53 protein-coding genes and 1 pseudogene are annotated in these 57671 nt (G+C 41.0%); 27 read left to right on the forward strand and 27 right to left on the reverse strand.

Annotated features, from left to right (window positions below):
- Positions 1-129 precede the first annotated feature (129 nt).
- On the reverse strand, positions 130-666 hold the full coding sequence (locus tag H6G97_RS19070) for a universal stress protein (RefSeq protein WP_190942338.1): 537 nt from the start codon (positions 664-666) through the stop codon (positions 130-132).
- Between the two features lie 766 nt (positions 667-1432).
- Here H6G97_RS19070 and H6G97_RS19075 point away from each other — a divergent pair.
- Entirely contained in the window at positions 1433-3040 is a 1608-nt protein-coding gene (locus tag H6G97_RS19075) for a flavin monoamine oxidase family protein (protein ID WP_190942288.1), read from the forward strand.
- 372 nt (positions 3041-3412) lie between these two features.
- On the forward strand, positions 3413-5200 hold the full coding sequence (locus H6G97_RS19080) for a GmrSD restriction endonuclease domain-containing protein (RefSeq protein ID WP_190942289.1): 1788 nt from the start codon (positions 3413-3415) through the stop codon (positions 5198-5200).
- 45 nt (positions 5201-5245) lie between these two features.
- Here the strand turns inward: H6G97_RS19080 and acnB are convergent, their stop codons facing one another.
- From acnB to H6G97_RS52605, 5 genes are all read right to left on the reverse strand, one after another.
- Complete coding sequence (gene acnB, locus H6G97_RS19085) at positions 5246-7909, reverse strand: bifunctional aconitate hydratase 2/2-methylisocitrate dehydratase (RefSeq protein WP_190942290.1); 2664 nt, start codon at positions 7907-7909, stop codon at positions 5246-5248.
- Positions 7910-8211: 302 nt separating this feature from the next.
- Positions 8212-8439: a DUF4351 domain-containing protein gene (locus H6G97_RS19090; RefSeq protein ID WP_190942291.1), complete on the reverse strand. Its 228-nt coding sequence runs from the start codon at positions 8437-8439 to the stop codon at positions 8212-8214.
- 27 nt (positions 8440-8466) lie between these two features.
- Positions 8467-9363 (reverse strand): DUF4351 domain-containing protein, encoded by an 897-nt coding sequence (locus H6G97_RS19095; protein WP_190942292.1) that lies wholly within the window; start codon positions 9361-9363, stop codon positions 8467-8469.
- A 193-nt stretch (positions 9364-9556) separates the two neighbouring features.
- Positions 9557-9952, reverse strand: coding sequence for a hypothetical protein (locus H6G97_RS19100; RefSeq protein ID WP_190942293.1), 396 nt, complete (start codon positions 9950-9952; stop codon positions 9557-9559).
- 390 nt (positions 9953-10342) lie between these two features.
- On the reverse strand, positions 10343-10687 hold the full coding sequence (locus H6G97_RS52605) for a hypothetical protein (RefSeq protein WP_242054996.1): 345 nt from the start codon (positions 10685-10687) through the stop codon (positions 10343-10345).
- Positions 10688-10960: 273 nt separating this feature from the next.
- Between H6G97_RS52605 and H6G97_RS19110 the strand changes: the two genes are divergently transcribed.
- The 5 genes from H6G97_RS19110 to H6G97_RS19130 all read left to right on the forward strand — a co-directional run bounded on the left by H6G97_RS19110 (position 10961) and on the right by H6G97_RS19130 (position 14556).
- Positions 10961-11281 carry a 2Fe-2S iron-sulfur cluster-binding protein gene (locus H6G97_RS19110; RefSeq protein WP_190894962.1) on the forward strand — a complete coding sequence of 107 codons (321 nt, stop codon included), beginning with the start codon at positions 10961-10963 and terminating at the stop codon, positions 11279-11281.
- Positions 11282-11428: 147 nt separating this feature from the next.
- Positions 11429-11608 carry a hypothetical protein gene (locus H6G97_RS19115; RefSeq protein WP_190942294.1) on the forward strand — a complete coding sequence of 60 codons (180 nt, stop codon included), beginning with the start codon at positions 11429-11431 and terminating at the stop codon, positions 11606-11608.
- Positions 11609-11718: 110 nt separating this feature from the next.
- Positions 11719-12783 carry a DUF3326 domain-containing protein gene (locus H6G97_RS19120; protein WP_190942295.1) on the forward strand — a complete coding sequence of 355 codons (1065 nt, stop codon included), beginning with the start codon at positions 11719-11721 and terminating at the stop codon, positions 12781-12783.
- A 94-nt stretch (positions 12784-12877) separates the two neighbouring features.
- A complete protein-coding gene (locus H6G97_RS19125) occupies positions 12878-13474 on the forward strand; it encodes a CPBP family intramembrane glutamic endopeptidase (RefSeq protein ID WP_190942296.1) in 597 nt (198 codons plus the stop codon).
- A gap of 461 nt (positions 13475-13935) precedes the next feature.
- Entirely contained in the window at positions 13936-14556 is a 621-nt protein-coding gene (locus H6G97_RS19130; RefSeq protein ID WP_190942297.1) for a CP12 domain-containing protein, read from the forward strand.
- A gap of 207 nt (positions 14557-14763) precedes the next feature.
- On the opposite strand, the gene H6G97_RS19135 is transcribed toward H6G97_RS19130, so the two are convergent.
- The 6 genes from H6G97_RS19135 to H6G97_RS19160 all read right to left on the reverse strand — a co-directional run bounded on the left by H6G97_RS19135 (position 14764) and on the right by H6G97_RS19160 (position 19764).
- Positions 14764-15879, reverse strand: a complete 1116-nt coding sequence (locus H6G97_RS19135) for an LptF/LptG family permease (RefSeq protein ID WP_190942339.1) — start codon at positions 15877-15879, stop codon at positions 14764-14766.
- Positions 15880-16108: 229 nt separating this feature from the next.
- The gene (gene lptB, locus H6G97_RS19140) at positions 16109-16837 is read right to left on the reverse strand and encodes an LPS export ABC transporter ATP-binding protein (RefSeq protein WP_190942298.1); all 729 of its coding nucleotides are present in this window, start codon (positions 16835-16837) and stop codon (positions 16109-16111) included.
- Between the two features lie 30 nt (positions 16838-16867).
- Positions 16868-17365 (reverse strand): LptA/OstA family protein, encoded by a 498-nt coding sequence (locus tag H6G97_RS19145; protein WP_190942299.1) that lies wholly within the window; start codon positions 17363-17365, stop codon positions 16868-16870.
- 239 nt (positions 17366-17604) lie between these two features.
- The gene (locus H6G97_RS19150) at positions 17605-17997 is read right to left on the reverse strand and encodes a DUF309 domain-containing protein (RefSeq protein ID WP_190942300.1); all 393 of its coding nucleotides are present in this window, start codon (positions 17995-17997) and stop codon (positions 17605-17607) included.
- Entirely contained in the window at positions 17994-18359 is a 366-nt protein-coding gene (locus H6G97_RS19155) for a ferredoxin thioredoxin reductase catalytic beta subunit (RefSeq protein WP_190942340.1), read from the reverse strand. Before H6G97_RS19155 ends, H6G97_RS19150 begins: the two co-directional genes overlap by 4 nt.
- Before the next feature lie 244 nt (positions 18360-18603).
- Positions 18604-19764 (reverse strand): DUF58 domain-containing protein, encoded by a 1161-nt coding sequence (locus H6G97_RS19160; protein WP_190942301.1) that lies wholly within the window; start codon positions 19762-19764, stop codon positions 18604-18606.
- Between the two features lie 551 nt (positions 19765-20315).
- Here H6G97_RS19160 and H6G97_RS19165 point away from each other — a divergent pair.
- On the forward strand, positions 20316-23684 hold the full coding sequence (locus tag H6G97_RS19165) for a PAS domain S-box protein (RefSeq protein ID WP_190942302.1): 3369 nt from the start codon (positions 20316-20318) through the stop codon (positions 23682-23684).
- A gap of 227 nt (positions 23685-23911) precedes the next feature.
- A complete protein-coding gene (locus H6G97_RS19170; protein WP_190942303.1) occupies positions 23912-25003 on the forward strand; it encodes a hybrid sensor histidine kinase/response regulator in 1092 nt (363 codons plus the stop codon).
- A 405-nt stretch (positions 25004-25408) separates the two neighbouring features.
- Here the strand turns inward: H6G97_RS19170 and H6G97_RS19175 are convergent, their stop codons facing one another.
- The 3 genes from H6G97_RS19175 to H6G97_RS19185 form a co-directional block, all read right to left on the reverse strand.
- The gene (locus H6G97_RS19175; protein ID WP_190942304.1) at positions 25409-25747 is read right to left on the reverse strand and encodes a hypothetical protein; all 339 of its coding nucleotides are present in this window, start codon (positions 25745-25747) and stop codon (positions 25409-25411) included.
- Positions 25748-25947: 200 nt separating this feature from the next.
- Entirely contained in the window at positions 25948-28608 is a 2661-nt protein-coding gene (locus H6G97_RS19180; RefSeq protein ID WP_190942305.1) for an AAA-type ATPase lid domain-containing protein, read from the reverse strand.
- 1 nt (position 28609) lies between these two features.
- Positions 28610-28888 carry an aquaporin gene (locus H6G97_RS19185; protein WP_190942306.1) on the reverse strand — a complete coding sequence of 93 codons (279 nt, stop codon included), beginning with the start codon at positions 28886-28888 and terminating at the stop codon, positions 28610-28612.
- A gap of 526 nt (positions 28889-29414) precedes the next feature.
- On the opposite strand from H6G97_RS19185, the gene H6G97_RS19190 reads away from it, so the two are divergent.
- A complete protein-coding gene (locus H6G97_RS19190; RefSeq protein ID WP_190942307.1) occupies positions 29415-29582 on the forward strand; it encodes a hypothetical protein in 168 nt (55 codons plus the stop codon).
- On the opposite strand, the gene H6G97_RS19195 is transcribed toward H6G97_RS19190, so the two are convergent.
- From H6G97_RS19195 to H6G97_RS19205, 3 genes are all read right to left on the reverse strand, one after another.
- Positions 29569-30144: a hypothetical protein gene (locus H6G97_RS19195; RefSeq protein ID WP_190942308.1), complete on the reverse strand. Its 576-nt coding sequence runs from the start codon at positions 30142-30144 to the stop codon at positions 29569-29571. The genes H6G97_RS19190 and H6G97_RS19195 overlap by 14 nt on opposite strands.
- Before the next feature lie 129 nt (positions 30145-30273).
- A complete protein-coding gene (locus H6G97_RS19200; protein ID WP_190942309.1) occupies positions 30274-31554 on the reverse strand; it encodes an LbetaH domain-containing protein in 1281 nt (426 codons plus the stop codon).
- Between the two features lie 194 nt (positions 31555-31748).
- Complete coding sequence (locus H6G97_RS19205; protein ID WP_190942310.1) at positions 31749-31976, reverse strand: hypothetical protein; 228 nt, start codon at positions 31974-31976, stop codon at positions 31749-31751.
- Between the two features lie 759 nt (positions 31977-32735).
- Here H6G97_RS19205 and H6G97_RS19210 point away from each other — a divergent pair.
- Complete coding sequence (locus tag H6G97_RS19210) at positions 32736-33380, forward strand: transaldolase family protein (RefSeq protein WP_190942311.1); 645 nt, start codon at positions 32736-32738, stop codon at positions 33378-33380.
- Positions 33381-33513: 133 nt separating this feature from the next.
- On the opposite strand, the gene H6G97_RS19215 is transcribed toward H6G97_RS19210, so the two are convergent.
- The 3 genes from H6G97_RS19215 to H6G97_RS19225 form a co-directional block, all read right to left on the reverse strand.
- Positions 33514-34077 carry a Uma2 family endonuclease gene (locus H6G97_RS19215; protein WP_190942312.1) on the reverse strand — a complete coding sequence of 188 codons (564 nt, stop codon included), beginning with the start codon at positions 34075-34077 and terminating at the stop codon, positions 33514-33516.
- 604 nt (positions 34078-34681) lie between these two features.
- A complete protein-coding gene (locus H6G97_RS19220) occupies positions 34682-35536 on the reverse strand; it encodes a cyanophycinase (RefSeq protein WP_190942313.1) in 855 nt (284 codons plus the stop codon).
- Between the two features lie 379 nt (positions 35537-35915).
- The gene (locus tag H6G97_RS19225) at positions 35916-36119 is read right to left on the reverse strand and encodes a hypothetical protein (protein WP_190942314.1); all 204 of its coding nucleotides are present in this window, start codon (positions 36117-36119) and stop codon (positions 35916-35918) included.
- A gap of 315 nt (positions 36120-36434) precedes the next feature.
- On the opposite strand from H6G97_RS19225, the gene H6G97_RS19230 reads away from it, so the two are divergent.
- Together H6G97_RS19230 and H6G97_RS19235 are read left to right on the forward strand one after the other, a co-directional pair.
- Entirely contained in the window at positions 36435-38345 is a 1911-nt protein-coding gene (locus tag H6G97_RS19230) for an ATP-binding protein (protein ID WP_190942315.1), read from the forward strand.
- 174 nt (positions 38346-38519) lie between these two features.
- Positions 38520-39107: a thioredoxin family protein gene (locus H6G97_RS19235; RefSeq protein ID WP_190942316.1), complete on the forward strand. Its 588-nt coding sequence runs from the start codon at positions 38520-38522 to the stop codon at positions 39105-39107.
- Positions 39108-39591: 484 nt separating this feature from the next.
- Here the strand turns inward: H6G97_RS19235 and H6G97_RS55410 are convergent, their stop codons facing one another.
- Positions 39592-40779: a diguanylate cyclase domain-containing protein gene (locus H6G97_RS55410; RefSeq protein ID WP_190942317.1), complete on the reverse strand. Its 1188-nt coding sequence runs from the start codon at positions 40777-40779 to the stop codon at positions 39592-39594.
- 404 nt (positions 40780-41183) lie between these two features.
- On the opposite strand from H6G97_RS55410, the gene H6G97_RS19245 reads away from it, so the two are divergent.
- Positions 41184-41345: a hypothetical protein gene (locus H6G97_RS19245; RefSeq protein WP_190942318.1), complete on the forward strand. Its 162-nt coding sequence runs from the start codon at positions 41184-41186 to the stop codon at positions 41343-41345.
- Positions 41346-41454: 109 nt separating this feature from the next.
- On the opposite strand, the pseudogene H6G97_RS19250 reads toward H6G97_RS19245, so the two are convergent.
- Positions 41455-41661, reverse strand: a pseudogene (locus H6G97_RS19250) (substrate-binding domain-containing protein); the annotation flags it as partial.
- A 259-nt stretch (positions 41662-41920) separates the two neighbouring features.
- On the opposite strand from H6G97_RS19250, the gene H6G97_RS19255 reads away from it, so the two are divergent.
- A complete protein-coding gene (locus tag H6G97_RS19255) occupies positions 41921-42274 on the forward strand; it encodes a hypothetical protein (RefSeq protein WP_190942319.1) in 354 nt (117 codons plus the stop codon).
- 283 nt (positions 42275-42557) lie between these two features.
- Positions 42558-42749, forward strand: coding sequence for a hypothetical protein (locus tag H6G97_RS55415; protein ID WP_338421774.1), 192 nt, complete (start codon positions 42558-42560; stop codon positions 42747-42749).
- A 140-nt stretch (positions 42750-42889) separates the two neighbouring features.
- Here the strand turns inward: H6G97_RS55415 and H6G97_RS19265 are convergent, their stop codons facing one another.
- Positions 42890-43120, reverse strand: coding sequence for a DUF6737 family protein (locus H6G97_RS19265; protein WP_190942320.1), 231 nt, complete (start codon positions 43118-43120; stop codon positions 42890-42892).
- A gap of 189 nt (positions 43121-43309) precedes the next feature.
- Between H6G97_RS19265 and H6G97_RS52620 the strand changes: the two genes are divergently transcribed.
- Together H6G97_RS52620 and H6G97_RS52625 are read left to right on the forward strand one after the other, a co-directional pair.
- The gene (locus H6G97_RS52620) at positions 43310-43774 is read left to right on the forward strand and encodes a peptidoglycan-binding domain-containing protein (protein WP_242054994.1); all 465 of its coding nucleotides are present in this window, start codon (positions 43310-43312) and stop codon (positions 43772-43774) included.
- Between the two features lie 7 nt (positions 43775-43781).
- Positions 43782-44069, forward strand: a complete 288-nt coding sequence (locus tag H6G97_RS52625) for a D-Ala-D-Ala carboxypeptidase family metallohydrolase (RefSeq protein WP_338421776.1) — start codon at positions 43782-43784, stop codon at positions 44067-44069.
- Between the two features lie 146 nt (positions 44070-44215).
- On the opposite strand, the gene H6G97_RS19275 is transcribed toward H6G97_RS52625, so the two are convergent.
- The gene (locus H6G97_RS19275) at positions 44216-45835 is read right to left on the reverse strand and encodes a cyclic peptide export ABC transporter (protein WP_190942321.1); all 1620 of its coding nucleotides are present in this window, start codon (positions 45833-45835) and stop codon (positions 44216-44218) included.
- Between the two features lie 319 nt (positions 45836-46154).
- On the opposite strand from H6G97_RS19275, the gene H6G97_RS19280 reads away from it, so the two are divergent.
- The 4 genes from H6G97_RS19280 to H6G97_RS19295 all read left to right on the forward strand — a co-directional run bounded on the left by H6G97_RS19280 (position 46155) and on the right by H6G97_RS19295 (position 50525).
- Positions 46155-47810, forward strand: a complete 1656-nt coding sequence (locus tag H6G97_RS19280) for a B12-binding domain-containing radical SAM protein (RefSeq protein WP_190942322.1) — start codon at positions 46155-46157, stop codon at positions 47808-47810.
- A 233-nt stretch (positions 47811-48043) separates the two neighbouring features.
- Entirely contained in the window at positions 48044-48853 is an 810-nt protein-coding gene (locus H6G97_RS19285) for an SDR family NAD(P)-dependent oxidoreductase (protein WP_242054995.1), read from the forward strand.
- On the forward strand, positions 48828-49841 hold the full coding sequence (locus H6G97_RS19290) for an MBL fold metallo-hydrolase (RefSeq protein ID WP_338421775.1): 1014 nt from the start codon (positions 48828-48830) through the stop codon (positions 49839-49841). Before H6G97_RS19285 ends, H6G97_RS19290 begins: the two co-directional genes overlap by 26 nt.
- Before the next feature lie 78 nt (positions 49842-49919).
- Entirely contained in the window at positions 49920-50525 is a 606-nt protein-coding gene (locus H6G97_RS19295) for a CDP-alcohol phosphatidyltransferase family protein (protein ID WP_190942323.1), read from the forward strand.
- Between the two features lie 238 nt (positions 50526-50763).
- Here H6G97_RS19295 and H6G97_RS19300 read toward each other — a convergent pair whose 3' ends face one another.
- Complete coding sequence (locus H6G97_RS19300) at positions 50764-51108, reverse strand: hypothetical protein (protein ID WP_190942324.1); 345 nt, start codon at positions 51106-51108, stop codon at positions 50764-50766.
- 108 nt (positions 51109-51216) lie between these two features.
- Between H6G97_RS19300 and H6G97_RS19305 the strand changes: the two genes are divergently transcribed.
- The 5 genes from H6G97_RS19305 to H6G97_RS19325 all read left to right on the forward strand — a co-directional run bounded on the left by H6G97_RS19305 (position 51217) and on the right by H6G97_RS19325 (position 56922).
- Positions 51217-51972, forward strand: coding sequence for a phosphocholine cytidylyltransferase family protein (locus H6G97_RS19305; protein ID WP_190942325.1), 756 nt, complete (start codon positions 51217-51219; stop codon positions 51970-51972).
- 222 nt (positions 51973-52194) lie between these two features.
- Positions 52195-53850, forward strand: a complete 1656-nt coding sequence (aepX, locus tag H6G97_RS19310) for a phosphoenolpyruvate mutase (RefSeq protein ID WP_190942326.1) — start codon at positions 52195-52197, stop codon at positions 53848-53850.
- 384 nt (positions 53851-54234) lie between these two features.
- Positions 54235-54546 carry a hypothetical protein gene (locus tag H6G97_RS19315; RefSeq protein ID WP_190942327.1) on the forward strand — a complete coding sequence of 104 codons (312 nt, stop codon included), beginning with the start codon at positions 54235-54237 and terminating at the stop codon, positions 54544-54546.
- Positions 54547-54666: 120 nt separating this feature from the next.
- The gene (gene aepY / locus H6G97_RS19320; protein WP_190942328.1) at positions 54667-55827 is read left to right on the forward strand and encodes a phosphonopyruvate decarboxylase; all 1161 of its coding nucleotides are present in this window, start codon (positions 54667-54669) and stop codon (positions 55825-55827) included.
- Positions 55828-55839: 12 nt separating this feature from the next.
- The gene (locus H6G97_RS19325) at positions 55840-56922 is read left to right on the forward strand and encodes a 2-aminoethylphosphonate aminotransferase (RefSeq protein WP_190942329.1); all 1083 of its coding nucleotides are present in this window, start codon (positions 55840-55842) and stop codon (positions 56920-56922) included.
- A 279-nt stretch (positions 56923-57201) separates the two neighbouring features.
- On the opposite strand, the gene H6G97_RS19330 is transcribed toward H6G97_RS19325, so the two are convergent.
- A complete protein-coding gene (locus H6G97_RS19330) occupies positions 57202-57657 on the reverse strand; it encodes a GNAT family N-acetyltransferase (RefSeq protein ID WP_190942330.1) in 456 nt (151 codons plus the stop codon).
- Positions 57658-57671 lie beyond the last annotated feature (14 nt).

A 57671-nucleotide genomic window follows, 5' to 3' on the forward strand; every position in this document is an offset into this window, starting at 1 on the left:
TCACTGCTAGATAACTTGTTGAATCAAGGCGAGTTAGTCATTAAGTGGCATCGGAAAATCAAAAACAAAGGTAATTTCAGTTATATTGCAGCTTAAATGCCGATTAGCTTAGCTTGACAAAATAGGTAGTTAGTTAGCGCTGAAAGCGCTTGTAGTTTCTTTGGCAACTTTATCTATTTTAGGAGTAACTGAAAGATGTACAACATGCACTGAACAAGGAGCATGGTGAAGAACGTAGTTACTCACACTACCGAGAAATAGTTCCATCAGCCCAGAACGGCCCCTACGCCCCATGACAATTAGGTCAGCGCCATGACTATGGGCTAAATCACAAATGATGCGACCAGGATTACCAACATTTTGTGTAAATTCGGTCGTTACACCTGCTGTGTTAGCTTGGGCACAGAAAGATTGCAACATTTGAATTCCTTGATCTTTAAAGTTATCCCACTGCTTTTGGTATAACTCAAAGCTTTGACCACTGAATCCCGGATAGTAGTCCATATTAGACAGCATAGGTAGGTAAGGACTACCCTCTTCTTCGGGAGATAGGACATGCACTAGCATTAAGCCAGCCTGTGTTAACTTTGCCAAACCCAACGCTTCTTCAAAAACCTGTTGCCCTATTTGTGAGCGATCTAATGCAACTAGAATCTTTTTAAACATCATATAGACCTCCGATTTCATTGGTAATTGGTCTTTACGGTTTCGGGTTTCCAGATGCGGGATTGTCAAAAATGACTAATCCCTCAACTATGTTTAGCGACTTGTGAATTTTAAACTTATTAAAGGTTTTCGCCCCATATTTATTTTTATAGCAAAACAATTTGAGGAAGTTGTGAGGAAAGCAAGCATTGCTCTTTGATTATCAGGGATCATCCCGTTTTGGAAGAAACATCTTTAGACCCTCACCCTAAATTCCTCTCCCGACTTTGAGAGAAGAAGTTTAAAGCTGGTTTCGCGTTCGGGTAATACCAGCAGGGGCTAGGAGATGGGAACGAATACGTGCTATCACTCAATCCGCTGTACTACACAATCGTACTTGAAGCGGTGCGTAGGCGTAGCCCGTCGTACCACTTCGTGGAAGCAAGCTACGCGTAGCGTCTCGTAGAAAAGACATCGCAACACAATAATCACCTTAGACCTCTTAATTGCTCAGGCAAATTCGGATTGTGGGAGATGAAGCTCGTAATTGTAGAGAGCAGCAATAAAATTAAACCTCAAACTAAATCTTTTTTGAAGATTTCTATAAATAAGGGACAAATTTTTAAATAGCTTTGATTTACGTATACATACTTAGTCAATAGTAAAAAAATATCAAAACTTTATCTTATAAAGGTTAATTCTTTAAGGCAAATACATAGACAAAACCTATACTTGTAAAAAGACAAATAGGGAAATTCCCGAAAAAATTTAGCCAAAGTTGTAAGTAATGAGCCATTCACCAATATTTAAAAGATTAGCCCGCACGCTTGGGATTGTCAGCTATTGTCAAAAGCGTAATATTTCAACGAGCGAAGGCATTGAACGCATTTATCAACTTGAAGAACTAATGTCATTGCGTAAAACTAAGCGGCGACAATTTCTGACTGATTTAGGAAAATTGACAATATTGGGTGGAACAATTGGTGTAGGGTCTGGTTATTTTCATCGTACTTTGGCCGCACCTTCTTCAATGGATGCAAAGATAGCGATTGTAGGTGCTGGTTTAGCAGGACTCGCTTGTGGCTACGAACTCAAACGTAAAGGAATTAAAGCCACTATTTACGAAGCTAGTGACCGAGTTGGTGGACGCTGCTACTCACTTAATGGTGTCTTCCCTGGTCAGGTTGCCGAAAGAGGTGGCGAGTTTATAGACAATTTGCACAAGACCATGTTGGGATATGTAAACGAATTTAAGTTAGAAGTCGAAGATTTGTCAAAGCAACCAGGTGAAGTATTTTATTACTTTAATGGTCAACGTTATCGGGAATCAGCAGTAGTTGATGAATTCCGAGATTTTGTGACGGCAATGAGAGTTGATTTACGCACCCTTACACAACCTACTGCGGATAAATTTACTGCATCTGAGCGATTATTAGACTTCACTAATCTTCAAGATTATCTTGATAGTCGTGGAGCGGGAGCTTTGCTGAAAAATGTGATTAAATCTGCATATACTGGTGAATATGGTCGAGAAATTGACCAACAAAGTTGTTTGAATTTTCTCCTATTTATTCATGCAGATAGACGCTCTAAGTTTAAACCTTTTGGGGTGTTTAGTGATGAACGTTATCATGTTATTGGAGGCAATCAGCAGATTACTGAAGGATTAAAAAACCGATTAATAGAACAGATACATTATGGTAAAAAGCTGATTGCTGCCAGGAAAGATAGCGCAGGTAAAATCGAATTAGTTTTTAACAATGGTTTAAGTGAAAAGTTTGATGCTGTAGTATTTTCTCTTCCTTTCTCAACTCTGCGAGAAGTAGATTTAAAAGGACTTAAGCTACCTCAGTGGAAACTTGATAGTATTAATAATTTAGTTTATGGAACTAACTCAAAATTGATGGTAGGTTTTAATGGTCGTCCTTGGACTACCCTTGGTAGCAATGGTAGTGCCTATGCTGATCTTCCCAATCTCCAGGCTATTTGGGAAACTAACCCTAGCAAAGCTACATATAACCGGGCAGTCTTAACAGATTACACTGGCGGCAATTTAGGTGCAAGACTTAACCCAAAAAATCTTCAACAGGAAAGTGGTAAGTTTATTAATGAACTGAAGTTTGTCTTTCCTGGTGCAGATATTTCGGCTGTACGGATTAAAAATACTGAATATCTAGCTTATTTAGAAAACTGGTCATTAAATCAACTAACTAAAGGAAGCTATACCTGTAATCAACCTGGTTACTTTACAACAATTGCTGGTAATGAAGGCAAATCAGTAGATAACATCTACTTTGCAGGAGAACATACTAACTCTTTTTATGAATGGCAAGGTTTTATGGAAGGTGCTGCAATATCAGGTATTAATACTGCCAAGCAAATTTTGAAAAGTTAAAAAATAAATCGCTAAGGCTCTGATTCCAATTATCACGAAGCATCAGTGTAGTATCCGATTACAATATTGCGAGTTCCCTCTTTTTTCGGTGGATAGGGTTATTTGGGTGTTGGATTATTCATTTATAAAGTATGAAAATAGGTGTTTATTTTTAGATGATGATTGACCTCTCCCCCAGCCCCTCTCCGAAGCGGAGATGGGAGCCGGATTTCTCCCCCTTCCCTTGTAGGGAAGGGGGCTGGGGGGTTAGGTCTGTGTGCGAAGTGCGAAGGTGCGATTGCGTATTTTTACAATACAATTGTTCTAAATATAACTCAAAGTTTTAAAGTCCTAGGTATAATCTGTTATTAAAGTTACTTAAAATAATAATTTATGAGTACTGCACCTCGCCCAATGACCGTTAATGAGGCTTACCGACTCTATCGCTCAGGTAATTTGTTAGTAAATCGTAAGTATCAACGAAAGCTTGTTTGGACAGTATCAGAAAAAGAAAAATTAATTGGAAGCATTTTACTTAAATATCCAATACCTCTTATTTTGCTAGCAGAACGGCCCCAAATCCACGGCAGTGGTAAGTATGAAATTATAGATGGAATGCAAAGACTAAATGCAATTTTTAGTTTTATTGAAAATACATTTTCCTTTGAAAAAGAATATTTTGATATTAATGAGTTTTCCTATGCTAGGCAATTAGCAGAAAATGGTATTTTTTCAAAAATACAAGACAATAGTGCTAACATTCTCGCCAAAAACAAATGTGCTGATATTGTGGATTATCTATTAGCAGTCACAGTTTATACTGCAATGGAGGAAGAAGATATTACTGAGATTTTTGGTCGAATTAATTCAAGTGGTAAACATTTAAGTCGTCAAGAAAGAAGACAAGCAGGGGTAACTACTCTGTTTGCAGAAGTGGTAAGAACAATTGCCATGAAGCTACGTGGAGATGATTCTGAGAAAATATTACGTCTTCCTGAAATGCCAGAAATTAGTATTGATTCAAAACAATCTAATCAAGGTTATAAAATTCAAGCTGATGACACAATATGGTGTAAACAAGGCGCTCTTAATGTAATACAGTTACGAGAAAGTGAAGATGAACAGATGATTGCTGATATTGTTGCATCTATTTTGTTACATGAGCCACTGTCACGCAGTACTGAACGTTTTGATGATCTTTACGATCCAAATAGTTCCTTCGCTCAAAAACTTGAATATGCTTTGATTGCTTATCTACCTAAAAGACTTGAAGAAGAAATAATAAAAACTTTTTCTATACTTAGGGAAACTATAGAATCTTATAGTTCAGAATCAAAGTGTTTGTTGAAAATAGTAAATCCTAAAAGTAATAATCCTATACCAACTGCATTTTATACTATTTTCATGGCTTTTTTTGATTTAATCATTTACCAAGATTTCTCTCCAACAGATCCATCAGGTATCATGAATGCTTTAAAAAATCTTCAACAAAGACTAGATTTAAGTCATCGCTACACAAAAACAGAAGACAGAAAAAATAATATTAACCAAACAAAGGGATTGATTCAAGGTTTTTTTGCTAGAAGAGAACCACCAGTACTCGGACACGGAGTTGAGTTAGCACTAGATTTTGAAAACTCTTTACGTCGTTCTCGTATAGAAACAACGAGGTATGAATGTAAGCAAGGCTTTCTTGATTTGTCTCCTAGCAGAAAGTTCAATCTCGATCTACTAGAAAGAATTATTGAGACAATTTGTGGAATTGCAAATTTATGTTCAGCTACAGATGGATATATTCATATTGGAGTAACTGACTCGAAAAAGGATGCTGATAAAATCGAAGAACTAGACAAAATTCAACCTATTGAAATTAATGGTAGATATGTCGTCGGAATTGACAGAGAAGCAAATTTACACAATAAAACTAAAGATACAGAGCAATATGTAAGGATATTAAGCAATGCTATTCAAAACTCTGCTCTTAGTGAACCACTTAAAACACAGGTACTAGCAAAGTTTGACACAATATTATATAAAGGACTGTCAGTAATTAGAATTACGGTTCCTCCTCAAATAGCAGTATCATTTGTTGGGAAAACAGCTTTTACAAGAAAAGACTCGTCTACAATACCTGTAGAAGGGCCTGAGTTACTGGCTATTAATCAGCTTTTTCAAAAATGATTATTTTAGCATGGTGGGCATTGCCCACCCTATTTTAATTATCTACTAACGCAAACTACTAGCTGGCATACCCAAAATATCCTCAAGCCTCGGCATATCTTCCAACGCAATTACTCGCCCTTCATCCTCAAAACCGGCGATTTGATCAAAGTTCAAATACCGATACAAATCATCTGCAAAAGGATGAATTCTACTCGCCACAATATCCAAGTATTCCTGCACTGTAGGAAGTCGCCCCAGTAGCGCACAAACTGCGGCTAATTCTGCTGAACCAAGATACACTCGCGCATCTTTACCCATGCGATTATTAAAGTTGCGGGTAGAGGTAGAAAATACTGTTGTGCCATCAGCAACTCGCGCTTGATTACCCATGCACAAACTGCATCCTGGCATTTCTGTTCTAGCACCCGCAGCCCCAAAAACGCTGTATACACCTTCTTCTTTTAATTGGTGTTCATCCATGCGCGTTGGTGGTGCTATCCACAGGCGAGTTTTCACTTCACCTGCGCCTTCCAAAACTTTCGCTGTTGCCCGATAATGACCAATATTCGTCATACATGAACCGACGAATACTTCTTGCACTGGATCATTAGCAACTTCCGATAATAACTTAACATTATCGGGGTCATTGGGAGCAGCAACAATTGGTTCTTTAATTTCGTTCAAATCAATTTCAATTATTTCGGCATACTCTGCATCGGCATCGCCTTCTAATAACACGGCATTTGCTAACCATTCTTCCATCTTTGCCACACGGCGCAGCATGGTACGCGCATCTTGATAGCCCCGTGCTATCATATTTTTCAGCAACGCTATGTTAGAACGCAGATATTCAGAAATTGTCTCTGCACTCAGCTTAATTGTGCATCCGGCACAAGAACGTTCGGCGCTAGCATCGGTGAGTTCAAAGGCTTGTTCAACTTTTAAATCTGGCAAACCTTCTATTTCTAGAATTCGCCCAGAGAAGACATTTTTCTTGTTCTGCTTCTCTACTGTCAGCAAACCTTTTTGAATTGCTACGTAGGGAATGGCATTCACGACATCGCGCAGGGTGATACCTGGTTGCAATTCACCTTTAAATCTTACCAAAACTGACTCTGGCATATCTAAAGGCATCACACCCAAGGCGGCTGCAAAGGCTACTAATCCAGAACCGGCGGGGAAGGAAATACCCAAGGGGAAGCGGGTGTGAGAGTCGCCGCCAGTTCCCACCGTGTCGGGTAGCAGCATCCGGTTTAACCAAGAGTGGATGATACCATCACCGGGACGCAGGGCGACACCGCCACGAGAAGCAAAGAAATCGGGGAGTTCGTGATGGGTTTGGATGTCTACTGGTTTGGGATAAGCTGCTGTGTGGCAGAAACTTTGGATTACTAAGTCTGCACTAAAACCAAGACAAGCGAGTTCTTTCAATTCGTCGCGGGTCATGGGGCCTGTGGTATCTTGAGAACCAACGGTGGTGATGATGGGTTCGCAAGATGTGCCGGGACGCACACCAGGTAATCCGCAAACTTTACCTACCATTTTCTGTGCTAGGCTGTAGCCTTTACCTGTATCAAAGGCTTGCTGGGGACGGGTGAAGACTGTGCTGTGTTCTAAACCAAGTGCAAGACGAGTTTTGTCGGTGAGGGTACGTCCGATAAGTAGGGGGATGCGTCCACCTGCGCGGACTTCATCGAGGATGGTGTCAGGTTTGAGAGCAAAGGTGGAAATAACTTCGCCTGCTTCGTTTGTGATTTCGCCTTTGTAGGGATGGATGGTAATTACCATGCCGGTTTCGAGTTTGGTGACATCGCACTGAATAGGCAAAGCACCGGCATCTTCAGCTGTGTTAAAGAAGATTGGCGCGATCGCACCACCTAAAACATAACCCCCAGCGCGTTTGTTTGGCACAAAAGGTATATCATTTCCCATGTGCCACAATACTGAGTTGATAGCAGATTTACGCGAGGAACCTGTACCAACTACATCGCCTACGTAAGCTACAGGATGCCCTTTTTTCTTCAGTTCGGCAATGGTTTGTAAGCTTCCCGGTTGCCGTGACTCTAACATCACTAAAGCGTGTAAGGGAATATCCGGGCGAGTTGTGGCGCTTTGGGCGGGGGATAAGTCGTCGGTATTGGTTTCGCCTGGAACTTTAAAAACGGTGACAGTAATCGCTTCTGGGACTGTAGGGCGACTGGTAAACCATTCAGCTTCCGCCCAAGAGTCAACCACCCGTTTGGCGAAAGGATTGGTTTTAGATAACTCTAAAACATCGTGGTAAGCGTCATACACCAAGAGGATTTTGCTTAAAGCGTTGGCGGCGTAGGCGGAAATGGGTTCCTTTCCTTGTCCACCCATTACTAGAGGTGTTTCAGATGAGTCTGAGACGGATACAGTGGGCCATTGCAGCAAATCGATTAAAGATTGTACATTGTAACCACCTACCATCGTGCCCAGCAATTGCACCGCTTCTATGCGCGAAACCAAGGGACTAGTGATTTCCTTTTTAGCGATCGCGGTGAGAAATCCAGCTTTGACATAAGCTGCTGGATCAACACCAGGAGAAACGCGATCGCTCAATAAATGTAATAATATCTCCTCTTGACCCTTTGGCGGATTTTTCAGTAATTCACATAATTCTGAGGTTTGCTTCGCATCCAATGGTAAAGGAGGAATACCGAGTGCTGCTCTTTCGGCAACGTGTTTACGATATTGTTCTAGCATTTTTATGTTCTCCATTGGGATGTTCTATCTTTAATTATGAAATTTTTAGGCAATCCTTGGCTATAAAAGTTTAGCTTACTTTTATGATGAAAGCCTTACTGGTAATCGGTTGTTTGCAGCTTTTTTTATACTGGAAGAAAGTATGAGGCAAATGGAATTCGCTACTACACAAACATTCGCCCTTGGCGTTCCCGCAGGATAGGCCACCTCCGTGGACTAAGAGGAAATCAAGAATTTGTAACCCACGGAGGTGGGTTTCGTCTGTATAGCCGTGACTTCTAGTCGCCAGGTGTAGTAATAAATTAGATTGATTGTTGGTTTAACCAATTTTCTAAATCAGCAACATTAGAAAAGTCTAGCAATGCTTCTCCTAAATTCTCTAATTGTTCAATGGATAAGCCTTTAATTCGCCCAATTAATGATGCATCAGTTTTACCAATACGGCGATTTAGTAGACGCTGTATTAAGTCTTGCCTTCCCTCTTTTTTGGCTTGTTCTCTGTCTCTTTGATAAAGTGGTTCTAGTCGCATAATTAACTCTTTATCAATCGAAATGAATTAGATTGATTGTTGGTTTAACCAAGTTTCTAAATCAGCAACACTAGAAAAATCTAGCAATGCTTCTCCTAGATTCTCTAATTGTTCAATTGATAAACCTTTAATTTGCCTGATTAATGATGCATCAATTTCACCAATACGGCGATTTAGTAGACGTAGAACTAAACGTTGTTCTCCTTGTTTATTCCCTTCTTGTATAGCTTGTTCTCTGTCTCTTTGATAAAGTGGTTCTAATCGCATAATTAACTCCCTATCATCTGCTTCTAATTCTTGGTTTACTCTCAAGTTTTCGCGCAAGTTGTAAACTAATTCAAGAGTTGCTTTTTGGTATGGATGATCTAATGGTAACGCTTGCAACTCGATAACTGTTTGTGACTGCACGCTTCCCCTACCTAAAAGTCTCAACCATAATGTCTCTGGTGTTTGGGGTAGTTGGTGTATCGCTATAATTGCTGTCCGCAACGCATCTGGCAAAAAATGTACTCCTGATAACCAACCTGCTTTTTGCATAGTTCCAAAGCTAGACAATCTAGTTTCAGATATGGTAGGTGTAAGAACCCACAATTTGGGAATTTCTGAATCCTGAAGTTTAGTTTTATTGGCTTTAGCTTCTCGTCGCAGGAGAGCTTTTATTTCTAATAATTTTAGAATACAGTCGCAGATTTCATCGGTAGAAGCTGGATTGCGGTATGGTTCTATAATCGCAGGCTGTTGGGCAAATCTTCCTAGCAAACCTAGTATTTGTATATTAGAGCTTTGCTGTTTAGCAGGAGTGAATAAAACATCTATTTCTTTAATCTCTCCTGATACTTTTTCTGATGCTTTAACTTCTCCGTAATCTTTTAGTAGTTCTTCTAGATAGTCTTTGGCGAATTTATCATGGATAAACCTGGTCATTCAATTTTAATATTTTGGAATTTCTGGGTTAATGCAAAGTCTTATTATATAGCAGTCCTGAACCATTCGTAATGAAATAGATCCCCGACTTCTTTGAGAAGTCGGGGATCTGGACACCTTTAATTTTTACAGATATCATTCTAAAAAAGTTAAAAGCAGATTCTATAAGCCTTTTGACTTCCGCGTAGCGGTACTAGGCGGTTAGAGCATTTTCATCTGATGTTTTATCTGTGTTAGATTTCAAGCGTGTTAATCTGCTTTTACGGATACGTTCGCTGTCTCTAACGCCGCCTGCAAGTTCATATTCGTTGCTGTTTTTGCCGTACTTGCAACCAACCCACGTCAGCATTTTATCTGAAACCTGACTTAAGGCTTTTTCCATCTCATCCAGCTTATTTCTAGAAGAGTCAATCATAGCTATAGCAGCGTTATACTCATTAAGCACATTGTGAAAATTGTCTATTAATTGAGTCAGGTTTTGCAAGTTGTGAGTATCATCAAAATTGATCTTTGGATCGATAGCTTTCAGTCCGGCAACTCTAAACTCAGCTTTTTCTAAAATCCGGGAATTACGTTTTCTTCGAGTCATAGTTTTACACTTTTAATAGCTTTACACAGCTATTGTGTCTCAATTAACCTAGATTTTGGTTCAGCAAAAAGCGCATTTTTTTAGTAAAAGTTTTTATTTATGTCCGTGATTTCTCGGAATTTAATCATCAAAGGTTGATTTTCAACAAAATAATATTATGTTTAAGCAATACACAAGAGGGCACAGCAATGCTGTGCCCCTACGAATGGTCTGTATTTCATGCAATTGAGAACCGCTATCAGCGATCGCTTTAACTTTAAGCCTTAATGTTGTAGCCTTAAGCCTTTATGTTCTAGCTCTAAGGCTTAATGTTGTAACCTTAAGTCTTAATGTTGTAACCCAAAGCCTTAATGTTGTAACTTTAAGGCTTTATGTTTTAGCTCTAAAGCTTTATGCTGTAACCTTAAGAGTTAACATTGTAACATTGATGACTAAAGTTGGTTGGTGAGTGCAATCATTGCTACATAGTGTATATTGTTGATTTACAGCGATCGCCACCGGAAAAGGCGGGTACGTCATCGCAATTCCCCCCACTGAATCACGAGAAGCACCCACATCCGGCCCGGCGGCTTTGAGAACTTCGCGGGTTGTACCAAATAAACTATAAAGAGAGTTCATCGCTTCTCGTACCAAACCCTGGTCAACTTCCAAAGTTTGTACAGCAATGCGTGTCACCAATTCCACATAAAGCGACCAAGCCGCCTTCTTTTGTGTGGTGTCAACTTTCCAAGACATCGAACCAATGCCAAAAGGTAGACTTACAGATACAGTCTCTAAGGAAACGCGATGCCTACGGTGGGCTACGCCTACGCGTTTCTTTATAGTAAGCAAAATTAACTAATTTATTTGTGTATTGTATAGTAAATAATGTTACTAACCTAAAAGTTGTTCAGAATTGGTTGCTATAATTATCAATCTTTTACCTAAATTTTTATAGTAAAATCTGGATATTTTTAACTAATTCAGATAAACTAAGAAATTTGTCCGTAGCATCACCTTGTTTTGTATATGCCTAAAACTTACACCGTAGAAATTGATCACCAAGGCAAAATTCATACCTTGCAAGTTCCTGAAAATGAAACGATATTATCAGTTGCCGATGCTGCTGGTTTGGAACTGCCGAGTTCTTGTAATGCAGGTGTTTGCACAACTTGCGCTGGTCAAATAAGCGAGGGAACTGTGGATCAAACTGATGGTATGGGCGTTAGTCCAGATTTGCAAAAGCAAGGTTACGTATTGCTTTGTATTGCCAAACCTCTTTCTGATTTGAAAATTCAGACGGAAAAAGAAGATGTACTTTATCAGTTACAATTTGGCAAAGGCAAATAATCAGCGAGCAGTTATCAGTATATCGGATGATTATTCATAACTGAATAACTGTTCACAGATATTACCAAATCTGATAAATTACCCAAGTATTTCATCGCAGATGAAATCAGCTATTCTATAAACTATAAATCAACAGGATTTACCCAAATGACGACTCATTTTCTTACGGCAGAAATTGATTTACAAGAAACCCCAGCAGAGTTACTAGAAGTAATTGAAACAGAGTTGAAGAAACAAGGCGAACCTCTGCGTTGGGCAGTTACTTCTGTGGATGCTGACGAACAAAAAGCTACAGTTGAAGCTGTGGTGACTACAATCGAGAGTTAGTATAGACGCGATAAAGAGAGACGCGATTAATCGCGTTTGTACAAGAGTTAGGATTTGATGGCTTGTGATTCATAAAATCATCACTCATAACTCAGCACTCTTAACTTAAGATGAATCGTGCGTATACCGCTATTTTAATTGTACCAACAGGCGTTGGGGCTGCCATTGGGGGTTATGCAGGAGATGCTTTACCTGTTGCCAAAGTCATAGCACAGGTTTGCGATCGCCTAATTACTCACCCCAATGTCCTTAATGGTGCAAGTTTGTACTGGAATCTTCCTAACGCTTTCTATGTTGAAGGTTATGGACTTGATAAATTCGCTTCTGGATGCTGGGGTTTGCGCCCAGTCCGCACTAACAAAGTAGGTTTGCTTTTAGACCAAGCTATTGAGCCAGAGTTACGGCTACGACATATACAAGCAGCAGATGCAGTTAGAGCAACTCTAGGATTGACCTTGACAGATTATGTAATTACTGATGCGCCATTAAATGTAGAATTGCGGACTACAGCATCGGGAGCTAGTTGGGGAACAATTGGCAACCCAGATAGCTTGTTACGGGCAGCCGAGATATTAATTAAAAAAGCGGGGGCAGAAGCGATCGCAGTTGTTACCCGTTTCCCTGATGATATGGACTCAGAAGCAGTGCAGAAATATCGTCAAGGTGAAGGTGTTGATTCTCTGGCGGGTGCAGAAGCCGTAATTAGCCATTTGCTAGTGCGAACTTTTCAAATTCCTTGCGCCCATTCTCCCGCCCTTTTGAGCGAACCTCCACAACCTGATTTATCTCCGCGTTCCGCCGCCGAAGAATTGGGCTATACCTTTTTGCCGTGCGTCCTTGTCGGATTAAGTCGTGCCCCACAATTTATAATAGATAAAGGAGCGATTGCATCAGAAAAAGGAGATATTTGGGCAGATGAAGTAGATGCTGCGATCGCACCTGCAACTGCTTGTGGTAGCAGTGCCTTAATGAGTTTAAGCCAAAGACGATGCCAAATAATTACAGTAGAAGAAAATAAAACTCTGATCAAAGTTCCTCCTCAAGCGTTGGGGATCAAAGCTATACAGGTAAACTCATATTTAGAAGCAGTAGGTGTATTAGTAGCACACAAAGCAGGCATCAACCCCTCCGCTCTGCGTCCCAAATTATCACCTTTGCAGTCAATTAGCCATTAGTTATTGTCTCTTTGCCCAATGACGGCAGTTGATCCACTTGGGGAGACCCCAAGACCGCACTGCCTCCCCAATGCCCAATTCCCCTTAAAAGCCTGTGATTGAACAACAAAAGAAAGAGCCAGAAATTCCATACCTGACGCGCATCCAAATACTTGGGGCGATGGGAGCGACTGCAATTATTTTGTTGATTGTCGCTAAACTTTCGTTACACTTTGGCAACTTTTCTCTATTTTCTTGGAACTTGAACCAAAGAGAGTTGCTGTTGGGTGTAGGGCTGGGGTTTGTCATCACCGCGTTAAGTAGCTTAACTCATCGCTTGTGGGCTGGCTATCGTAAAAGTGCAGATTATTACTTAGAAATGGTGCTGAAGCCTTTAGCTTTGCCAGACTTAATCTGGTTGGGGCTACTACCGGGGTTGAGCGAAGAATTATTATTTAGAGGTGTGATGCTGCCAGCTTTAGGCTTGGATCATTTGGCTGTTATTGTATCCAGTCTTTGCTTTGGCATTTTGCATTTTAGCGGTTCCCAACAATGGCCTTATGTGATTTGGGCAACGATTGTCGGGATGATATTTGCATATAGCGCTCTGCTTACTGGCAACTTATTAGTGCCGATTGTTGCTCATATTATTACCAATTTTATTTCTAGCTATTTGTGGAAAATGAAGCAATTGGCGGCAATTAAAAAATAAAGGATCTTCAGTACTTAGTATGTTAAATCAATGTGCCAAAAAGCTAATTTGATACAAGCTTTTTAAGATACTGGTAAGAGGAGAGGTTGGAGGTGCGGTGTTAGGGACTTTTGCAGGGAGCATCCCAATTTTGCAAGAATATGTAAGTCAAAAGCGAAGGAAGCGACAGCGTAGTGAAGCAATCCCATATCTTGCGATTGCTTCGCTCTACTAAGTTGCGCTCGCAATGACAATTTATAATCTGGGTTTGCCTTGTCGGTCAATTCCCATTCATTATTTGTTGCTCGGCAGAATGCGATCGCAATTTATGCTTAGTTTTTGAGCATTGGTCACATTGGATAACATCAGGACTTGACAACTAGTCTAATTTATTGTTGTAGCTGGACAAAAGTTCAACTTTTTTACTTCCTATTTAGCAAACTGTGCGCTGCACCGGACTATTAAACCAGGAGACTACAGCAATGATGAAAGCTGAAGATATCATGACCAAAGACGTAGTTACCATTCGCGGTTCGGCAACTGTTGCTGAAGCAGTGGGGCTGATGAAGGACAAAGGATTGCGGGCGCTGGTTGTGGATTGTCGCCATGAGAATGATGCTTATGGCATTGTCACAGCAACGGATATTGTCTATAAGGTAACAGCCTACGGTAAAGACCCAAAGCAAGTGCGGGTTTACGAAATTATGAGCAAGCCCTGTATTGTAGTCAATCCTGATTTGGGTGTGGAATATGTAGCGCGGTTATTTGCTAATACTGGTATTCATAGAGCGCCTGTGATTCAAGGCAAATTGTTGGGCATTATCTCAATTACCGACATTTTGACAAAAAGCGACTTTGTGGAAGCGCCAAAAGCGCCACTGCTGGAGGAGAGAATTCAAAAAGCAATTCAGCAGGCTCGTGCTATTTGTACCGAACAAGGTGCTTATTCTAAACCTTGTGCAGCCGCGTGGGATGAAGTAGAAGAACTCCAGGCAGAAGCAGCTCATCAAAAAGCTGAGGGTATGATATCAGCCAAAGTCTCTTTTGAAGAATATTGTAAGGAAAATCCAGATGCACCGGGATGCCGGAATTATCATCCGTAATTCAGGTGTGGGGATGAGGAGATGAGGGAGCAGGGGGAGTAGGGGGAGCAGGGGGAGCAGGGGGAGTAGGGGAAGCAGGGGGAGCAGGGGAAGCAGGGGAGGAAGAATTTAACAATCTCGTCTTCGCTCTCAAAATTGAATAATTTAATTTCTGGAAGTCCCCAAGCAATCAATCATTATTCTTCCTCATCCCCCATCTTCCTCAATTTACCGTTTAGCAACTCGTATCAGTAAGAATAGACCTATTCCCAAAAAAACAAAGTTGGGCAACCAAGCCCCCATAAAGGGAGAGAGGACACCTGCTTGTGCGATCGCACCACTAATAAAGAAAATCAAATAGTACGAAAATATAACTATGACGCTAATCCCAAAACTGGTACCTCTTCCAGTTCGCTGGGGTATGCTTCCCATTGCTGCGCCTACTAAGCCAAAAACTACGCATACAAAGGGCAAGGAGATTTTTTGTTGAATCCTTACTTGAAGTTTACGAATTTTTTGGCGATCGCCACCAAGATATTCCACTTCTAGTTGATCTAATGCTTCGGCAATATTCATCTCCCCATAGTCTCGGCTTTTTTCTGCCAGACTTAATGGCGTGCGCGGTAGTTGCAGTTGTTGCTGTTCAAATCTAACGATGTTGCGATAAGAGCGATCGGCAGCGACAAAATAGATAGTACCGTTATAAAAATCCCAGACATTTTGCGAAGCATTCCACTGGGCAGATTCTGATACCAAAATTTGATTCAGACCTTTTGTTGAACGATCTATAATCGTCAAACCCGTCATACGCTTACCATCAAATTGGTCGGCGTAAAACAAGCGTGTCAATATCCGATTTTTAGAACCATCCGGCTGGGTAACATCTTGATATTCAGGATAAAAAATATTTTGCTGTTTAAAAGTTGGCTTGTCTGATTTAAGCGCTTTCTCCAGAGTCATCGCCGCTTGATAATTTGCTGCTGGTGCAATTTGTTCGTTAAACACAAATGTCATTCCTGTAACCACAAGACTTAACATCACAGCAGTTAGCACCATCCGATAGACACTCACGCCACAACCACGTAAGGCTATTAGTTCGCTCTCGCTAGAAAGACGACTGTAGGTCATCAAAGTAGCCAGCAGCGTAGACATGGGGAAGGCTAAAACAATAAAGTTGGGAAACTTTAACAAAAAAACTTGAATAGCAATGTCTATGGGTAGCCCAGATTCTACGATTTTTCTGACCAGATCAAACACAGCATCAATGGTAACGCCAATTGATGAAAAAGCTCCGACACCAAAGAAAAACGGCGCTAACAATTCGCTGGCAAGATAGCGATCCATGATCGTAAAAGGCAGCAGCGAATAGAGCCTATACAAAAACGTGAATTTCTTTGATATCATAAGCAACTTGAAAAGTTAAATATTGGCAACCGTGGCAAAGCAAAGCATATCTACTGCATTTAGGATCAAAATTAAATTTTATAATAGCTAAAAATTAACTAATAGATTTATGCTGAAGAATAAAAAATCCCAAATATCATTTGAAAATATTAACTAAATCATTGTTAATTTAGACTTGAAAGTTATCCCCTAAATAATATTGCCGCACCAGGGGGTTACTGTAGAGTTCCTCAGCAGCACCAAAAGCAAGGATTTGCCCCTCGCGCATGATGTAGGCGCGATCGGTTATGGCGAGGGTTTCGCGGACATTATGATCTGTAATTAATATTCCCATGCCGCGATCGCGCAGTTGTGCTACGATTTGTTGAATTTCTGAGACTGCGATCGGATCAACTCCCGCAAATGGTTCATCCAAAAGCAAAAATTTTGGCCCTTCTTGTCCAGCAGCCAAAGACCTTGCTAATTCCGTCCGCCGTCGCTCACCACCAGAAAGTTGAATTCCTTTACTGTTAGCTAATTTTTCCAACCGAAACTCCCGCAGTAAAGTTTTGAGCCGCCTTGGCCATTCCCATCGTGGCACATGAGTTTGCTCTAACACTAACAGAATATTGTCCTCTACCGAGAGTTGACGAAAAACACTTGCTTCTTGTGCTAGATAGCCAATACCCAGTTGCGCCCTTTTGTGCATTGGCATTCCTGTCACATCCATATTACCCAGCCAGACTTTTCCTTGATTGGGTTTTTCTAAACCTGTGGCAATGTAAAAAGTCGTCGTCTTACCAGCCCCATTGGGGCCTAGTAAACCAACGACTTCGCCCTGAGCAACAGAAAGGTTGACACGATTGACAATTACTCGCTTGCCATAAGATTTGTGAATATTCTCTAAAACAATTTTCACGCTGGAAGCACCCTTTCTTGGTGGTAAATGCTAATTAGAAGGTTTGAATGGTGGTGTGTTTGGGGCAGGTGTAGCAGTTTGTCCACCATTATCTGATTCCTCAATCATGTAGATGGACTCTACCTGACGGTTGGATTGGGGTAAGGCAACAAATCGTCCTTCATCAATTAAATAAGTTACCTTCTCAGCCCGTATACTGTTACCGCCCTGTTGCAAAATATAGACGTTGCCACTGAAATCAATTCGGCGTTCCTTACTAAAGTACTGTGCTTGGGCAGATGTTGCCTGAAGCTGGCGAGAAGGATACAACATTTGTACGTTACCGCGAGCGGTGATTACTTGATTTTTAGCGTCATATTCTTGCACATCAGCGCGGATAGTGAGGGGGCGATTCGCCTCAGATGTCTGTGCAGTAGCAGTTTGCACTTGAGTAGGGAATGCAAAAGTGCCCAAGAGTGCCGCTGGCAGCATTAAAGCTAATCCAAAGCGACGCATCTGTGATAAAAACAATTGAGAGCAGGGCATCATAGCAGTTTGGGATTCAGGATTTCAGCTTGTATTCTAATTATCTCAAGTACTTTATCCAGATATGAAATATACCATCTGGAGTGATTTACGATAACTACTGGCTGAAATAGTGACGCTACCCCTAACCTCAAGGTTTCAGGAAATTGGCATGAAATGCACTACAGCTTAAATATATTTAGAAATGGGAACTTTAAGCATCAACCTACGTAGAAACGCGAAATTTCGCATCTCTACGTAGGTTAATCAGGAGTTAGTACAATTCTAGGCAAAGATAAGACTTGATTTTCATCTAGATCACCAGATGTAATCTTTTCTGGCCCTATTTGCTGTAATGTCGTTAACAAAGCTGCACTCTGACTCAATAGCTCATCTACATCAACGCTACTGTAACTAGATGGGTAACGGCGTAGGCGATTGCTACCTTCTCCCAATAAAATTACGGCACCTCGCCAGTTGCGATTTTCCAAATGATACAGTGCCACCGCAATTTGGAGAATGCCTTGATAAAAGGTTTTTTCCGGTTCGCCAGCTTCAATCCACAAAGCCTCTAAAGTGTCATGACAAGCGTAGAACTGACCAGAATTGAACTGTTCTACGCCTTGCCAAAACTCTTGGGGGATGATTTCGCTCATCCCATGCTATCTCGTACTTCTTTGATTGTTTCAAGAGAGATTTCTTGTTTTTCTCCAGCAAACTCGTTGTCAGAGGTAAGGAACAACATACAATGACACTCTTTGCGTTCTCTCATTGGCACACAAGGACAGTTCCAATATGTAGCGTGAACCTCAGCTTCTTTATCTTCGTAGTGGCGACAGGGACATAAAGGCGCACCTAGTTCGTCTTTATGTTTAGCTAGTCCTTCAATCACAACTGCGGTAACAGAAGGTTCAGAACAGAAGTAGGTTCCAGTACGCTTGGCGTATTGTTCGGAAAAATGCCGCATTGCCTCTAGACTTTTATCGCTGGATTTTGTGTTATGTTCTGATGTGATCATGTTGGATCGGTCGCTCATAATTTAAATATTTCTTTGCATTGTAACTCAGCCTCGCTAGAGGATTACTGGGTGTATATCCCCAACCTTACCCGCTCAAATAATTTTTCCTTTGCTCAAAGGCTAATATGTCCGGTGTGCTGGGATCAGAGAAAATCTAGGAAATCGCAAAAGCTTAACTTGTGTGGGGACTGGTGGACAAGAGGACAAGGGGAATAACCCATGCCCAATGCCCAATGTTTGCAATTTATGAACGTAATGTTTTTTGTAGCTGGGGTTGTAGTGGGCGATCGCTCTGCAAAACTATACCAGGATGTTCCCAATTGATTACCTCTTGTTCTCCTGGTGAAGAAATATTTGACCACAAAACCCAGCGACTGCCTTGAGGAAGAGTAGCAAGGCTCAGGGGGTTTTGAGTCAGCCAAATCAAAGGATAGCTTTTAGGAACTACTGAACTGACATCTTCTAATGCTCTGGTTGCTGCCAGGGTTTCTAAAACATAGGCATCGCCTTTGATTAAATCTGTCAATGCTGTCCATAGTTGCACCTGTAATTGCTGTTGCTGCGCATAAAAATACAGCGAGGCTGCGGCAATTACTGCTTGTTCAAAGTTTTCTTCTTCCCAATTGCTAGCACTGTCAAGGGCAATAACTATTTCTTGTCCACCTGTAACCATTTCTAACTCCCGCACCCTTAATTCTCCATAACGAGCGCTAGTCCGCCAGTGAATCAAACGGGTGGGATCTCCTACACGATAAGGACGGAGCGATCGCACCAGCCCCGTTGTCGCTGTCTGCAACGGTCTACCACGAGGATCGCCCCTTTTGCTCTCTTCTTGCCCCATTTCATCTACTAGGGGACAGGTAGCCAAGGGTAACACTGTGGGATAGATGATCGCTGTGGCAGCACAATCACGCTGACGGCGACACCAGAATAATCCCAAAGGCGCACCAGAACCTAGTTCAACTCTATGCCAGCGATAAATGCCCCGGCGCACAGTAGGGTGGTAATATACCCAACGGTAACTACCTTGACTAGGAATTGTCTCAATTGCCTTTTTGACTGGTTTCCCTAAGACGAAGGGCAGTATATCTTCAACTTGCAATAAACTTACAGGCTGCTGTGTCTGATTGCGGATTTCTAACTCCACCGTTAGATCGTCGCCGGCTGATACTGGCTGCATGGGACGCCGGGTGATGGATAGACCTGTGAGCGATCGCGGCGGTAAGATGGCTGCTACACCCAAAAGGGCAAAACTGATGCCGCTAATAGCATACAGCCAACCAGCCATCGTATTGATACCTGCGCCAAAAAAACAAATAGCGGTTACTGCTAGTACCCAACCGCCATAAGCAGGGGCACTGGCGCGGGTTTCTAACCAATTGGTGATGGATTTGATAATTTTCATGTTTCTTTTTTAACCCAACACCATCTAAAATTCACAGTGTCTCAGGGGTTGCGCCTAATGTCCTTATCGAAACCGCTCTATAATTTGGTTTACGAGGTGGCGTTTGATCTGAAGCTATCGCTGCATCAATTTTTTCTCGTACATCCTCAATCTATTTAGCATCGACGCGATCGCAGTATTGATAATAAAAAAAGAATCCGACAGTAATTTTAGAATTAATTATTTATTTTTGAGAATACAGTAAAAATAATACCTTCTGGATGATTATCTTCGATGGTAATAGTACCAGAATGGTTAAGCTGCATCTACCTTATAACCGTAGTTTCATTAAGGTAAAGCTCAGAATTTATAGCTGCGTCATAATAATATACTCTCCTAAAAAACTCCATATTTTAAAATTGACGGGTTTATTGAGATAAATGTAAATAATGATACAACTAAATTTAAAAAATAATCATCATAGAAAATACTGATGTCCTTTAAAAATTTATAAACGAAAATATTATACGTATCTTTTTTAAATATGATTTGATTCAAGGTATCTATATATAATGTTAATTAACTCTCTCAGTTCTGATAATTTACAGCTAACTATCATTCGTCATCCGTTGATTGTTAACTCTGAGACTTTGCTTTCAAATGTGATTGCACTAATCAATGAAGCGTCAGGTAATTTTGATAGCTTGCCAATCCAGAATACCAATTATTTGAATAACTCAAGTAAAGGTGTAGATAGCAACACATCTCAAGCCACCAGTTGTGTTTTAGTTATGGAAAACTCGCAGTTGGTGGGGATAATTACACAGCGAGATTTAATTAAGCTGACAGCACAAGGAAAAAATATAGAGGGTATCAGTGTTGCCCAAGTCATGACAAGGGAGTTAATAACACTGAAGCTAAGAGATTTTAAAGATGTTTTTACTGCGTTGCATTTGCTGAGGCAACATCGAATTTGCCATCTGCCTATTATCGGTGAACAAGGAGAATTAATTGGATTAGTTACTCCTAGCAGTCTGCTGGCACTTTCTATTCTCCAAGCCGAACTGTACAATTGTACACGAGTTAAACTTGTAGAACGCCAGAGAATCGAGTCAGAACTGCGATTAGAGCGTAATTTTGTTTCTACTGTTTTGAATCTAGCAGATGCTCTGGTTATTGTACTAGATTTTCAAGGGAGAATTGTTCGCTTTAATCATACTTGCGAACAAGCGACGGGGTACACATTTGATAAAGTTAAAGGAAAATTTGTTTGGGATATGTTGCTGTTACCTGAAACAACAGAATGTATCAAAGGTATTTTTGAAAATTTAGCAGAGAGAGAATTTCCTCAACGTTACGAAACTAGTTTACTTACTAAAGATAACGATCGCCGCTTAATCTCTTGGTCAAATAAGGTCTTACTTAATCGAAATAATCAAGTTGAGTATATCGTTTGTACAGGTATTGACATCACCGAAAGCCGAAAAGTACAAGAGGAACTCAAGCAAACTCGCAATTTTTTGCAGTCGATGATTAATAATTTGCCTGTGGCAGTCTTTGTCAAAGATGCCAAGCTAGAAACCTTTGGGACATTCAAGCTCTGGAATCATACCTGCGAAAATATTTTTGGTATCACAGCAGAACAGGCTATTGGCAAAAAAGATTACGAATTATTTCCGAAAGAAGAAGCAGATTTTTTCCATGAAAAAGACCTAGAAACTTTTGCTAGCAGTGTACCTCAAGATATTTCTGAAGAATATATTGATAGTCCCACTTTTGGCAGAAGAATTTTGCACACGACTAAAATTCCTTTGTATGACAAAGACCAACAACCCGAATACCTATTGTGTATTTCCGAGGACATTACAGAATACAAACGAGCAGAAAAAAATCTGCAACAAGCAAAAGAGCAATTACAAACCGTTTTAGATGCAGTACCAGGGTTTGTTTCTTGGGTAAATGATGATGGATATTATTTAGGGGTTAATCGTCATTTAGCTGAAAGTTTTAACTTGACTAGCGACGTTTTTGTTGGTCAAGAACTGGGCTTTATGGAAAACAGCCCACAATTCACAGAATTTATGCGGGAATTTTTAGATAGGCAAGATGTAGCAGATTCTAGCATTATTGATGTCAATATAAACGGCAAGACACTTAATTATTTGCTCGTAGCTCAAAAATACCAACAAAATACAGCCGCTGTTGCAGTAGGAATTGATATTACAAAACGCAAACAAGCTGAAATAGCCTTACAAAGTTTGATAGAAAGTACAGCTTCTACAACTGGATGTGACTTTTTTCCCGCATTAGTTGAGCATATTTCTTCTACTTTAGATGTGCGTAACGCTTTGGTAACTGAGTTAATTGATGGGCAAGTTAACACGTTAGGATTTTGGTCTGATGGGCAGTTACAACCCAATATTTGCTATGACCCAAAATTAACGCCTTATGAAATTTTGCTTAAGCAAGGATTTTATTACTGTGGTTCGGGAATTCAGCAACTCTTCCCCGCTTCTGAAAGATTAACTGCTATGCAAGCGGAAAGTTTTATGGGAGTTATTTTAAGCGATGATTTTGGTCAGCCGATTGGCTCGTTATGTATTGTAGATGAAAAGCCCATACCTGACCACCAAAAATTTGAGGGAATTCTCAAAGTATTTGCAGCTAGAGCATCTGCCGAACTACAACGCCAACGAGCGCAAGAAGCTTTACAAAAGCTCAATCAAGATTTAGAAGTTAGAGTTAAGCAACGCACTTTAGATTTACAAAAAAGTGAGGCAGAGCTTAGGGCTATTTTTCATCAAGCAGCGGTGGGAATTAAATTAGAAACTTTAGATGGTGATTTTCTGAAAGTTAATCAAAATTTGTGTGAAGTATTAGGCTACAGTCAAGAAGAAATCCTCAAGAAAAATTTTAGAGATATCACACATTCAGATGATATCCAAGCACATCTAGATAATTTGCAACAATTAATAGCAGGAGAGGTAGAAACATTTTCTATAGAAAAGCGATATTTACATAAAACAGGTAATATAATCTGGGTAAATTTAACAGTTTCTCTAATTCGAGATCCCCTTGGCAAACCAATTTATGTAATTGGGGTAGTTAAAGATATACGCGAACGCAAACAAGCTGAAGAAAATATTTGTAAAGCTTTAGAAAAAGAAAAAGAACTGAGTGAATTGAAATCTCGCTTCATTTCTATGACCTCCCATGAGTTCCGAACTCCCTTGGCTGTAATCACTTCCTCTGCGGGAATATTAAAAACTTTTAGCCATAAACTAGATGAACAACAAAAGCAAAAACATCTTCAGTGCATTCAGACTTATGTTCAACATACTACTCAACTTTTAGATGATATTTTGCTAATTAATAAGGCTGAAGCTGGAAAGTTGGCATTTGAACCAACTTCTATTAATTTAGTTGATTTCTGCCGTTCTTTGGTAGAGGAAATCCAACTCAGTTTTCCCAACTATACTTTAGCCTTTTGCCACCTTTTCTTAGGCAATTCATCAATAGATAATTACTTTACGGCTTGTATAGACAAGAAACTTTTGCGACAAATACTGAGTAATTTGCTTTCAAATGCTGTCAAATACTCACCAGAGGGTAGCAATGTTCAAATTGATTTATTAATTCAAGAGAAAAGTGCAGTTTTTCTAATTAAAGATGAAGGTATTGGTATTTTACCAGAGGAACAGCAGAACTTATTTGAACCCTTCTACCGAGCTACTAATGTTGGTAATACGCCAGGAACTGGATTAGGCTTGGCAATAGTCAACAATTGTATAGACCTTCATAAAGGAAGAATTATCTTCGCTAGTCAGGTCGGAGTCGGTACGACATTTAGAGTGGAACTACCACTAATTACAAGCAATGCCCTCAATGAAAAAGATTTTATAGCAGCTCCATTTACTTCGTCTAATGATGCTTTTGAATGAAATGAAAAATTTACAAACATTACTAACCCCGGAGAATGCCAAGGTTATGCAAAACTTTAATTTACTGGAGCAAATAATGGATTATATTGTAATATTTCAGTACTAATACTTATAACAAAGATACGATTTTACGATATTATTGAAAGTTAAATTTTCTTGTTGAGCAAGATAAGCTTTATATGGATGCTATATCATGCTAAACCAATAAAACTAATTAATAATCGTCGATGAACACAATTTTAATCATAGAAGACGAACCTCAAGTAAGGGAAAACATTCAGGAAATTTTACAACTTTCCGATTTTGAAACTTTGATAGCTGTAAACGGTAAAATTGGATTAGAAATTGCTCAGTCAAAGTTACCAGATTTAATTATCTGTGACATTATGATGCCTGAATTAGATGGCTATAGTGTGTTGTCTGCTCTGCGTCAAAATGAAGCGACTACCAATATTCCTTTAATATTTGTTACTGCTAAAGCAGAGCGTTCAGATTTTCGTCAGGGGATGGATTTTGGGGCTGATGATTATTTGACTAAACCATTTACTCCTGAAGAATTACTGAGTGCGATCGCTTCTCGTCTTGAAAAACACGCTTTAGTTGAGCGGAAAGCTCAAGCCAAGCTAGACGAACTCAGAATGAATATTGCTCACTCATTACCTCACGAGCTAAATACTCCTTTAAATGGTATTCTCGGTATGTCACAGTTGTTAATAGAAAATTGTGATCTAATGTCTGGCTCTGATGAAGCCGAAATTGCAGAATTAATTTATACATCTGCCAATCGCTTGAATGCATTAGTTCAAAGGTTTTTATTATACAGTAATCTGGAATTAATTGCTAAAGATACTGACAAAATTCGTCAAATCCAAGAAAAAAAAGATAAATGTTTTGCTGAAAAAATTATTTGTGAAGTCGCTCTCAAAAAAGCTACAGAAAACTGTAGACAAAAAGATTTAAAGCTAGATATCCAAGAATCTTCAGTACAACTATCAGAAGATAACTTTAGTATTCTTGTTGAAGAATTACTAGATAATTCTTTTAAATTTTCTTTATCAAATAACGAAGTTCAAGTTAAGAGTAAGGTAGAAGGTAATAAATTTAATTTATATGTAATTGACAATGGTAAAGGGATGACAATTGAAGAGATTGGTAAAATTGGAGCTTTTGTACAATTTAATCGAAAGTTATGGGAACAACAAGGCTCTGGCTTAGGGCTAGCTATTGTTCAGCATATAGTTAAATTATATGGTGGTGAATTTACAATCAATAGCATTCCTCAAAAAGGTACTATTGTAAGTGTTTGTTTATCTTGCTAATAATCTGGCAAGTTTCAATTGAGCAGCAATTAAGCTCGTAGTCAGGACTTTTGCTAAAGTGCTTACTACAAATTATCAAAACTAATTTGACAAAGTACTAGGATATGTTTGCAAACATCAGTGATATCATGTTCGACTTAATACTTATGTCATTGCGAGCGTAGCGCGGCAATCCCAAACCTTTGCGATTGCTTCATTCCACTTCGTTGCATTCGCAATGACATATTATAAGTGATTTGTCGAACATGATATGAAGTAACAATTCAAAATTAAAAATTAATTATCCCCGAACTTTCCGATTAAACTTCGCTATCGCTGATTTAATTAGTTCGGGGAGTGTCAAACCAGAATACTCCCTAATGTAATAAGCTTCTCCCTGCGGCTTAAACTGATCAAATCACTACATTAGAGTTCAATTAACTTGAAGCCCCAAGGTTTGAGAGCCGCTAGAGCTAGTTCTGTATCTACACCTTCATAAGCCTCCCATTCCAAGGGGTGTTCTTTAGGATGTCCATCGCCGACATTACCTGCAACTTTGATTATCGGACAGTTTGCGATGCGATCGCGCTCCAACCCTTTGGGAATTGCTAGTTGGATTTTGTGACCGACAAACTTCGCTGTACTTTCATTAGCTACAGATTCACGGATTAAACAAATATCACCAGCAGTCCCCCAAGTAGTTTGGTAAATGTGGAGGAACGATATATAAGTTGCTGGTTTGATGGATCTTTTTAGAACGTGCATTATCTGTAATCCTTACACTATGAGTGAAAAATCATATAAGTATTTTCTATCACGTTCGTAGGGAAGAAGAATGTTTTTAACTCACTTTTTGCACCAAGCCCAGGCGATTTATAACGATTCTCATTTGAATGAGGTATACGCGTAATAGGGACGTACAGCTATGCTAACCTACTATGATAATCGCCTTGGGAAATTTTAGCTTACGACACGATTATTGCCCACATACTGACTCCCAACCCAATAGCTGCTAAGTGTTGCCAAAGGAGCGATAACTTCGCTAAACCCTTCAGTGTACACAGTGGTTGTTTTGCAATTTTTTGCGTTAATAATATAGTCAGCAGCACTGAAAAAATTATAGTTGTACCTTGCAAAAAGGCAATCACTGCTGGGTGAGCAACCAATATTGGCAATTGTTCACCACTCAAACCAAAAGTAGCAAAGGTAACAGGTAAAATCCGCCCACCTTCACTTAAGCCCAAACGCAGATAGTGAGCTAAGTTTCCCCCCAAAATTAATGGTAGATAGCTATATGCAAGTTCTACAAATGATCGAGGCTTAATCCAATTTTGAGATTTTGCGGAAAGTTTCAGCGCCGGAAGCAAAGGAACAGAACTTTCTAAGGCGGATTTTGGATTTTGGATTTTGGATTTTGCTGCTTCGATATAGTTCGCTAACCAGAAAAACACTTGTATCAGTTTGTAGACTGCAAAGGTAAAGGCTGCTGGGATAATTAACACTAAGAGTGATAATCCCAAATGCTGCCAAAACTGAGTTAAATCCAGTTGTAACCCTAACCAAGATTGTAACTCCGGCAAGCGATGCAGATATATACCACCCAACAGCAAAAACAATAATGCTACTTCATAGCTGCGGGGTACATGAGTTGTCCACAGTTCAATCGCAGGGGGACGCAAATTGAATTCAACGGAACGATGGGGACAGGCTTTGAGGCAAGTCATGCACAGTACGCAATCTCTGTTATCTTCTAACTGCGCTGGGTGAGAATACAAGGGACATCCATTAGTTTCCATCCCTTCGCCCTTTTGCGGCCCACCTTTATAGCACTGATACGTGGTACAACTGGCAGAACAAATACCTTGCTGTGCGCGGAGTTCCGTCATTGAGAGTTTGGCAAATAAACCATTCATCCCTCCAATGGGGCAAAGATAACGACACCAAAACCGCCGCTCAAAAAGAGCGGAAAAAATCATCGCCCCAGCAGTAATTAACAGCAACAAACAAGCACTAAGGTAGGCAGTATTTTCTAAATGCCAGAGTTCTTCCCATAAGAAAATTAGGGTGAACAAACCAAACATGAACCATCCGCCCCATTTCTCAGCTTGTTCTCTCGGCCAGCGCTTAAGTTTTCGAGGCCACAACCATAAAGATAACTTTTGGGTAATTTCTCCGTAAATCATGAAGGGACAAACAGAACACCAGATACGTCCCAAAAAAGGAAAGAGAAATAAGAAGAAAGGCCACCACCAAGCCCAAAAGAGATTTAATACGAAATTGCGATCGCGCGTTTGTGGCCCAATAAATAAAACTGCAACTGCGATCGCAAAAGCCGTTGCCGTAAAACCATAGTTAATGCGATCGGGCCACCAAGGACTACGTAAAAACAGCCGCAAACCAGGATAGGCGTTTAACAGATTCAGCCGAAATCGTTTTTTCTTAGTTTCGGCTGGCCAGAAAATTTCTTCTGTTAATTCATTGGCACCCTCTGCTTGCACGATCGCCCTTTCTACCAAATTTTTCAACTCTTTAAGGTTGCCAGGAAAATCATAAGACTGGAGGCGACGCAGAGCTTCTGGGGTGATGCGCGGTTTAGAAATACCTCTAGCCCGAACGTAGAGACTAGTATAATATTCAACCTGTGCCTGAATATCAGCTTTCCGCACCCGTAGCGGTGGTACTTTAATAATGTGACCAATACAGCGTTCAATTGTCGACTGAGTTTTTTCGGAAACAATTAGAATTCTGGCTTTACTGGCACGAGGTTCAGGTGCTGCTTCTCCTGAACGAGTCGCGGGAGTATATGTGCCAGTTGTGAGCAACTGCGTCACCGGAGGTAATAATTCTTCAGGCAATTCTTGGATGTTGTTGAGAACTAAAGTACCTTCTCCCAACCATTCCAAAAGTCCTGGTTTACCGCCAGCGCGACCGAATAAATCTGCACCGCTTGTTTGCAGAATACCGCAATTTACTTTAATAATTGGTTCTCGCCGTTTTGGAGAACCAAAGTGGATGAGGGCTGCTATATTGTCTTTTTCTAACCCTGGTTCTCCGAAAATATCCACAGATTTACGGTCAGCCGCCGCTTCTCGAATTTGCTCGCGCAGTTTTACTGCATAACGACTTGTACCGACAATTCCGCGTTGTGCTTTGGTGACTAAATAGGGTCGCAAAGCTACAGAACGTTCTTGTTCATAGCCAAGTGCAGATGTTGCCTGAGCTAATTCTTGAGCCAATTGACGCGAAAAAGCCTGAGCAATTTCGGGGTATTGGTTAACTAAAGGGCGAAATTTATCACCAGGCACAACCCACAAATGACAATCTGTCACCGTAGTAATTGTGAATGGAGTTAATTGATCCAACAGCAATTCTTTGAGTTCAATCACTGCTCCGGGGAGGAATCCACAAGCTAAGGCTGGGTTGGTTTGATTGGTGCTATTGCTTTCGAGTTGACCTTCTACAAGAATATAAAGGGCTTCTGGAGGAGTGCCTTCGCTAACTAAGTCAGTTTCGGCACTCACTACTTTTTCTTCAATTACTTGTGCGATCGCATTTAACACTTCAGGTGAGAGAATTCCTAAACTCGTCCGTTCTTGTAGCCATATAACCGTTTCTGGAGATGTCATCTTAAGTTCTCCGTGTAGGCTGCTGTATAAGAAGATTATCACTTGAAAGCCACATTAAAATATCTTCGTGTGGCGATGCATGACAACTTATATTATGTGCCTTGATAAGGTCAGCCCGAAACCTATGGAGACAAAAACCAATTGTGACTGCGGGGTTGATGTGACATCCGCTGATAGAACCAAAAGTATAGGCAGTAGTTAACAAACTTAAGCCAAAAGCGATCGCCACTCCAGTAACTCCAACCCAAGGTACTGCACCAGAGATAACCGCAGTACCCACGCCCTCGCTCCAAAATTCGTAGTGATAGTATGCTTGCCTTTATAATTATTCTCGTTCCTTTACAATGAATATTTCTTTTTCTGAAAGTCCTACGGGGCTTATACTCTGATGCATTCTACTTTTAGCTAGACTCGTTAATATTTAGATGCGTTTGCCTTGCTACGGATAGAGATCCCTGCTGCTGTTTTTGATTCCTTCTGATAGCCGCAGCAACTGACCCCGTTCTTAATTGGAGTATGTGCTGAGTCAGCTCGGATTGAGTCAGCAAATGCAATATGGCTGGAGTACAACAAGGACAAAACAATTGTTCAAGAGGAAGCATAACTATTACTGTCTCAGATTTGTATATTGAGTTAGGCATTAATGTTGCACTAACGACACCAGTATGTGTGACGAACTAATTCAGGGGACTCTTGCTAATCTTTCCGTTTTTCATGATGAGTTTAAAAGCTAAAATTCCACTATTCAACCGAATGGATAGCATAGCCAAAGTGTTGCAAATATCATTGATCCATTACGCTGCCGAATGGTACAAGCTATTCTCATCAGAGAAAATCTCCTTACACGTATATCAATCCTTTATGAAGGACAAGCACCTTTACTAGGGTATCCTCGCGCTGGGATTGCAGCACAAACATTAGAAAAACTCACTGCCGGTGCTATCTTTGCTGCCACAATCGCTATGTGTTATTAGTACCATTCAATTCAGAGGTAGTAGTTGCACCAACTGCCATTACTTGAGACCATTCACTGACGCGGTTGTTATCTAAGACAGCTCGCACTCGATAACCAAGCTGAATTTTATGCATTAACAAGATTACATCACGGTTGAGTAATCCTTGTGATTTTTGGTTTTCATTAGATGCAGCTTGTATACGAAAGCAGCGATCGCTTTGTCGTTTCAATTTGGGAGACTTGCCTTCCATAAGCACCGTTTGCAGTTCGTATGCTTCAGCTTCAGGATATGCATCCCAACAAAGTTGCCAGTAAGTCGACCAGCGAATTAACTCGGCTGGTAATTCCTCGACTTCATCCGACAATGTAGACACAAGTCCGATGACTGAAGGTTGTACCACTTGAGGCTGACTGGAGGTGATATCAGCAGTTACAGGGTTTATCAATCCTGGCTGCCCAACCTTCTGTGCAGCTATAGATGAACCATCATCAACAATTAGTATCAGCCCGAATATCAAAGTTAACAGCAGCATCAATCGTAGGCATTGTAATTGCACTAACGACAAGATTTTCAGATTCATAAAATTATGCAAAAGTTAATTGCTTAGGCATAAGCCAAGAAAAAAGATACCAGCCGTAATAAAAGAGATCCATGCTACACAACGAGCAGCTAAGAACACGGCTGGTATAGGGCTGAAAGCAGTCTCTCCTTACCACTCCACAGGTAGAATGATGCTGCCGTTGTCGGCATAGATTGTTCGAGAACGGATATGCGTTCTGGGAACTACTGTAGAATTGAAGACTGCGCTTCTTTGCCCAATTGCTGATCTGTTGCCAATGCTGGCGCGGAATATAACAGAGTTCGGCCCTAGCCCTACAGCATCACCTATGCTAGTTTCAGGGCCATCAGCAACACCATCGACAACCTGCCTACCGCCATGAACTAGAGCGCGAGGCCCATAACCAACTCCATTCCCAAGAGTCAAACTAGTGGTTTCTAATGCGTGAAAGACAACATCGTTTGCCATCCCAGTAATTGACCCAACATTAAAAGGTTCACCCTCATCAGCACGTAGCGAAATTCTATTAGCTAGTTTGTTGGTGAGTGTTGGTAAAGAATCTTGGAAAGTAAGATTACCGATAATGCGGTTACGATAGTTCGGATCACGAGTTGGACTTCCACCTATCTGCGGCAGACCTCCAGAATTAAAGAAGGTGACGGGAGCATAATTAATTCCTGTGACGTTTGTCAAGTCTGCCCTAGCTAAATCTGTGTAACCTTTGGCAAATGCTTCATTGACTTCAATAATGCCTTCCATTAATGCAACGTCTGCTTGTGTCAGGTTGACTACTTTCCCTGAAGTGCCGCTACTAGCTTGTAGAGTAGTTGTAACGTTTTTACCAGGCAAGACGACTTTACCAGCAGGTAAGGTAACACCAGGGCCAACTCGCGCGAGAAAGTTGACTACTGTGTTTTTTTCTATAGTTGCACCGTCTATTTCACAGTTGAAGGCGAGAAAAGTCTCTGGAACAGTGTTGCTAAACTGAGTATTGCTAACTGGGTCAGTAAAAGGTCCGGTGGAACCTTGAGTACCAATTTTAGCTGCACCTTTAACTACAGCCATGTGTGCCATAATCACACGCTCGCCAATTTGTACTCCCGTTCCTGAAGCTGTGATTTTCACTTGGTCTTGGGCATTAGAATCTGCTGCAATACTAATAGGAGCATTAGTAGCATCTAACTGGGCAAATGGAGCGACGTAGACTTTTTCGCCCAAGGTAATATTTGTGGGATTGGTGATTGTTGCTGTTGGGTCAACAAAACTAGCTGATTCGGAAGGTGCGGTACTTGGGCATATAGGTAGGTTTCCCACAGTTGGATTACACGTTCCTCCAGCAGCTACTGCGGGTTGTATATATATCTGTGTGCTGATGGCAAACGCTAGGATAATTGCGGTTAAAGCACTAAAAATTGTGCGAGGTTTGAACATGGAAAGAAAAGTCCTCACGGGTTATGGAATATTTAGCTATGGGATAATCTGCGCTCTTCAAGTAAAAGATATACTCAGGCACTCGCCTACAGTGGGCGAAACGCGATCGCAACCGCAGGAAGTACTAAAAAATTACTTACATTGCACTCGTCTTTATTTAGGCTCTTTCTCTGTTTAAGTATGAGAAATGCGGGTTAACCACCCCAATAACCTGACAATTTGAAGACTACTTGCAAGATAGATGATAGTAAGGAGTTCAAAAGTGGAACTGTAACTATCGTTGTTGCCCCAGCAGCCGCGTCATTGTAGACACTTTCCCAAGCTTCTGGCCCGGTAGTAGATTGTCCATGAACTTGTGTATTAACAGCTAACGTTAAGCCAAACGCAGCTAAACCAACTAGTATTGTGCGACGTTTCAACATTATTTCTTGATACCTAATAGTTCACCAAGTTTATTGGGTAAGGTAAGGCGAAAAGGTACAGGACATACTTAAACTTTCCGCTTTACCTAACCTAATAATTTTCAAATTTAAGCAAGTACAAATTGCTACATCTAGCAATTAACAATTTATTATAATGTTATTTGCTGTTTAACACTAGAGTTTTAGCTATTGAAAAAATTTATGGAAATAATAAAAATATTATTAAATTTATAATGGAAAGCTGTGTTGAAAATATAATGATTTGATTAAAAAACTCATCTATCTTAAGGAATAAAATTAGATTAATTGCTGCTAGTAAAAGATAATCATTATAAGTAAAAAATGATTTAACCTCTATCTTTGGGGGGATGAATATTTAAGCTGTATACTCAACAGCAGTTTAAAGAAGATAATAGACATCGATATGGTAATCTTATTTGATTTAAAAACTACTATTGGAGGGAGAAAATAGAGAAGAGATTTTTTTACTCATGCAACATCTGCAATTCAACGCTCCCGTTCTCCCTACCGTTGCCATACCCTGTCTTGAGAACAGCAACTGCTAACGCTTGGCAGTGATTAGATTGCTAGTGTTCGAGCAATTCATCTATGGTGCTACTTTTTCTTTAAACAGGTTCCCAGTCCTGATTGAAAAACTTGATCAGAAATTAAATTTATCCAATTGAAAACTGCTGTAACTTGTCACGACTCATGTGCGGCTATTGTACATTAATATCGGGGAATTGATCGGGAGAAATTATGGCAATTTATCTAGACTCGGCGATCGCATCTGAAGCTGAAGCTGTCAAGTTTTGGGGATGGGTGAAAGGTATTACAACAAATCCCACACTGTTGTCTCAAAGCGATACACCGCCAGAAACCACGCTCAAAAAATTGGTTCGCTTGACAAATGGCCCGTTATATTATCAACTTGTGGCATCTGATAAAGCTGGGATGCTAGCTGAAGGTAGAAAAGCTTTTGAGATTATTGGTTCCCAAACAATTTTGAAAATTCCCGCAACACCGTTAGGTTTTGAAGTGGTGGCAAGTCTATCCTCAGAAATTACTTGTTCAGTGACAGCAATTTACAGTGCAGCACAGGCAGCAGTAGCGCGGGAAGCAGGAGCTAAAATTGCCATAGCTTATGTAAATCGAGCTACGCGCTTGTTAGGCGATGGTATTGCTTTGGTGCAGGATATGGCTAGTGTACTCAAAGGCAGTAATACGGAAATATTGGCAGCTAGTATCAAATCGCCAGAAGAAGCTGCTGCTTCATTGCAAGCTGGGGCGCATCATTTGACTTTACCATTGGCAATGTTGCAGGCGATCGCAACTCATGAATTCTCACAAAAAACTGTTGAAGAATTTGCTAAAGGGGGTGTCGGTTTAAGTGGCGTTGTGTAATGGAGGCATGAATTGAGGTCATCTACTGTACAATGTCCCAATTCTGTAATTTTGAATTCTGACTCTACGAAATTTTACCGCAAACCCATGAAACATTTGTGCAAATTGCAATGATTCGGTTTTAGCTGTTTCTCTAACTGCTCATTTTTAGCCAACCAAACACCTGAGCTACAGTTAACTCCAAGTTTATCCTGGCTAACACTGGCAAACGCTCATCACCCTGCAAAAGTTCTGGTTGTTGATTTGGACGGAAGACCAAAATGGAACGATCTTCTGGGTCTATCAACCAACCTAATTGGCAATCATGATCTAAACAATAGAGAATATTGCCTGTAACTCGATTTGAACTTTGTTCGGGAGAAAGGATTTCAATTGTCCAGTCTGGAGAAAGTAAAAAATCATTGGGTGCTTCCCCATCAGCAGCAAAGGGAATACGCGACCAGTTGAAAACCGCTACATCAGGTACTATTGAGCGGATACCAAAACTACAGCGTAGTTCTGGAAAGGCATAAGCAATATGAAGGCTTTCGGCAACATCGTTAATGCTGTTGCATAGCCTTAACTGTAATCGGCTATGCTTCCCTTTTGGCATTGGCTTTTGAGTAATCTTACCATTAATGTAAACGCTTGCAGGCTTTGTTTCTGGTAACTTCAGAAACTCCTCCAGAGTCAGGGATTGGGTAATTACCGTAGACATGGCTCAGTCGAGAAAAGCAAAGGGGATATGTTTTAGTCTAGCAGTACCATAGTTTCAAAGACAGTTTCTACTTCTGGCTATGGCCACAACTGCTTGCACACCAGTAAGCCCAAAAAAGCTACGATCGCAAAATGGCTAACACTAGAACTGGCCATAAACCAGGCGGGAATACTACACAAATTTCACTATTTTAAAAACAATTGGATTTTGAGCTTATTCTCCAACCCTAAGCAAATGGGGTTTTTGAGGAGAGCGATAGTATAATAGACCTCTTGCAAAAAGCACTTTTGCAAGAGGGGGGAAAAGGGTAAAGAGGAAGGGAACAATACAGAACCTTTTTCCCTTTTCCCGACTTATGCAAGAAGTCTAATGTCTAAGTTAGTTTTGAGGGTTTGTAGTAAGCACTTTAGTGATTAGAAAATAACGACTAAAGCCTTTACTACGAATTTGCTTGCCCATCAATTTAAACTTGACAGACTTTTAGTCAAGATGGGTCAATACTGGCAAAAGTAAAATTTTGGAAATTTGTTAATCTAACCTTATTGGCAGAGGCGAAAACCGCCACAAAGCATAAAACTTTCAGTTTAAATGCACCTTCTAAAAGTTAGGTATTGATTGAAGCAACTTCTACTGAGCCATTTGCCACAGAGCCATCATTTAGAATAGGCTTGCGGGTTTTCAGGTCAAATTTAAAGCCATGTGGCAAAATATGAAGCTTTGCTCCACAAATCGCCAAAGACTCATCCTTCAAAATTTCGCCCATATTGTTATATGTAGCCTCTGATTCATCAACAATTGTAACCGCACCTTCACCAATCACTTCAATTTGGTTATCTGTCACTACCATAGCGGTATTTTCATCAATACCAAATCCCAAGACAGCAGGCTCTAGTATTAAAGCTGAAATTAATCGTCCCAAGCGTCCACGCTGAGAAAAATGCTGGTCAATTACTACTCCTGGTAAAAATCCCATACCTGGGCCCATTTCAACAGTTTCAATCCGAGGATGTGTCTGAGAGTCACCTTCTACAATCATTTTATCTGGCATCACAGCAGCTCCGGCGCTTGTGCCTGCGATAACTATACCTTCAGAGAACCGTTTATGAATCGCCTCATCGATTTCGGTATCCTTAAGAATACTGGTAATACGAGCTTGATCTCCTCCAGTAAAAAATACCCCAGTTGCTTTGTTAATAGCTTCCAATGCGGTAGATGAAGATGCATCTTGGCGCGTTTCTGTATCAAGTATGCGAACATTTTCGGCTCCCAGGCGCTCAAACACTCTAATGTAATTTTCTCCCACTTCTCTTGGTAGTTCTGTGGCTGCTGTCATAATTACAATGTATGCTTTTGTACCCCCAGCGCGTCGTACAAAGTCACGCAAAATTACGGAATCACCCTCTTTATCTTCGGCTCCGCCAATAATTACTAACTGCCGTTTGATATTAGTTTGCACCATGATGTCTCCTGATTTGAATTAATCAATTTCACTAAACCATGACAATTAAAACTATCAAATCATCCCTTTGGTAGATTACTTGATAGAAGTAGGATTAACATTTGCGTAGACGTATACCCCTACGGGGAAGCAACCTACGCGCAGCGTCTCCAAGAGTTGCGGCTTGTCGCTAAAGATGGCAATTACACCAAAAAATTTTCCCGAATAATTACTTACTAAATAAAATCTACAACGTCAACTGCCTCTAGAAAATGCATCTAGAGGCATTCTTAGGCATTGTTGGCTATGTTACTAATTGCCGATTGGAGATTTATTGAGCGATCGCAAGTAATTTGATATTCACTCTAGTTGCCTGCAATTAGATATTTAATGAGAATTCCTAATGAATGCGACTTCTGTAAAGCAAGTTAGTTAAGAAAAAACGTGCTTGTTCTAATGGGAGATGCCTGGGTTTGCCTTGGTAAACAATTTGATATTCATTCATATCCTCTCCATCTCCATGCCCAGAAATCAGCTTTTGGTGAAAAGCTTCCTCAGCAAGTTCTCGAATTTCATCTCTTAGAGCAGCTTGTGTGCTATTCATACTTTGCTCTCTTTTTAATACCCCATATTTATTTATACAATTTTTTAGCTCAGTCTTGCACCTTTCAAAGGTTATATCTTTGATTATTCATGAGGATGAATTTACTGTGATTGATTTCTTACAGAAGAATGGAGATTTAATTATGCCTTGAGGTAGTTGAAAATGCTTAGTGATAGAGTTAGTCTGAGTTCTGATTGACTTAATTGCAAAGCTATCACTCTCCAAAATTAATGCAATCAATCTTCAATCAATAATTCTGAGTAACTACAACTCAGCCTTTAAAATTTAGGGTGTTTAGCCAAAGGTTCGTAATCAATGGTTCTACAAAAAAGCAGTGAATTAACCCGCATTAATGCTAGAAGAACGGATGTATTCGATATTTTCAACTTCAAGCATTATACTGGGCCCAACCCTTATCTAGATGTAGGGGCGCTAGTATTTGATTTTGCTCTAATTGAGTCTAGAGAGCCTTTGCCTATTAAAGATTATATTGCGAGCATTACCGATCGCTATCCAAATCTAGGCAGTCAAACCTACGAATCCCACGCTCATCTATTTGCCCGAGTTGCATCTGAAGTCGGAAAACTTGATATGGATTTACACCTTAACCACTGGAGTGTTAAGCCATATCCAAATTGCACGCGGATTAGCATCCAATCACTACATGAACGCACAACTAGAGAAGTAGTGTACTTTGTTTGGGATTGGTTTGAAGCCATTACCCAAGACGAAGACTTTGCCTTTGATGAACAGCTAGTAAGGCTGCAAGATAAATTTCGTGCATCTATCTACGGTGGCCCCACGGTTTACGCCCTATTGCGAACAGCCTACGAGAAAGGTATTCCCGCCTTTTATTTGTGGGAAGAAGGATTAATGCAATACGGTTTTGGAAAAAAACACGTCCGGGGGGTAGCAACAACATTTAATTGTGATAGCCATCTAGATTCGGAGTTCACCACTCGCAAAGATGACTGTAAAGCATTCTTAAAAACATTGGGCTTCCCAGTGCCTGAAGGTGATATTGTCTTTTCTGAGAAAGAAGCCTTGACAGCAGCAAGAGAAATTGGCTACCCAGTTGCAGTTAAGCCAGTTGTCGGTCACAAAGGAATTGGCGTCACGGCTGATGTGCAAGACTCAAAAGAACTGGTAGCCGCTTATAATCGGGCACTGGCATCGATTCCCGAAGATCAGCTAACCCGAATAATTGTTGAAAAAAGCATCTCAGGATCAGATTTTCGTTTGTTGTGTGTCAATGGTAGATTTGTTGCTGCCACAGAACGCCGTCCAGCATCGGTTGTTGGTGATGGGTACTTAACGCTTGTAGAATTAATTCGCCAAGAGAACCGCAAACCTGCACGTTTAGACACGCCAACTTCGCCAATGAGTAAAATCCAGATTGATGAAGCAATGGAACTCTATCTAGAGGAACAACGCTTATCATTAGACAGCGTAGTTGAGAAGGGACGTACTGTTTACCTGCGTAAAGTCGCTAATCTTTCAGCCGGAGGTATGAGCATCGATGCAACCCAGACAGTTCATGATGACAATATTATCTTGGCGCAAGATATTGCCCAACACTTCCAACTGACTTGTCTCGGTATTGATGTGATTACCAAAAGTCTTGCAGAATCTTGGAAGTCTAGTAATTTTGCCATCTTAGAAATTAATGCTGCACCAGGTGTTTTAATGCATCTTAAACCTTCTGTTGGCGAAAGCGTTGATGTGCCTTCTCATATTTTAGAAACGTTTTTTGAGTCAGGTACAGATGCCAGGATACCAATTATTACCTTTAATAAAATCTCAGTTGAAGAACTGCAAGCGACGATTGATCATATCCTTTTACAACATCCCAACTTGACAATAGGCGCTGTTTGTCGAGATGCCCTTTTTGTGAATCGCTCGAAAAAAGTATTAAGCAAAGATTACAACAGCAATGTTCAAACTTTACTGCGTCATCCCAAACTTGATTTGCTGATTGCCGAGTATGCGGAAGACATCTTAGAAGAACAGGGGATATTTTACCAGAAGAGTAATCTCGTAGTTTTGGATAATCCCACCGAAATTGAGATGATTCTGGTGCGAGATGTTTTCGATAGTTCGACTGTGGTGATTAGAAAAGGCAACGATATTTCTATTCGTCGCAAAGGGTTGATTGAAGATTATACCTTGGGTGAAGATGAACCATTTACGCGGGTTTATTTGAAAGAAACCGGGACGATTTTCTAAATAGGGGATTGGGGATTGGGGACTGGCGAAGAAAATATGAGTAAGATTTGGTTACGATCTCAATCCCTAGTCCCCAGTCCTCAGTTCAAGCTTGCAAAGGTGGAAAGATTAAAGAGCGCTTGGAGTCAGTTAAACTAAAGAAGAAATTGATTAATAAGTTTTAATAATTTTCTTATGAGTACTGCACCTGTTAATTCTCCTGAAAAACCTGAATCTCCATTTGGAAAGCGTCTGAGAAACTTCTTAATTGTAATGGTAGCGATCGCTCTTAGCGTTGCCCTCGTTTTAGGATTACGAACTGAAACAACCTCAGCAACTCTAGCGAAGTTAAGTGAAACCTCCACACCGTTAGAAGTAGCCATCAGCAACGGCAAACCATCTCTAGTAGAGTTTTATGCTGATTGGTGTACTGTCTGCCAGAAAATGGCACCAGATATCACTCAACTAGAAACAGAATATGCTGACAAGATGAATTTTGTCATGCTGAATGTGGATAATACCAAGTGGCTGCCGGAAATGCTGAGATATCGAGTAGATGGGATTCCCCATTTTGTCTTTTTGAGTCAGCAAGGAGAAACCATAGCTCAAGCCATCGGCGATCAACCCCGGACGGTTATGGCTAGCAACTTAGAAGCTTTGGTTACTAATTCGTCTCTTCCTTATGCTCAAGCTAGCGGTAAAGTTTCCAAATTTTCTGCCCCAGCAGCACCAACGACTAATCAAGATGACCCCCGCAGTCATGGCAGCCAAGTAGTAAATTAAAATACAGCGTATTTCAGGTAAATGAAGTACATGGGTAGGGGCACAACATGTTGTGCCCCTACGATTATCTGTACCTTACGCCTGTTGCAATCTGCTGTATCAACTAAAACTATGATGTTTGTAACGAAAATCGTAGTGGTGGTTACTAAACTCGTAACAATGTAACGAAAATTATGATGTTTGTAACGAAAATCGTAGTCGTAGTCACTAAAATCGTAGCAATGTAACAAAAATCGTAGTGGTAGTCACTAAACTCGTAACAATGTAACGAAAATTATGATGTTTGTAACGAAAATCGTAGTGGTAGTTACTAAACTCGTTATTTTAACTAGTAGGGTACGTTAGGTTAAAGCCGTAATCCACCAGTAGACAAACAAAGTGGTGGATTAGGCACTTAATAGAAATATTTTTCATAACTAATCATATCGAAAAATATACGCTTTAAGTTGTTACATAGTTAAATTGCCCATTTAGACCGCTTCATCTAAGAGAATTGCTGCTTAAGACGCTTATGAGCGTACATTAATTTGTCAGATTTGGCGATTAATTGTTCTAATGACATATTGCTTTCCGGTGAGTAACGCTCTATTCCTATACTCATCGAAAGTTCATAGTTGCGGTTTTGCTGTTGATTGAAGTTGGCGATATTTTCTTGCAAATACCTTTGGATAGTATCAGCGTCCTTAAAGTAGGTGGAGATGAAGACAATAAACTCATCTCCACCTAAACGGGCAACAATATCCGAGTTGTGAAAACTTTGCTTGAGTAATCGACCGGCATCAACAATCAAAGCATCTCCCATGTCGTGACCAAAGGTGTCGTTAATCTGTTTTAGCCCATCTAAATCAATGAAGACAACCCAGCAATCCGCTTTCACGCGGTGAGCAGTTTTTAACTCTTGTTCAGCCATCAGGAAGAAACCACGTCGGTTATGCAAACCTGTTAATTCATCAGTGAGTGATGCATGTTTGCGGTTGCGAACTTCCTGAATGAGTTCCATCTGAGCGATCGCTTGACGGGTTAGGCGGCGCAGTGCATCTAACTGCTGGTAACTTAAAAGACGAGGAGTGGTATCGAATACGCACAATGTCCCGATGGCAAAACCATTGGGTGTAACTAGTGGAGCGCCAGCATAAAAACGAATTTTCGGATTACCTTTGACTAGGGGATTATGAGTAAAGCGATCGTCTTTGATGGCGTTGGGAATCACTAATATATCATCTGGTTGAAGAATGGCATAAGAGCAAAAAGACCAATCTCTGGGTGTTTCCCTAGCTATTAATCCCACCTTAGATTTAAACCATTGGCGATCGCTATCAATTAAGCTAATTAAAGCAATTGGAGTTTTACAAATGTAGGCAGCAAGAGCAGTTATATCATCAAATGCCTCTTCAGGTAAGGTATCCAGAATATTGTAGTCTGCCAATGCTTTGAGTCTTTCTGCTTCATTGTCAGGTAGCGGGGCAACTTGTGTTTTCACAGATAAGTGTTTGAACCTTAGCCAAGAAAGTCTGGAACGCTGAAAATTTTGCAACAACCGGAGGATTACCTCTTTAGCAGCAATGCTAGGTGACATAAACATCTGTGCAACAAAGGTTAACATCCGGTTAAATATAAATAAATATTGTATTACATGATGTTGCTCATGTTCTTGGCTTACTCTGTTGTTCATGTCACCCTAGCTTTCAGTGTGCAAATTCCCTAAGTATGAAGATACTTACAAGGTCTTGTGCCCAAAGCCAGCTTGAAAAATATTAATATTAGCTAAAAATTATCAAAACTTATCATCCTATCAGAGTTATTTGTAAATGCTTGATATTTTTAATACTTGCAATTTATGTATATGCACAGAAGTTTCGAGGGTGGCTTCCGTCCCTCGAAACTTTTTCTTCCCATCTTTTGTCTAGCAGATGCTGTGCAAACGATGCAGTAGCTTGGAATTAGATGGGTTTGAGAGCAGCAGATAAATTATTACCTCTTGTCTCTTACCTCCTTCATGAGTTGGAGTACAGAAGTGGACTCACTTTTTCTCGCTACCAGCAACGATTTTGATGTTTCCTTTGGCAAGTGCTTCTAATGCTTCGCCTTGGGCATCTTCTTGCTTCTTCTCACCACCTGCTTGAGCGATCGCTTAATTTTGCAGCACAGTCTGGTTCATCTCTGCGCTTATGTGCAGAGATGAACCGATATAGAGAAACTCAAAGCCTGAAAAACTTTGACCTAAGCATTGTCAGTTAGTGTCAGACAATCCCAAATGGTTGCTCAAGTCTCAAGAGTGATTACAGCAGGAATTAAAATTTATGTAGAGTTTTCCCGATAACCAAACCAACCAATATTGCAATCCACTCTAAATGGTTGCTACAACTTCCCCGATTTTGCTTGTGTCATAACCGCCAAGAACTTCAAATTGCGAGTGAACCAGCCGATGCCCTAAAGTACTGAGCAATTGCTGTACTGGCGCTTCTTCCAGATATTCTTTGAGAATCACTAAGTCATATCGTGACTGATGCAGGGGAATAAGTCCTAGCCCAAAGGTAGTAGCTACAGATGCCGTATACCAATTAATTTGGTTGAAAGCAGCGATTGATACAGTTTTAGTAATCGGTTTCAGCTTTGATGCTTGATAGGAAAGTAACATAAACCGTAGAAAACTTACAAAGCAATTCTGCCGCATGGGTAAATTTTACCCAAACTGAAAATTGTTAATTTTACTCAGAGCAAAATGTATACAGCATTAGCAATACTGCGTCACCTTTACTGTGCAGAAATGAGATGAAATTGCAGTTTTTAGCAAAATAAAAATGGAGAGAGTAATGATTACCGAAGAAGACTTAGCCCAACAATTTACCCTTATTATTGAGCAAGCTCACCCAAAAGCATGGAAATTACTACGCCACTGCTATGTAAAAGTGCTAAATTCTAAATCAAAAGGAGCGTATATTCCTCATGCCAAATATGTCAAAATTTACTGTCCTGACAGACTGATTGCTGCTGTAATAGAAGAAAAGAATTTACTGATAGAAGTGGCAGAATATATGGGGCTAGTTAAAGTTGTTTGCGTGAATGCTACAAATCTGTTAAACGACCCCAAATCGCCGATTAAGAAGGTTTATCCTCAATTGTGGTTAGATTTGATGTGGATTGTTACGCAAAAGCAAGAACTATGAAAACTGAAAATTATTGTAATATTAATGCTGTAAATCCATACTTTTTTAATGTCTTAAAGCACCAAAAAATCTTATGAATCAGCCTTACCTTTCTCCAGAGGATTTGCCTTCAAATCTGACCATTCAATTGAGTGAACTTCTCTTCAGACAACTAGAAGAAGCAACAAAGTAAAAATTTTTCTTAGCAGGCGATGTCTGACGACAAGCCGCTCTGCGTCTACGCATCACCCGCATTTTGTTGTCAAGTTGCCATTGGTATTTCAAAATTAATAGTGGGATTCTAATGTTAATCATGATTTGCCCTGATATAGAAAGTTATCAGAACATCATGACAAGTGTTCCCCAATTCACCGATATGTTGAAAAGATTTACTAACAGAGGTAGGATTACTGTCAGCCCTCCATCTGGCAAAGGTGTACCGTGGGTACTCAGTATAGATGAAATCTTGCCTGAAGAAGGCTCACCGACTGCCTGATAGATACACTGGAAATTATTCCAGGAAAACCGTTACATCAGCAGTATTAATCGCTAAATCAACTTTGCTGCTAAATTTCTGAATACGGTGGAATAATTTTCTCTACCTGGAGTAATTTCCAATATTACATCAAGCTTAAACTACTCTTTATACGACTCTAAAATCCCACTGCGAATCATCAATTGCGGCCAAAACAATACAAAAAATACCATCCATGTTCCTATAGGAATAGAGACGAGAACTGTTAGCCAGATAGTTTTAAATAGTAACCAGCTACCACCAATCAGTGTTACCCCTGTAAGAACTATAGACCAGGGCTGACACCACCAAGGTTTGTAGTTCCAAGGACTTATGGGCTTTTGTTCAGACATTAGTTTTTTTAGTAAAACTCCAAATATTTCCTATAATAGTACCCTTGAGGGTACTATTAAAATTTTATTCCGTAACTAATATGAGTATTAGCAGCAGTTTATTGGTATTACTTGCAATAATTTTTGGTCATTACTAAATAATAAACTGAAGCTTCCAGACTTTAAACTGTAAATATGGGAGATCCTTCAATGTCAACTGTTTTAGGAGAATTTATTAATTTAGCAAAAATTCAGTCTACCAAAACTATAATCAAACTTACCGAATCCGATGTTGACACTATCAAAGAAATTCAGATCCTACTTAAAAAGAAAGGTCTTTATAAAGGTGAAGTTGATGGTATTACAGGCGATTTAACCCAAAAAGCATTTGCAGAATTCAAAGAAAGTGTTTGGCTAGATTCTCCAGAATTGTTAGGAGCATCCGCAGCTGCTGCATTACTAGAGATAGCAGCGGATCATAAAGTCACTGAACAAAATGATCGCTCAGAACCTATACCTGAATCAAGTAAAGGTAGTAAGACTGGTAGTAGTATGAAGCTACCAAATGGAACTATTGTTTATGAGAATGAATTGATCGTAATTGGTATCCCTTTAACTTGGGGAGAGTTCACTAAAAAGATGTACCAGGGCTCCAGAGTCAAACGCGATCGCTAACAATATTATCAAAGCAGCAAAAGGTTTTGGTAAGATTCGCGATCAATATGGTAGTGCAATCCAGATTACTTCTGGTTATCGTCCGCCCCATATTAATAGACAGCAAGGAGGCGTTCGTGATTCTCAGCATATCCAAGGATTAGCAATCGATCTTGACCCCCTTGATGGCAACTTACAGCGTTTATTTCAAGTTTGTCGCGCTTCTGATTGCACGGGATTGGGAAGAGGAATGCATAGAGGTTTCGTGCATTGTGATTGGCGTCCTGGCAATCGCGTAGTTTTTGATTATTCTTAAACAGTATCGTGATGACTTTTTAATATAGCAATCAGATTTGATTTGTGAAAAAATTTAAGTATACGTAGCGTGCGTTAGCGTAGGGCATAACATACGCTACATATATATTTCAAAAATTAAATATGAGTCCCATATATCTTGACAGATTAAGTTTTATCGTATTCTATTTTTCCATAGTCAAGTTTGATAATTCGGTTTGCTAAATGAAAATAGTGATCGTCATGGCTAATCACTAGCACTGTTTTACCCCGCGATCGCAGATCTGGGAGAAGTTGAGTGTAGAATATTTCTTTGAATACTGGATCTTGATCGGCTGCCCACTCATCAAATAGATAAATTGGTCGATCTTCCAAGTAGGCTGTGAGCAAAGCTAGGCGTTTCCGTTGTCCTTGGGAAAGTGCTGTGGTAGAAAGTTGCCCATTTTCAACTTTAACTTTATGGTCTAGTTGCAGTTGTTTTAAATATTTTTTGGCTTGAGCATCCAAGTCAGAATTTTTTAATCCTAAAAGTTCCTCAAATAAATAAAAATCGGAAAATACTACGGAAAAATGCTGGCGATACCATTCTCGATTCTGTTCGCTAATTAACTCTTCATCAAACAAAACTTCGCCATCTTCCGGTATATAAAGTCCAGTAATTAGTTTAGCTAATGTAGATTTTCCACTACCATTACCGCCGACAATGAAGACTAATTCTTGAGGATAGAGTGTCAAATCTATGGGGCCAAAAATAAAGCTATTGTCTTCTTGGTCTGTGTAGTAAGTGTGGGTAACACTTTTAAATTTTAAGCTGTGCCAGTCAGATTTAAGGGCGGGTGGAACAGTGGATATTTCAGTTCGACTAGCTAGAGATAAACCCAGTGATTCGATTTTTTGTAACGCAATGCTGGCTTTGCTTAATAAGGGAAGTTTGCTGATGATGTTATCCATCGGCAACACCAAGTAAGTGAAAGTCAAAATGTAGCCAGAGAGAGTTTCAGGATTGATAGTAAGTAGATTAGGTAATACAAACAGTACAAAACCGAGGGCAAAAAAGAATATGAGTTGACCCCAACTTGAAGTTATGGCAAAAAGGCTTAGACCATTAACGTTGTGATGACGAAACTCGTTAGCAGTTGATTGTAGTTTCTCTTCTAAAAAATCTTCACGCCGCTTGTAGTTTAGTTTGAGTTCCTTAACTCCTTCGGTAATCGTGCGAAAATGTTTAAACAGATGATCTTCATCTTCACGAGCTAGGGCGAGTAATTGTCCGCCTCTGTTGAGTAGCCACTGACAACTAGCGATCGCAACTACTGAAATTCCACATACCATCAACAATACTAACCAAGAAAGCCAGGTTATATATGTTATACAACCCAAGACGATTGCTAAATTAATAAAGATAAAAGGCATCTGATAAACAGCATTAGCAACCGCCTGAATATCTTCTGTTAAAGTTGCCAATAATCGAGGATTCCCTAAGCGTTCCAGATGACTCAACTCGGAAGCAAGAATCTGGCGACTTAGACGCATCCGTAATTGCAAGACTGCATTCTGAGAAAGACGAATCAGCATCACTTGAGAAATGATACTGGTAATTAGTGCAACAATTGCCAGCCCCGCAAAACCCGAAATTATCGATGTGAGGCGGGAAGCACTACCGCTACTTGCAGCATGGCTAATTAAGGCAATCAAGCCAGCGCTACTACCGCCACTCAAAAATCCGGTAGCGATCGCGATCGCTACCATCCCCCAAGAAGAACGCAAAAGAAAGTAAATCAAATTCATAACAAATGCCTATACCCAGTTGGATACAACAAAAAATGAAAATCTCTCTTTTTATGTCCCATGCGCGATTTCCATAATAGTTGTTTGCCAACCAATTAAATTTGCATTGCTAGGGTAGATTTTATATTTTACCAGTTAAACACCCTTTCAAATATGACGATGAATCAGGCAGAAGACAGCTAGGACTTTGCTTTGAGCAAAAATACATTTCTAATTACTTCTGCCTCTTGCCTTTCTTTGGTAAGCTAGTTGGAATTACAGCTAATTCTGTCAAGAAACTGTCAAATTACCTGCTCAGTTTTCCAGGGTGAAATTTGCGATGACTGTGAATTTAAAGTCTTTAGAGAATCAAATTAACGTAGCGGCCGATTCCAAAACCGCTCCTGTGACTCAAGGAACCCGCTACGTTCCTTCGCACCATCGACGCATTCTGTGTATTTTTCCCAAGTACAGCCGCTCTTTTGGTACTTTTCATCACGCTTACCCACTTATGGGTAATGTCCGGGCTTTTATGCCACCCCAAGGTATTTTAATTGTGGCTGCTTACTTACCTAAAGAATGGGAAGTCCGGTTTATTGATGAGAATGTTAAATCAGCAAGTAGAGCTGATTACCAATGGGCTGATGTGGTGATTGTGAGTGGAATGCATATCCAAAAACCACAGATTAATCAAATTAATGAACTTGCCCATCGAGCCGGAAAAATCACAGTTGTCGGTGGCCCCTCAGTATCTGGGTGTCCAGAATATTACCCTGATTTTGATATTTTACATTTGGGTGAATTGGGAGATGCTAGCGATCGCATGATCGAATATCTAGACCAAAACACTCAACGTCCCCAAGCGCAAATTCGCTTTGAAACCAAGGAACGTTTACCCTTAACAGAGTTCCCCACGCCAGCTTATCATTTGCTGAATATCAACGATTATTTCCTGGCAAATGTCCAGTTTTCCAGTGGTTGCCCTTATCACTGCGAGTTTTGTGATATTCCCGAACTCTATGGCAACAGTCCTCGGATGAAAGCGCCAGAGCAAGTAGTCGCGGAGTTAGACGCAATGCGACAATCTGGCAATTTGGGGGCAGTGTATTTTGTTGATGATAACTTTGTTGGCGATCGCCGCGCCGCCATGAAGTTACTTCCGCATCTGATTGACTGGCAAAAACGCAATGGCTACCCGATCCAGTTTGCCTGCGAAGCAACGCTCAACTTAGCTCAAAGTCCAAAGCTGCTGGAAATGATGCGCGAAGCTTATTTCTGCACAATCTTTTGCGGCATCGAAACACCAGAACCAAATGCTCTCCATGCGATTTCCAAAGACCAAAATCTGAGTATGCCAATCTTAAAAGCGATTCAGGTTTTAAATAGCTATGGCATGGAAGTCGTATCAGGAATCATCATCGGCTTAGATACAGATACACCAGAAACCGCAGATAGAATTATCGAATTTATGCGGGCATCGCAGATTCCCATGTTGACAATTAACCTGCTTCATGCGTTACCGAGAACTCCATTATGGCGGAGATTAGAAGCAGAAGGACGACTTCTCTTTGATGAAAGCCGCGAATCAAATGTTGAGTTTTTGATGCCCTACGAGCAAGTTATTGAGATGTGGCGGCGCTGCATTACAACTGCCTATGAGCCAGAATTTTTATATCAGCGGTTTGCCTACAATATAGAACACACCTATCCAAATCGCATCGAAGTTCCTAACAGCCCAGCTCGCACTTCTGCGGCTAATATTCGCAAAGGTTTAACTTATTTAGCTAATATTTTGCTGCGGATAGGCTTATTTAGTAACTATCGCCAGACTTTCTGGAAAATGGCCAAGCCAGCACTAAAAGCAGGTAATATTGAAAACTTGATTCACGTTGGACTTGTCGGACATCACTTAATTAAGTTTGCCCAAGATTGCGCCAAAAATCAAGAATCGGCTTCGTTTTATTCTCAAAAAATTGTTACGAAAGTTCGTAGCTAACATCACAAGTAAAATAAGTTTTGAGAAGCTGAAAGTCTGTTAAAAGTAAATACAGAACTCTAGAAAAGTAACCTGAAAGACACACTTGCGATACTTCCCTGGAAAGACGCGATCGCACTGCTACCTGCCTAACATTGTAAGGGTTGAAAGCCCACAGTCCACGCAGAAGTATTTGGTAGCTAAAAAAGCAAGCCATCGCAAAGGAGTGTGGAGCGGTTACATAGGAGTTTTGGATGGTTATGAACAGTTCGTTGACCCGACCCTTGGCTGTTGTGACAGGTGCTTCCAACGGCATCGGTTACGAACTCGCTAAACAGTTTGCTCAAAACGGCTTTGATCTTCTAGTTACAGCCACCGGATCGAGCATTAACGAAGCGGCTCAAACTTTTGAGGGGCTAGGTGCTAAAGTTGAGACGGTGCAGGCTGATCTGGCTAGTTATGACGGTGTTGAGACGCTCTACAACCAGATTAAGGCGACTGGGCAACCAGTGGATGCGATCGCTATCAACGCGGGTGTTGGTGTTGGCGGTGAGTTCGCCCGTGAAACCGACTTGAAAGACGAACTCAATCTGATTAACCTGAATGTCGTATCCTCTGTACATCTTGCCAAGCGGGTGGTGAAGGATATGGTTGAGCTTGGCAAGGGTCGAATACTTTTCACATCGTCGATTGCTGCCCTGATGCCCGGCCCGTTTGAGACAGTCTACGCCGCCTCCAAAGCCTTTGTGCATTCTTTTTCAGAAGGGTTACGCAACGAATTGAAGGATACGGGCGTTACCGTCACCGCGCTCATGCCGGGGCCCACCGATACCAATTTCTTCCACCGTGCAGGTATGGACGACACAAAAGTGGGCACAGATCAAAAGGACGATCCGGCTGAGGTCGCCAAGCAAGGTTTTGAAGCTTTGATGGCAGGCAAAGATCACATCATCGCCGGTTCACTAAAAACGAAGCTTTTGGCGAATGTTAGTAAGGTTTTACCTGATACAGTCAGTGCTGAACAGCACCGCAAGCTCAGTGAGCCAGAGTCAGGCAACAACTAATTTGCACCTAATCAAGCAAATATGCTCAGTTAGCACTGCTTTTAAGCTGCGATCGCCTGGGCTAACGGCATCAGCAAAGGTAATCGCGCAGTCGGCAATCTCACATATTTGTCAAAGTCGTAACGGAGGATTCATGCAAATTCATCATCTCAATTGCGGCTGTATGTGCCCGATTGGTGGGGCCCTCTTCGATGGCTTCAGTCGCGGCCCGAAAGCTCATCTAGTCTGCCACTGTCTGCTCATTGAGACAGAGCAAGGACTTGTTCTCATTGATACTGGCTTCGGACTGCGCGATATCAAGTCGCCTTACTCTCGTCTCAGCCCGTTCTTCATTCATTTCAATGGCATCCAGTTTGATAAAAAATACACGGCACTCGATCAAATTGAGCGGCTGGGATTTTCTGCGCGAGATGTGCGTCATATTGTGCTTACCCACCTCGATTTCGATCATGCCGGTGGTCTAGAAGATTTTCCAGAAGCAACCGTACACGTAATGCAGACTGAGATGGAAACCGCCCAGGATCGGCATGGCTTCATCGCTAAACGCCGCTATCGTCCCGAACAGTGGGACGAGGTTAAGCACTGGAAGTATTATTCGGCGGGAGGCGAACCTTGGTTCGGTTTTGAAGCAGTACGTAACCTCGACGGGCTACCGCCAGAGATTCTCCTCATCCCTCTTGCTGGTCACACACGGGGTCATGCTGGCATCGCCATTGATACACCAGAGGGTTGGCTTCTACACGCAGGTGATGCCTACTTTTATCGGCACGAAATGGACTCAGCCAAAAGACGATGCACGCCAGGTTTCCGTGCCTACCAATGGATGATGGAAGTGGATCGCAAAGCTCGATTGCTCAATCAAGATCGGCTACGCGCATTATCAAGCGATCACAATCAGGGCGTGCGCCTCTTCTGTAGTCATGATGCTATGGAGTTCAAAGCGTTCGCTGACCAATCTAGCCCTCAAAACGAGAAAGTTCATCAATAAAAATCTATAACTTTAGATGGATGTGGTAATTTGCAGTGTTAGAGATATAGAAAGACCACATCAAATTCAAGTTCATCTATGACTACAAAGCCTTGGGATGCTCAACTTGCTTACTGGCTAGTTCGGCCTCTAAAAGACAGTTGGGTAAACCCTAATCATCTCACCACAGTGCGACTTGTAACTGGGTTGGCGGCTGCCCTCGCGCTTGCAGTTGGCGATGCCATTTGGGTTAATATTGGGGCATGGTTATTTGCTTTATCCAACTTTCTCGATCACACAGACGGTGAATTAGCTCGTTTGAGTGGGAAAACCAGCAAATGGGGACATCAGTATGATCTTGCTAGTGACGCTATCATCCATATTCTATTATTTGTGTGTATTGGATACGGTCTTAGAGAGGGAAAATTTGGTTGGTGGGCGTTGCTGATGGGGATAGTATCTGGCGTGTCTGTTGCTTGCATCTTTCATTTGCGAAACGAAATGGAACAGCGTTTGGGTAAACAAGCCAGTCGTCAACCAAATTTTGCCGGGTTTGACATTGAAGATGTCCTGTATTTATTTCCTATAGTTACTTTACTGAATGGATTAGAAGCGTTATTAATGGCAGCGACAATTGGTGCGCCAACCTTTGCAGTATGGGTAATTTGGCAATTTCTGGCACTGCCGCAGTCTGAATCGAACTAATATAACAGCCCATTGGGTAGAAAGCCAATAAAACAGGCTTTTTAGCTTTATTGCATACATAATCAAATTTTGCGATCGCCACCGGAAAGGGCGAGTACGCCATCGCACTACCGATAAGTGGAAAAATGACCCTTGGTTTAAATAAACGTCCTACCTAGATTGAGCTACTGCAAGCATTTCCTCCTCGTCCTATCAACATTGAGGAGGAGTAAGGTAACTAGTACCTGCCTTCAGCCTTCTACCTATATTCTCCAATTACCTGGATTTTACCCACAATGTTGCTGTTTAACTCTTCCAGTTCTTCGGCTGGAATCCACCATTCTGTATGATATGAAGCCCCAACTTGATGAACTTCATACTTATCCATGAAAACTTTCTTAACTTCAAACCGTGTAACATAACCTACGCCACTGTCCCTAATATTCCATTTAGTAGCAATTTCCTGGGCATACTGCTCGTTTGTAACTGGGTAAAAAATTGGCTGTTCAGGTAGTCTCGGCGGCCATTTGGTGTAGTCGCTTTGTTTAACTAGTTCTAGCTCTTTTGGCCCAGTAGGGCGATACAGAGTTAATGTTTCTTCCATGTTAAGAATTAGTTAATATACGTTGAATTGAGCAAAATACAGTCATTATAAAATACTGGGAAAATTTCCAGATTTACTGGTGTCTAAGCTACTGTTGGTGATTTGACGATGAAGGCAATTATCTTAGCTGCTGGCGTTGGACGACGCTTAGGTAAAGACGGGCAAATCCAACCCAAATGCTTGCTGAAATTTAACGGCAAATCTCTATTAGAGCGCCATTTTAACTATCTCCGTCATTACCAAATTGATGAAGTAGTGATTGCTGTGGGTTATCAAGCACAAAGAATTCAGGATGAAATCAAAGCATTAGGAGCCGAAAATTGGGTCAGTACAATTTATAATCCTGATTACACCAAAGGCAGTGTAATTAGCCTTTGGACTGTACGTCAGCATTTACTTGCTGGCAATGACATATTATTAATGGATGCAGATGTATTGTGCGATCGCTGCATCATCGAACGACTGGTAAAGACAAATATCCCTAACAGTTTCTTGCTGGATCGAGATTTTGAACCGGGAGATGAACCTGTGAAGGTTTGTGTTAGAGATAATTATCTAGTGGAGTTTCGTAAACAAGTAGCTCCTGGTTTGACTTATGATTTTGCCGGCGAGTCAGTAGGATTCTTTCGTTTTGGGAGTGCAGTTGCTCAACGTCTTGCTACTCGCACAGAACAATATGTTGCAGATGGGCTAGATAATGAACCTTATGAAGAAGTAATTCGGGATCTATTATTAGAAACTCCAGAAGCATTTGGCTACGAAGATATCACTGGATTACCTTGGCTAGAAATTGATTTTCCCCAGGATATTCAACGTGCCCAAAACGAGATTTTACCTCAGATAGAAGTCGCAGAAAATGTCTGAAAATATCTTTGAAAGAATTCAGGAGTCAGGAGTCAGAATTCAGTATGAATTATTTGCTACTAGCGGGTAAATCAAGGGGTTGAGAATACCCATTAAATATCCGATTTAGTGGTCAAAAACATAGTTGCGGTTTTGAATCTCCCACGAATTGATTCTGAATTCTGAATTCTGGCTTCTGAATTCTTCTTTCATTATTACTATAGGTTGAAAAAAGCAGAATAAATGCATCAAATATTTGCACCCAATGATACCTCTGCAAAATTAAATAAATGTGCCCAATTGCGAGTATTACTAGAATCGCCTCAACTCGACTTCATCATGGAAGCTCACAATGGGATTAGTGCCCGGATTGTGGAAGAGGCTGGATTTAAAGGAATTTGGGCGAGTGGATTAGCCCTTTCGGCTCAATATGGCGTTCGAGATAATAATGAAGCCAGTTGGACTCAAGTTGTAGAAATGCTGGAGTTTATGTCTGATGTCACCAGCATCCCTATTTTGTTAGATGGGGATACTGGTTATGGCAACTTTAATAATATGCGTCGCCTGGTTAAAAAGTTAGAACAGCGAGGCATTGCTGGAGTCTGTATTGAAGATAAGCTTTTTCCTAAAACCAACAGCTTCATCAACGGGAGTCGCCAAGCTTTGGCTGATATTGATGAATTCTGCGGCAAAATTAAAGCGGGTAAAGATAGTCAGACAGATCCAGATTTTTGCATCGTCGCCCGACTCGAAGCTTTGATCGCCGGCTGGGATCTTTCGGAGGCACTGCGCCGAGCTGAAGCTTATCACGCTGCCGGAGCAACCGCAATCTTGATTCACAGTAAATCATCGCGCCCCGATCAAGTGCTAGCCTTTGCTAAAGAATGGGCGGGTCGTTCTCCGTTAGTGTTTATACCGACTAAATATTACAGCACACCTACTGATGTTTTTCGCAAAGCCGAAGTTAATTTGGTCATTTGGGCAAACCATTTGATTCGAGCTGCTGTTGCTAGTATGCAAGCGATCGCCCGCGAAGTTCAAGCCAGTGAAACTTTAATCAACATTGAAGATGATATTGCTCCGGTAAAGGAAATTTTCCGGCTACAGGGCGCGGATGAACTCTTAGAAGCCGAAAAACGTTACTTTAGCAACGGACAACAACATACCCAAGCGATCGTTTTGGCTGCTAGCAGAGGACAAGAGTTAGCAGGATTGACGCAAGATAAACCGAAAGTGATGTTACCCCTTGGAGGTAAACCTCTACTCAGGTTATTGATGGACAAATTCAAAAAACTTGCCATCAACGATATTACCGTTGTCGCAGGTTACAAAGCAGAAACTATCAATGTTCCGGGGACTAAAGTCATCCGCAACCCCGATTATGAAACAACAGGAGAATTAGCATCCTTAGCCTGCGCTCAAGCCAGCTTCGGCGAAGAGATGCTGGTGCTTTACGGGGATTTACTATTTAGAAGCTACATCCTGCAAGACTTATTAGAATGTCCCGGAGAAATTGTGGCTGTAGTTGATTCTGTGGGGAACAGCAAGTCTGTTAGCGGTTCACCTGACTACGCCTATTGCTCAATTCCAGACGATCTTTCTCTGTTTGGACAGGATGTCAACCTGTTGAACATTTCTAAAACGACACAAACGCAATTAGGAAAGTCTAGCGGACGCTGGATTGGGATGTTGCGTCTGCGGAGTCAAGGTAGACAGTGGTTGAGTGAAGCACTCAATGAGTTGCAAAAACGACCGGAATTTAACAGTTTGGGTTTACCAGAATTATGCAATTATTTAATCGAGCAAGGAAAACCGATCAAGGTGCTTTATATCCGCGGTAACTGGTTAGATGTTAATTCTTTGGACGATCTTGACCTTGCTTTTCAATTAAAACAATAGAAAGTGGGGAGTGAGCAGGTGAAAATTTTGAACTCTGAAGTTCATGAAGCTCTGAGAGGATGTTTTAAAAGTCCTCTTGTTGGTAGCAAAAGGTTTTAGATCCCCCTAAATCCACGCCAGTTGCTCATGGGGAAACCCCCTTCTATACGAGACGCTCCGCGTTGGCGGAAGTCTCTCGCAGAGAAGGCGCTAGCCTCTCCCTTTGGGAGAAGACCGCACTGGCTCCCCGATAAATTGGGAGACTTTAATTCCGGTTCCCCCCTTTTTAAGGGGGGATCTAGAAGTGCCTAAAATCACAGCTAACTACTTTTCAAACAACCTCTGAGGTTCATCGGCGAAGCTCTGAGGTTCATCGGCGAAGCTCTGAGGTTCATCGGCGAAGCTTTGAGGTTCATCGGCGAAGCTCTGAGGTTCATCGGCGAAGCTCTGAGGTTCATCGGCGAAGCTTTGAGGTTCATCGGCGAAGCTTTGAGGTTCATCGACGAAGCTTTGAGGTTCATCGGCGAAGCTCTGAGGTTCATCGGCGAAGCTCTGAGGTTCACCGACGAAGCTTTGAGGTTCATTAACGAAGCTTTGAGGTTCATCTACAAAGCTCTGAGGTTCATCGGCGAAGCTCTGAGGTTCATCGACGAAGCTTTGAGGTTCATTAACGAAGCTTTGAGGTTCATCTACAAAGCTCTGAGGTTAAAGTTTTGAGTTCTGAAGCTCAAGTTTCGCTTTCTAAAGTCGAAGTAATAATCTTTCCTCCCTACTCCCAACTTCCCACTCCCCATCTCAATCGTCTAAATACCTGAAAATTGCTGTAAATTTTTAATTATGATCCAGGCACAAGAATTTGTAGAAGCTGCGCGTAATCTTGGCTTTGGATGGTACACCGGCGTACCCTGTTCTTTTCTCACGCCTTTTATTAACTACGTCATCAATGACGTTCAACTTAAATATATCTCCGCAGCCAATGAGGGAGATGCTGTAGCGATCGCAGCTGGAGCCGCAATTGCTGGTAAACCTGCTGTGGTGATGATGCAAAACTCTGGTTTGGGAAATGCTGTTAACCCGTTAACCTCCCTAACTTATATCTTTCGGATTCCAATGCTGCTGATTTGTACCTTGCGAGGCGAACGCCATTTACAAGATGAACCGCAACATCAATTAATGGGGCAAATCACAGATAAATTGCTGCAAACAATGACTATACCTTGGGAATTTTTTCCCACAGAAGCAGCAGAAATAGAACCCGTTCTGCAAAGAGCCACAGCCTATATGCAACAAGAGCGCCATCCTTATGCTCTAATTATGCGTAAAGGAACGATTGCCCCCCATGCGCTCACCCGTTCTTCTATTCCCGAACGAGAAAATAGTGCTAGCGCTCATATTCAGCAAAGCTTTTTTCGGGATAACAAAGAACAACGCATTTCTCGTAGCGAAGCATTAGCTGGGATTGTGGAACTTACCGATCCAGAAAACACTGTAGTAATTGCTACCACCGGCTACATGGGGCGCGAACTCTTTGCTAGTAAAGACAGCGCCAATCATCTTTATATGGTCGGCTCAATGGGTTGCGCTTCCTCAATGGGGTTAGGATTATCTTTAGCACGTCCAGACCTCAAGGTAGTAGTGATTGATGGCGATGGAGCAGCATTAATGCGAATGGGTAATTTTGCGACTATCGGCACTTATGGCGGTGCTAACTTGACCCATATTCTCTTAGATAATGAAGTCCACGATTCCACAGGCGCGCAAGCCACCGTTTCGGCAGGTATTTCCTTTGCCAAAATTGCCGAAGCATGCGGTTATGGTGTCACATTAGACGGAGATGATCCCGCTCTTTTAGATGCCTTATTTACCGCAGATGCTAACACCAGACCTAAATTTGCTCATTTAAAAATTCGTCCCGGAACTTTAGAAAATCTACCCAGACCCAACCTTACCCCGGAAGCCGTTTTACAACGCTTTATGAAACACATTGGTAATTCGTAATTAATAAATTCAATGATTTTACTAAATCCCGGCCCCGTCAATTTGAGCGATCGCGTCAGAAATGCCTTGTTGCGTCCTGATTTGTGTCACCGTGAAGTGGAATTTTCCCAACTTCAAACCAGAATCCGCGAACAGCTACTTCAAGTTTATGGTCTTGGAAGCGACTGGGCAGCAGTTCTTCTCACCGGTTCTGGAACCGCCGCGATGGAAGCTATGATCAGCAGTTTAGTACCCACAGGCGGTAAATTACTAGTAATTGAAAACGGTGTATATGGCGAACGACTATCCAAAATCGCCAAAATCCACGGCATTAATTACATCACACTTTCCCATCCTTGGGATGCCGAAATCGATATCAACGCTTTAGTCAAACTTCTGGATGAAAACGCCGACATCACCCACCTTGCTGTCGTCCATCACGAAACTACTACTGGTCGCTTAAATAATTTAGCGGAACTTGCGCCAATATGCCAAGAACGCCGCATCAAACTATTAGTAGATGCAGTCAGCAGCTTTGGTGCTGAGGAAATAAATTTTGCAGATTGGGGAATCATCGCTTGCGCTGCGACAGCGAATAAATGTCTGCATGGCGTTCCCGGAGTGTCCTTTGTCATCCTGCAACGGGATGCACTGCCGTCAGTAGATACAATCCCCCGTACCTTATATTTAGATTTAGCAACTTATTGCCAGCAGCAAGACCGAGGCGGCACACCTTTTACGCAATCAGTACAGACGTTTTATGCCTTAACAGAAGCTTTGCAAGAAATGGCAGAAGCCGGGGGTTGGCGTGCTAGACACAGCCATTACAACCAACTTGCCAGCTTAGTCAGAGACGGTTTAGCCTCAATGGGAATTAAACCTTTACTTCCTTTAGGAAGTTCATCTGTGGTTTTGAATGCCTACTATTTGCCAGATAATTTCAGCTATGAAGAATTTCACGACCAACTCAAAGCACAAGATTATGTCATTTATTCTGGACAAGGAAATTTAGCACAATCTATTTTTAGAGTATCAACAATGGGAGCTATTACTCAGGTTGATATGGAACGATTTCTTACTGTTGTTAAACAAATTATTTCCAAAGACAGTAATTAAACCTGTCCATAATATTAATTTTGTGTCCAAAAAGCGGCTGCAATTAGTATGTAGGGGCACAAGGACTTGCGCTCCTACAAATCTAGAAATAATTTAGGATAATACCAATTAAAATAATGTTTGCGACACATCAATTATTTGTAAGGGCACAACAATGTTGTGCCCCTACCCATCTGTCGCATTCTTTTTTCAAATTGGTATAATTTATTTTTTGTAACACAACCAAAATCTCTTGCGAGTCTGCTTCAACTGGCTTGTTATGCCGCTTCCTATTTGCCATCATAAATGTTTGTAATAAGGACGATACGGGTAGCACTCAAAGCCAGCACGCTTGTAAAAAGTAAAAAGCCAGGGCTTTTCATCAGAGATATCACCACTTAGGGTTATTGCTCCACAGATTTTTGCTTCTCGCGCTAAAAGCTGTAAAACTGATGCTCCCAAACCTTTGCCACGTTTTTCAGGAACAATGTAGATTTCATCAATTGTCGCTAAAATTCCACCAAACTCAAAACTGAAACTAAAAGTCAAAACCGCATAGCCGACACATGAGTTTGTAATAATCATCCAAAGCTTCACGAGTTGAGGGGAATCAAATGCAATATGTATTCGCTCTCGATAAACTTCTGTATTAAAATTGATGTTTTCTTCTTGATTGAAGCCTGACATGAACTCAAGTAGCAAGTCAATATCTTGGCTCGAAGCTTCTTTAAGTTCTAGGTTGCTGTACTGGGTCATCTTCTAGATCGTCG

It is taken from the genome of Nostoc flagelliforme FACHB-838 (assembly GCF_014698065.1).
GTDB classification, from domain to species: domain Bacteria; phylum Cyanobacteriota; class Cyanobacteriia; order Cyanobacteriales; family Nostocaceae; genus Nostoc; species Nostoc flagelliforme_B.

Bases quoted from the DNA above. Each gene is read 5' to 3' on its own strand.
- H6G97_RS19070 (WP_190942338.1), bottom strand. From the start codon at position 666: ATGTTTAAAAAGATTCTAGTTGCATTAGATCGCTCACAAATAGGGCAA.
- H6G97_RS19075 (WP_190942288.1), top strand. From the start codon at position 1,433: ATGAGCCATTCACCAATATTTAAAAGATTAGCCCGCACGCTTGGGATT.
- H6G97_RS19080 (WP_190942289.1), top strand. From the start codon at position 3,413: ATGAGTACTGCACCTCGCCCAATGACCGTTAATGAGGCTTACCGACTC.
- acnB (WP_190942290.1), bottom strand. From the start codon at position 7,909: ATGCTAGAACAATATCGTAAACACGTTGCCGAAAGAGCAGCACTCGGT.
- H6G97_RS19090 (WP_190942291.1), bottom strand. From the start codon at position 8,439: ATGCGACTAGAACCACTTTATCAAAGAGACAGAGAACAAGCCAAAAAA.
- H6G97_RS19095 (WP_190942292.1), bottom strand. From the start codon at position 9,363: ATGACCAGGTTTATCCATGATAAATTCGCCAAAGACTATCTAGAAGAA.
- H6G97_RS19100 (WP_190942293.1), bottom strand. From the start codon at position 9,952: ATGACTCGAAGAAAACGTAATTCCCGGATTTTAGAAAAAGCTGAGTTT.
- H6G97_RS52605 (WP_242054996.1), bottom strand. From the start codon at position 10,687: ATGTCTTGGAAAGTTGACACCACACAAAAGAAGGCGGCTTGGTCGCTT.
- H6G97_RS19110 (WP_190894962.1), top strand. From the start codon at position 10,961: ATGCCTAAAACTTACACCGTAGAAATTGATCACCAAGGCAAAATTCAT.
- H6G97_RS19115 (WP_190942294.1), top strand. From the start codon at position 11,429: ATGACGACTCATTTTCTTACGGCAGAAATTGATTTACAAGAAACCCCA.
- H6G97_RS19120 (WP_190942295.1), top strand. From the start codon at position 11,719: ATGAATCGTGCGTATACCGCTATTTTAATTGTACCAACAGGCGTTGGG.
- H6G97_RS19130 (WP_190942297.1), top strand. From the start codon at position 13,936: ATGATGAAAGCTGAAGATATCATGACCAAAGACGTAGTTACCATTCGC.
- H6G97_RS19135 (WP_190942339.1), bottom strand. From the start codon at position 15,879: ATGGATCGCTATCTTGCCAGCGAATTGTTAGCGCCGTTTTTCTTTGGT.
- H6G97_RS19145 (WP_190942299.1), bottom strand. From the start codon at position 17,365: ATGATGCCCTGCTCTCAATTGTTTTTATCACAGATGCGTCGCTTTGGA.
- H6G97_RS19150 (WP_190942300.1), bottom strand. From the start codon at position 17,997: ATGAGCGAAATCATCCCCCAAGAGTTTTGGCAAGGCGTAGAACAGTTC.
- H6G97_RS19155 (WP_190942340.1), bottom strand. From the start codon at position 18,359: ATGATCACATCAGAACATAACACAAAATCCAGCGATAAAAGTCTAGAG.
- H6G97_RS19160 (WP_190942301.1), bottom strand. From the start codon at position 19,764: ATGAAAATTATCAAATCCATCACCAATTGGTTAGAAACCCGCGCCAGT.
- H6G97_RS19165 (WP_190942302.1), top strand. From the start codon at position 20,316: ATGTTAATTAACTCTCTCAGTTCTGATAATTTACAGCTAACTATCATT.
- H6G97_RS19170 (WP_190942303.1), top strand. From the start codon at position 23,912: ATGAACACAATTTTAATCATAGAAGACGAACCTCAAGTAAGGGAAAAC.
- H6G97_RS19175 (WP_190942304.1), bottom strand. From the start codon at position 25,747: ATGCACGTTCTAAAAAGATCCATCAAACCAGCAACTTATATATCGTTC.
- H6G97_RS19180 (WP_190942305.1), bottom strand. From the start codon at position 28,608: ATGACATCTCCAGAAACGGTTATATGGCTACAAGAACGGACGAGTTTA.
- H6G97_RS19190 (WP_190942307.1), top strand. From the start codon at position 29,415: ATGGTACAAGCTATTCTCATCAGAGAAAATCTCCTTACACGTATATCA.
- H6G97_RS19195 (WP_190942308.1), bottom strand. From the start codon at position 30,144: ATGAATCTGAAAATCTTGTCGTTAGTGCAATTACAATGCCTACGATTG.
- H6G97_RS19200 (WP_190942309.1), bottom strand. From the start codon at position 31,554: ATGTTCAAACCTCGCACAATTTTTAGTGCTTTAACCGCAATTATCCTA.
- H6G97_RS19205 (WP_190942310.1), bottom strand. From the start codon at position 31,976: ATGTTGAAACGTCGCACAATACTAGTTGGTTTAGCTGCGTTTGGCTTA.
- H6G97_RS19210 (WP_190942311.1), top strand. From the start codon at position 32,736: ATGGCAATTTATCTAGACTCGGCGATCGCATCTGAAGCTGAAGCTGTC.
- H6G97_RS19215 (WP_190942312.1), bottom strand. From the start codon at position 34,077: ATGTCTACGGTAATTACCCAATCCCTGACTCTGGAGGAGTTTCTGAAG.
- H6G97_RS19220 (WP_190942313.1), bottom strand. From the start codon at position 35,536: ATGGTGCAAACTAATATCAAACGGCAGTTAGTAATTATTGGCGGAGCC.
- H6G97_RS19225 (WP_190942314.1), bottom strand. From the start codon at position 36,119: ATGAATAGCACACAAGCTGCTCTAAGAGATGAAATTCGAGAACTTGCT.
- H6G97_RS19230 (WP_190942315.1), top strand. From the start codon at position 36,435: ATGGTTCTACAAAAAAGCAGTGAATTAACCCGCATTAATGCTAGAAGA.
- H6G97_RS19235 (WP_190942316.1), top strand. From the start codon at position 38,520: ATGAGTACTGCACCTGTTAATTCTCCTGAAAAACCTGAATCTCCATTT.
- H6G97_RS55410 (WP_190942317.1), bottom strand. From the start codon at position 40,779: ATGAACAACAGAGTAAGCCAAGAACATGAGCAACATCATGTAATACAA.
- H6G97_RS19245 (WP_190942318.1), top strand. From the start codon at position 41,184: ATGCTTCGCCTTGGGCATCTTCTTGCTTCTTCTCACCACCTGCTTGAG.
- H6G97_RS19255 (WP_190942319.1), top strand. From the start codon at position 41,921: ATGATTACCGAAGAAGACTTAGCCCAACAATTTACCCTTATTATTGAG.
- H6G97_RS55415 (WP_338421774.1), top strand. From the start codon at position 42,558: ATGTTAATCATGATTTGCCCTGATATAGAAAGTTATCAGAACATCATG.
- H6G97_RS19265 (WP_190942320.1), bottom strand. From the start codon at position 43,120: ATGTCTGAACAAAAGCCCATAAGTCCTTGGAACTACAAACCTTGGTGG.
- H6G97_RS52620 (WP_242054994.1), top strand. From the start codon at position 43,310: ATGTCAACTGTTTTAGGAGAATTTATTAATTTAGCAAAAATTCAGTCT.
- H6G97_RS19275 (WP_190942321.1), bottom strand. From the start codon at position 45,835: ATGAATTTGATTTACTTTCTTTTGCGTTCTTCTTGGGGGATGGTAGCG.
- H6G97_RS19280 (WP_190942322.1), top strand. From the start codon at position 46,155: ATGACTGTGAATTTAAAGTCTTTAGAGAATCAAATTAACGTAGCGGCC.
- H6G97_RS19285 (WP_242054995.1), top strand. From the start codon at position 48,044: ATGGTTATGAACAGTTCGTTGACCCGACCCTTGGCTGTTGTGACAGGT.
- H6G97_RS19295 (WP_190942323.1), top strand. From the start codon at position 49,920: ATGACTACAAAGCCTTGGGATGCTCAACTTGCTTACTGGCTAGTTCGG.
- H6G97_RS19300 (WP_190942324.1), bottom strand. From the start codon at position 51,108: ATGGAAGAAACATTAACTCTGTATCGCCCTACTGGGCCAAAAGAGCTA.
- H6G97_RS19305 (WP_190942325.1), top strand. From the start codon at position 51,217: ATGAAGGCAATTATCTTAGCTGCTGGCGTTGGACGACGCTTAGGTAAA.
- aepX (WP_190942326.1), top strand. From the start codon at position 52,195: ATGCATCAAATATTTGCACCCAATGATACCTCTGCAAAATTAAATAAA.
- aepY (WP_190942328.1), top strand. From the start codon at position 54,667: ATGATCCAGGCACAAGAATTTGTAGAAGCTGCGCGTAATCTTGGCTTT.
- H6G97_RS19325 (WP_190942329.1), top strand. From the start codon at position 55,840: ATGATTTTACTAAATCCCGGCCCCGTCAATTTGAGCGATCGCGTCAGA.
- H6G97_RS19330 (WP_190942330.1), bottom strand. From the start codon at position 57,657: ATGACCCAGTACAGCAACCTAGAACTTAAAGAAGCTTCGAGCCAAGAT.